The sequence below is a fragment of the Streptomyces flaveolus genome, assembly GCF_000716535.1.
GTDB classification, from domain to species: Bacteria; Actinomycetota; Actinomycetes; order Streptomycetales; family Streptomycetaceae; genus Streptomyces; species Streptomyces flaveolus_A.
Genome location: NZ_JNWV01000042.1, coordinates 1 through 56,994, shown reverse-complemented (window position 1 = coordinate 56,994; position 56,994 = coordinate 1). Strand labels below are relative to the sequence as shown.

Annotated in this window: 56 protein-coding genes and 1 pseudogene (1 of these 57 only partly in view); 19 read left to right on the top strand and 38 right to left on the bottom strand. The window is 71.1% G+C overall.

Going from position 1 to position 56,994, the window contains the following annotated elements; translation table 11 throughout:
- From OO52_RS53285 to OO52_RS51790, 3 genes are all read right to left on the bottom strand, one after another.
- On the bottom strand, positions 1-213 hold the start of the coding sequence (locus OO52_RS53285) for a transposase (protein WP_234339885.1). The gene continues 273 nt to the left of window position 1, outside the view; 213 of the gene's 486 nt are visible here — the first part of the coding sequence; the start codon lies at positions 211-213; its stop codon lies off the left edge, out of view.
- Between the two features lie 135 nt (positions 214-348).
- Entirely contained in the window at positions 349-798 is a 450-nt protein-coding gene (locus OO52_RS53280) for an IS110 family transposase (RefSeq protein ID WP_234339892.1), read from the bottom strand.
- Between the two features lie 763 nt (positions 799-1,561).
- Positions 1,562-1,705: a hypothetical protein gene (locus OO52_RS51790; RefSeq protein WP_167347947.1), complete on the bottom strand. Its 144-nt coding sequence runs from the start codon at positions 1,703-1,705 to the stop codon at positions 1,562-1,564.
- Positions 1,706-1,778: 73 nt separating this feature from the next.
- Between OO52_RS51790 and OO52_RS51140 the strand changes: the two genes are divergently transcribed.
- Positions 1,779-2,012 carry a hypothetical protein gene (locus OO52_RS51140; RefSeq protein ID WP_158712612.1) on the top strand — a complete coding sequence of 78 codons (234 nt, stop codon included), beginning with the start codon at positions 1,779-1,781 and terminating at the stop codon, positions 2,010-2,012.
- A gap of 41 nt (positions 2,013-2,053) precedes the next feature.
- On the top strand, positions 2,054-2,188 hold the full coding sequence (locus OO52_RS54075; protein WP_267885031.1) for a hypothetical protein: 135 nt from the start codon (positions 2,054-2,056) through the stop codon (positions 2,186-2,188).
- Between the two features lie 208 nt (positions 2,189-2,396).
- Here OO52_RS54075 and OO52_RS37985 read toward each other — a convergent pair whose 3' ends face one another.
- Positions 2,397-3,200, bottom strand: a complete 804-nt coding sequence (locus tag OO52_RS37985) for an SDR family NAD(P)-dependent oxidoreductase (RefSeq protein ID WP_030654240.1) — start codon at positions 3,198-3,200, stop codon at positions 2,397-2,399.
- A gap of 185 nt (positions 3,201-3,385) precedes the next feature.
- On the opposite strand from OO52_RS37985, the gene OO52_RS37980 reads away from it, so the two are divergent.
- Entirely contained in the window at positions 3,386-3,964 is a 579-nt protein-coding gene (locus tag OO52_RS37980; RefSeq protein ID WP_030654243.1) for a dihydrofolate reductase family protein, read from the top strand.
- Between the two features lie 79 nt (positions 3,965-4,043).
- On the opposite strand, the gene OO52_RS37975 is transcribed toward OO52_RS37980, so the two are convergent.
- The 5 genes from OO52_RS37975 to OO52_RS37955 all read right to left on the bottom strand — a co-directional run bounded on the left by OO52_RS37975 (position 4,044) and on the right by OO52_RS37955 (position 8,744).
- Positions 4,044-4,709, bottom strand: coding sequence for a hypothetical protein (locus tag OO52_RS37975; protein ID WP_030654246.1), 666 nt, complete (start codon positions 4,707-4,709; stop codon positions 4,044-4,046).
- Between the two features lie 159 nt (positions 4,710-4,868).
- Positions 4,869-5,726, bottom strand: coding sequence for an alpha/beta hydrolase (locus tag OO52_RS37970; RefSeq protein ID WP_030654248.1), 858 nt, complete (start codon positions 5,724-5,726; stop codon positions 4,869-4,871).
- A gap of 27 nt (positions 5,727-5,753) precedes the next feature.
- Complete coding sequence (locus tag OO52_RS46245) at positions 5,754-6,338, bottom strand: hypothetical protein (protein ID WP_030654250.1); 585 nt, start codon at positions 6,336-6,338, stop codon at positions 5,754-5,756.
- A complete protein-coding gene (locus OO52_RS37960; protein ID WP_030654253.1) occupies positions 6,335-7,300 on the bottom strand; it encodes an RNA polymerase subunit sigma-70 in 966 nt (321 codons plus the stop codon). Before OO52_RS37960 ends, OO52_RS46245 begins: the two co-directional genes overlap by 4 nt.
- The gene (locus tag OO52_RS37955) at positions 7,290-8,744 is read right to left on the bottom strand and encodes an MFS transporter (RefSeq protein WP_030654256.1); all 1,455 of its coding nucleotides are present in this window, start codon (positions 8,742-8,744) and stop codon (positions 7,290-7,292) included. Before OO52_RS37955 ends, OO52_RS37960 begins: the two co-directional genes overlap by 11 nt.
- A 117-nt stretch (positions 8,745-8,861) precedes the next feature.
- Between OO52_RS37955 and OO52_RS37950 the strand changes: the two genes are divergently transcribed.
- The 4 genes from OO52_RS37950 (at position 8,862) to OO52_RS53265 (ending at position 10,849) form a co-directional block, all read left to right on the top strand.
- Positions 8,862-9,446, top strand: coding sequence for a dihydrofolate reductase family protein (locus tag OO52_RS37950; RefSeq protein ID WP_037630457.1), 585 nt, complete (start codon positions 8,862-8,864; stop codon positions 9,444-9,446).
- 411 nt (positions 9,447-9,857) lie between these two features.
- Positions 9,858-10,193: a hypothetical protein gene (locus tag OO52_RS53275; protein ID WP_234339886.1), complete on the top strand. Its 336-nt coding sequence runs from the start codon at positions 9,858-9,860 to the stop codon at positions 10,191-10,193.
- The gene (locus OO52_RS53270) at positions 10,154-10,528 is read left to right on the top strand and encodes a hypothetical protein (RefSeq protein WP_030654264.1); all 375 of its coding nucleotides are present in this window, start codon (positions 10,154-10,156) and stop codon (positions 10,526-10,528) included. Before OO52_RS53275 ends, OO52_RS53270 begins: the two co-directional genes overlap by 40 nt.
- 48 nt (positions 10,529-10,576) lie before the next feature.
- Positions 10,577-10,849, top strand: coding sequence for a hypothetical protein (locus OO52_RS53265; protein WP_030654268.1), 273 nt, complete (start codon positions 10,577-10,579; stop codon positions 10,847-10,849).
- A gap of 212 nt (positions 10,850-11,061) precedes the next feature.
- Here the strand turns inward: OO52_RS53265 and OO52_RS37935 are convergent, their stop codons facing one another.
- The 27 genes and pseudogenes from OO52_RS37935 to OO52_RS37820 all read right to left on the bottom strand — a co-directional run bounded on the left by OO52_RS37935 (position 11,062) and on the right by OO52_RS37820 (position 44,738).
- Positions 11,062-12,468: an MFS transporter gene (locus OO52_RS37935; RefSeq protein WP_051818886.1), complete on the bottom strand. Its 1,407-nt coding sequence runs from the start codon at positions 12,466-12,468 to the stop codon at positions 11,062-11,064.
- Between the two features lie 420 nt (positions 12,469-12,888).
- A complete protein-coding gene (locus OO52_RS48435) occupies positions 12,889-13,230 on the bottom strand; it encodes a transposase family protein (protein WP_234339888.1) in 342 nt (113 codons plus the stop codon).
- 326 nt (positions 13,231-13,556) lie between these two features.
- Positions 13,557-13,841 (bottom strand): annotated as a pseudogene (locus OO52_RS37930) (transposase); the annotation flags it as partial.
- A gap of 63 nt (positions 13,842-13,904) precedes the next feature.
- A complete protein-coding gene (locus OO52_RS37925) occupies positions 13,905-14,819 on the bottom strand; it encodes an NADP-dependent oxidoreductase (RefSeq protein WP_063738840.1) in 915 nt (304 codons plus the stop codon).
- Positions 14,820-15,352: 533 nt separating this feature from the next.
- Positions 15,353-17,101, bottom strand: a complete 1,749-nt coding sequence (locus OO52_RS37920) for a glycoside hydrolase family 13 protein (protein ID WP_051818869.1) — start codon at positions 17,099-17,101, stop codon at positions 15,353-15,355.
- Between the two features lie 70 nt (positions 17,102-17,171).
- Positions 17,172-17,831 (bottom strand): aldolase, encoded by a 660-nt coding sequence (locus OO52_RS37915; RefSeq protein WP_030654278.1) that lies wholly within the window; start codon positions 17,829-17,831, stop codon positions 17,172-17,174.
- A complete protein-coding gene (otnK, locus tag OO52_RS37910) occupies positions 17,828-19,111 on the bottom strand; it encodes a 3-oxo-tetronate kinase (RefSeq protein WP_030654280.1) in 1,284 nt (427 codons plus the stop codon). The genes OO52_RS37915 and otnK overlap by 4 nt, the downstream gene beginning before the upstream one ends.
- Entirely contained in the window at positions 19,108-19,797 is a 690-nt protein-coding gene (locus tag OO52_RS37905) for an aspartate/glutamate racemase family protein (RefSeq protein ID WP_030654284.1), read from the bottom strand. The genes otnK and OO52_RS37905 overlap by 4 nt, the downstream gene beginning before the upstream one ends.
- The gene (locus tag OO52_RS37900) at positions 19,794-20,747 is read right to left on the bottom strand and encodes a hypothetical protein (RefSeq protein WP_199820020.1); all 954 of its coding nucleotides are present in this window, start codon (positions 20,745-20,747) and stop codon (positions 19,794-19,796) included. Before OO52_RS37900 ends, OO52_RS37905 begins: the two co-directional genes overlap by 4 nt.
- A gap of 81 nt (positions 20,748-20,828) precedes the next feature.
- Positions 20,829-22,355: an FGGY-family carbohydrate kinase gene (locus OO52_RS46240; protein WP_051818872.1), complete on the bottom strand. Its 1,527-nt coding sequence runs from the start codon at positions 22,353-22,355 to the stop codon at positions 20,829-20,831.
- A complete protein-coding gene (locus OO52_RS37890) occupies positions 22,352-24,385 on the bottom strand; it encodes a hypothetical protein (protein WP_234339889.1) in 2,034 nt (677 codons plus the stop codon). Before OO52_RS37890 ends, OO52_RS46240 begins: the two co-directional genes overlap by 4 nt.
- Positions 24,375-26,969, bottom strand: coding sequence for a glycoside hydrolase family 2 protein (locus OO52_RS37885; RefSeq protein ID WP_051818874.1), 2,595 nt, complete (start codon positions 26,967-26,969; stop codon positions 24,375-24,377). Before OO52_RS37885 ends, OO52_RS37890 begins: the two co-directional genes overlap by 11 nt.
- Complete coding sequence (locus tag OO52_RS37880) at positions 26,966-29,488, bottom strand: alpha-mannosidase (RefSeq protein ID WP_078877333.1); 2,523 nt, start codon at positions 29,486-29,488, stop codon at positions 26,966-26,968. The genes OO52_RS37885 and OO52_RS37880 overlap by 4 nt, the downstream gene beginning before the upstream one ends.
- A 67-nt stretch (positions 29,489-29,555) precedes the next feature.
- Positions 29,556-30,134: a D-sedoheptulose-7-phosphate isomerase gene (locus OO52_RS37875; protein WP_030654309.1), complete on the bottom strand. Its 579-nt coding sequence runs from the start codon at positions 30,132-30,134 to the stop codon at positions 29,556-29,558.
- Entirely contained in the window at positions 30,127-31,155 is a 1,029-nt protein-coding gene (locus tag OO52_RS37870; RefSeq protein WP_037630464.1) for an ROK family protein, read from the bottom strand. The genes OO52_RS37875 and OO52_RS37870 overlap by 8 nt, the downstream gene beginning before the upstream one ends.
- A 132-nt stretch (positions 31,156-31,287) precedes the next feature.
- Positions 31,288-31,758, bottom strand: a complete 471-nt coding sequence (locus tag OO52_RS48430) for a hypothetical protein (protein WP_051818875.1) — start codon at positions 31,756-31,758, stop codon at positions 31,288-31,290.
- Positions 31,755-32,114 carry a hypothetical protein gene (locus OO52_RS48425; RefSeq protein WP_030654316.1) on the bottom strand — a complete coding sequence of 120 codons (360 nt, stop codon included), beginning with the start codon at positions 32,112-32,114 and terminating at the stop codon, positions 31,755-31,757. The genes OO52_RS48430 and OO52_RS48425 overlap by 4 nt, the downstream gene beginning before the upstream one ends.
- A complete protein-coding gene (locus tag OO52_RS46225; RefSeq protein ID WP_158712611.1) occupies positions 32,111-32,458 on the bottom strand; it encodes a hypothetical protein in 348 nt (115 codons plus the stop codon). The genes OO52_RS48425 and OO52_RS46225 overlap by 4 nt, the downstream gene beginning before the upstream one ends.
- Complete coding sequence (locus OO52_RS51135) at positions 32,431-33,144, bottom strand: hypothetical protein (RefSeq protein ID WP_158712610.1); 714 nt, start codon at positions 33,142-33,144, stop codon at positions 32,431-32,433. Before OO52_RS51135 ends, OO52_RS46225 begins: the two co-directional genes overlap by 28 nt.
- On the bottom strand, positions 33,144-34,403 hold the full coding sequence (locus OO52_RS37855; RefSeq protein WP_030654319.1) for a 6-phospho-beta-glucosidase: 1,260 nt from the start codon (positions 34,401-34,403) through the stop codon (positions 33,144-33,146). Before OO52_RS37855 ends, OO52_RS51135 begins: the two co-directional genes overlap by 1 nt.
- Positions 34,404-34,486: 83 nt before the next feature.
- The gene (locus tag OO52_RS37850; RefSeq protein WP_199820021.1) at positions 34,487-35,317 is read right to left on the bottom strand and encodes a carbohydrate ABC transporter permease; all 831 of its coding nucleotides are present in this window, start codon (positions 35,315-35,317) and stop codon (positions 34,487-34,489) included.
- 112 nt (positions 35,318-35,429) lie between these two features.
- A complete protein-coding gene (locus tag OO52_RS37845; RefSeq protein ID WP_078877337.1) occupies positions 35,430-36,383 on the bottom strand; it encodes a carbohydrate ABC transporter permease in 954 nt (317 codons plus the stop codon).
- Positions 36,383-37,729, bottom strand: coding sequence for an extracellular solute-binding protein (locus tag OO52_RS37840; RefSeq protein ID WP_030654326.1), 1,347 nt, complete (start codon positions 37,727-37,729; stop codon positions 36,383-36,385). Before OO52_RS37840 ends, OO52_RS37845 begins: the two co-directional genes overlap by 1 nt.
- Before the next feature lie 113 nt (positions 37,730-37,842).
- The gene (locus OO52_RS37835) at positions 37,843-39,225 is read right to left on the bottom strand and encodes a GH1 family beta-glucosidase (protein WP_030654328.1); all 1,383 of its coding nucleotides are present in this window, start codon (positions 39,223-39,225) and stop codon (positions 37,843-37,845) included.
- Positions 39,226-39,750: 525 nt separating this feature from the next.
- The gene (locus tag OO52_RS37830) at positions 39,751-40,773 is read right to left on the bottom strand and encodes a LacI family DNA-binding transcriptional regulator (protein ID WP_234339890.1); all 1,023 of its coding nucleotides are present in this window, start codon (positions 40,771-40,773) and stop codon (positions 39,751-39,753) included.
- 284 nt (positions 40,774-41,057) lie between these two features.
- Positions 41,058-42,884 (bottom strand): MBL fold metallo-hydrolase, encoded by a 1,827-nt coding sequence (locus tag OO52_RS37825; protein ID WP_030654334.1) that lies wholly within the window; start codon positions 42,882-42,884, stop codon positions 41,058-41,060.
- 33 nt (positions 42,885-42,917) lie between these two features.
- Positions 42,918-44,738, bottom strand: coding sequence for a hypothetical protein (locus OO52_RS37820; RefSeq protein ID WP_158712609.1), 1,821 nt, complete (start codon positions 44,736-44,738; stop codon positions 42,918-42,920).
- A gap of 1,108 nt (positions 44,739-45,846) precedes the next feature.
- On the opposite strand from OO52_RS37820, the gene OO52_RS51130 reads away from it, so the two are divergent.
- From OO52_RS51130 to OO52_RS37790, 7 genes are all read left to right on the top strand, one after another.
- Positions 45,847-46,005: a hypothetical protein gene (locus OO52_RS51130; RefSeq protein WP_158712608.1), complete on the top strand. Its 159-nt coding sequence runs from the start codon at positions 45,847-45,849 to the stop codon at positions 46,003-46,005.
- 402 nt (positions 46,006-46,407) lie between these two features.
- Complete coding sequence (locus OO52_RS48420; RefSeq protein ID WP_030654338.1) at positions 46,408-46,686, top strand: hypothetical protein; 279 nt, start codon at positions 46,408-46,410, stop codon at positions 46,684-46,686.
- A 556-nt stretch (positions 46,687-47,242) separates the two neighbouring features.
- A complete protein-coding gene (locus tag OO52_RS37810; RefSeq protein WP_234339891.1) occupies positions 47,243-48,985 on the top strand; it encodes a sensor histidine kinase in 1,743 nt (580 codons plus the stop codon).
- 130 nt (positions 48,986-49,115) lie between these two features.
- Positions 49,116-49,535 (top strand): roadblock/LC7 domain-containing protein, encoded by a 420-nt coding sequence (locus tag OO52_RS37805; protein WP_030654343.1) that lies wholly within the window; start codon positions 49,116-49,118, stop codon positions 49,533-49,535.
- Entirely contained in the window at positions 49,532-49,888 is a 357-nt protein-coding gene (locus OO52_RS37800; protein ID WP_037630467.1) for a DUF742 domain-containing protein, read from the top strand. Before OO52_RS37805 ends, OO52_RS37800 begins: the two co-directional genes overlap by 4 nt.
- The gene (locus tag OO52_RS37795) at positions 49,869-50,486 is read left to right on the top strand and encodes a GTP-binding protein (protein ID WP_030654349.1); all 618 of its coding nucleotides are present in this window, start codon (positions 49,869-49,871) and stop codon (positions 50,484-50,486) included. Before OO52_RS37800 ends, OO52_RS37795 begins: the two co-directional genes overlap by 20 nt.
- Entirely contained in the window at positions 50,483-51,748 is a 1,266-nt protein-coding gene (locus tag OO52_RS37790) for a cytochrome P450 (RefSeq protein WP_030654353.1), read from the top strand. Before OO52_RS37795 ends, OO52_RS37790 begins: the two co-directional genes overlap by 4 nt.
- A gap of 61 nt (positions 51,749-51,809) precedes the next feature.
- Here the strand turns inward: OO52_RS37790 and OO52_RS37785 are convergent, their stop codons facing one another.
- Entirely contained in the window at positions 51,810-53,036 is a 1,227-nt protein-coding gene (locus tag OO52_RS37785; RefSeq protein ID WP_030654355.1) for a cytochrome P450, read from the bottom strand.
- Positions 53,037-53,794: 758 nt separating this feature from the next.
- A complete protein-coding gene (locus OO52_RS52260; RefSeq protein WP_030654361.1) occupies positions 53,795-54,211 on the bottom strand; it encodes a hypothetical protein in 417 nt (138 codons plus the stop codon).
- Between OO52_RS52260 and OO52_RS37770 the strand changes: the two genes are divergently transcribed.
- From OO52_RS37770 to OO52_RS37755, 5 genes are all read left to right on the top strand, one after another.
- A complete protein-coding gene (locus OO52_RS37770) occupies positions 54,103-55,119 on the top strand; it encodes a sigma-70 family RNA polymerase sigma factor (RefSeq protein WP_348539057.1) in 1,017 nt (338 codons plus the stop codon). The two genes, OO52_RS52260 and OO52_RS37770, sit on opposite strands and share 109 nt — an antisense overlap.
- Before the next feature lie 194 nt (positions 55,120-55,313).
- Positions 55,314-55,550 (top strand): hypothetical protein, encoded by a 237-nt coding sequence (locus tag OO52_RS37765; protein ID WP_030654367.1) that lies wholly within the window; start codon positions 55,314-55,316, stop codon positions 55,548-55,550.
- A gap of 86 nt (positions 55,551-55,636) precedes the next feature.
- Positions 55,637-56,053, top strand: a complete 417-nt coding sequence (locus OO52_RS53260; protein WP_234339895.1) for a hypothetical protein — start codon at positions 55,637-55,639, stop codon at positions 56,051-56,053.
- Positions 55,962-56,399, top strand: a complete 438-nt coding sequence (locus tag OO52_RS37760) for an Imm7 family immunity protein (RefSeq protein ID WP_348539055.1) — start codon at positions 55,962-55,964, stop codon at positions 56,397-56,399. The genes OO52_RS53260 and OO52_RS37760 overlap by 92 nt, the downstream gene beginning before the upstream one ends.
- A gap of 81 nt (positions 56,400-56,480) precedes the next feature.
- The gene (locus OO52_RS37755) at positions 56,481-56,906 is read left to right on the top strand and encodes an SMI1/KNR4 family protein (protein WP_158712607.1); all 426 of its coding nucleotides are present in this window, start codon (positions 56,481-56,483) and stop codon (positions 56,904-56,906) included.
- Positions 56,907-56,994 lie beyond the last annotated feature (88 nt).

Here is a 56,994-nt window from a genome sequence, read left to right as displayed (position 1 = left end):
CGGCGAGACACCGGCGAAGGAGGCGAAGGCGGCTTCCGAGCGGAATCGTCCCTGGTGAGACCAGCTGACCAAGATCTGGGCGGCGGTGATCGGCCCGACTCCGAGCAGGCCGAGAAGCTCGGGGGCCTGCTGCCGCACCAGGGCGAGTATCTCGTTCTCCAGCTCCTTGGCCTCGGCCTGCAGCGCCTGGACACGCTGCGCCGTGGACCGCATGGCCCGCACCGTCATCCGGTGCTCGAGGCTCTGGGCCGGGCGGTCGCGGAACTGAGCGCAGTAGGCGATTTGGGCGGGACGCTTGAGCTTCCGCAGCTCGGCGCGGAGGTCATCCGGGGCGGAGACGATCAGGGCCTAGAGCTGGTTGATCACGGCGGTGGAAGCGAGGACCGCACCGTGACGGGTGGCAAGCAGTACCCGCAGTGCCTCGCGTTCGCCGCGGAGGCGGGGCTGGATCAGATGCTCGGTGGCCAGGGCCTCCTTGGCGGCCCGGACGGCGTCGAGCATGTCGGTCTTGCGGCGGTTGGCCGCTCGTTTCGGACGGCAGACCTCGACGACCTGCTCACCGGCCTGGTCCAGGAAGGCCGCGAGGCCGGCACCGTAGCTGCCGATACCTTCCAGGGCCCAGCAGCGGCGGCCGGGGACCTGCTGGCGGGCGAAGTCCAGAAGCCGCCGGTAGCCGCGGGCGTTGGCCGGGGAATCGGTGCTGGCAAGGACGGCGCCGATGGGGCTGACGGCGGCTGCGGCGAGGGTGTCGCGGTGGGTGTCGACGCCGATGACGCCATCGACGTGTTCTGCGAGCATGGTCACGCGGTTGTTCTCCTCCGGGCGGACGACCGTGACGGCGTCGGCCTGGGTGGAGTCACCACGTGGCGGAACTGTGATGAGTCACGCCGGAAGGCGGACAAGCTGCTGATCAAGCCAACGGGTGGGCCAGGCCGACGCCCATGCCCGGCAGACATCTCGGGGGAACGGCAGTCCCTGACGGAACGCCAGTTACGTTTCGAGTCATGCCGGATCACGAGCGCCGAGCCTGGCGCAACCCATCCCGGGCCGCAGAAGAACTCTCACAGTTATGTTTTCCGTGGTCCGTTGAACATCTGCCCGCAGTGGGCGCGTACGGGCCGCCGCGCCTCGCGGGCCGCGGCTTCCTGCTCAGTGCGGCGCGCTGTTCCCGTTCGTGCTCAGCCGCGCGGCGGCGGGCAAGGCGGCGTCCTGGCGGAAGTTCTGATCGCGTCCAGCAGCGGCTGCCGTCCCTTACGGCCGAAGCGCCAGAACGCGGGACCGGCTGGCCGTGCTCGCGCAGCCAGGACAGCGTCGTCGCCACGATCGGGATACTGCCGGGGTAGGAGTGATAGCCGCCGAACCCGTCATGCCAGTGGCGGGGGGTGAGGTCGGCGGCCTTCTTCAACTTCCCCAGGGCACGGTAGCGATGATGCGCTGGTAGTCCGGGGGGACCGTGCTCTCGTCCGCGCCCGGCTCGCGGTCGGGATCAGCATCATCGCCCGGCCTCCCACCTGCCCAGGCATTGGCACAGCGTGGGCGCGTTCGCCGGCGAGCCGCTCACTCACCCGCTCAAGGACACGTTCGGCGAGGCGAGTTCGTCCCACTCGGCCCGCGCCTCTGCTAGCTGCTTGGCTAACTGTTCTTTGCGTCCGTCCATTTCCACACGGCGCACGGTGATCCGTTCCAGCAGTTCGGGATCCAGCATGCACAGAGTCGTAGAAGGCGGCCGAACCGCAGCGAGCAAGAACCGGGCGGTGCGCACGAGTAGGTGAATGCTCATGGCTCACCTGGTCGCAGAAGCCCGCGATGTGGCGCGCGGACTCGCGCCATCGGCGTCGACGGCCCGCCCGGCAGACAAGCGACGGTGCCCGGCACGCCGGCGACTGCGCCATTTCGGCTGGCAGCACTTCACCGGCCGCCACAACATCAAGAAGTGCGGAACGATTGCGGCCGTCGTCAACGAGCACCCCGAGAGCGACGACCATCACGGCCGTCTCGTGTACGGGGGATAGGTTTTGAGACCGGCGTACCCCGGCCCAGGATGGTGAAGATCGTGGTCATCGTTCAGTACTCACGAAAGACCAAGGACCAGCTATACGACGCCGGCCGGGGGCAGACCATCGGCGTCATCAACGCGTTCTGCAAGAACCAGCCGGGGAACAAGTGCCCGGCCTGGGCGAAGCTGTGACAGCTCCAGACCAGCACCACCACCAAGGGGTCTTCGAGCGTCTGCCCGGGATCGTCCGCGCTCTGGTTGCCGATCACACGCCGGACCTTCCCACCTTCAAGGGGCTGGTGATCACCGGCAGCGACCGTATGCGGCTGTACCTCACAGCACCCGACGGAAGCCTCACCTACGTCGGGCACGGCAGAGCCCTCCGGGCGGGGTCCCCCGGTCAGCTCGCGCCGCGTCGGGCCGCCGCGCGGATCGCCTCCTCTGCCTCCGCCAGACCGTCGATCAGGGCCGGTTCGTCGAGTCCCGGTACGCACACCACCCGGTCGGCGTCCAGCGCCGCGAGTGAGGCGTCCACGACTTGGCCCACCGGCATGCCGCCTGCGGCGTGCACGGCCTGGTCACGTCCCGGCACCGGCTCCTGCCCGCGGGAACGATGGAACTCGGTGGCGGTCAGCCCCGGGCACAGCACCTGGATCCGCAGCGGTGTGGCGGCCAGCTCGGCCGCGAGGGTACGGGTGAAGGTGACGACGTAGCCCTTGGTGCCGCCGTACACCGCGCGCTCGGGCAGCGGGTGCGGCGGCAGCGAGCCCGCGAAGGCCAGCTGCGAGGCGACGTTGACCACGGTGCCGTCACCGCGCGCCAGCATGCCCGGAACCGCGGCCCGGGTGAGGGCGGTGACGGCCAGGACGTTGATGTGCAGGACCTTCGCCAGGAGGTCCGGTTCGAGCTCGGCGAACGGGCCGTACCCGTTGATCCCGGCGTTGTTGAGGAGGAACCCGATGTCGTCACCCGCCGCCCGGCTCACCACCCGGGCCAGGTCGTCGGGCGCCGACAGGTCGGCCACCAGGGTCTCCACCGTGGTGCCCGTCTCCTCGCGCAACCGGCGGGCGAGGTCGTCCAGCCGCTGCGCCCTGCGGGCCACGAGGACCGTGTCCCATCCCTGGGCGGCGAGGCGCTCCGCGTAGCCCGCGCCGATGCCGGAGGACGCGCCCGTCACCAGGGCCGTACCGCGTCGTGTGCTCACCTGTGTGCCGCCTTTCAGCCTGCTGACCCGCGGTGTGCGCGTACCGAACACGGTTGTACCAGCCAGCCACCGCGTCCCGGACACGGGGGCCGCGCGCCGCTCGATGAGTTTCACCCCGCGGGCCGGTCTGTAACGGAGACACGACCACCAGCGATCCGCGAACGCCCGCACCCGAGGAGAGTGTCATGACCGTCGCCTACACGTTCGACGTCTTCTCCAGCCTCGACGGCTTCGGCGCGGACGGCGGCGACTGGACCGGCTACTGGGGCAAGCAGGGCGCCGAGCTGCTCGAACACCGCCTCGCCCAGTACGGCGAGGAGCAGCGGATGGTGTTCGGGGCCACCACGTACCGGGCGTTCGCGCAGATGCCGGCGTCAAGCACCGAGGAGTCCGGGGTGCGCGGCCCGTGGGTCACACGGATGCGGAGCCTGCCCGCCAGGGTGATGTCGACGACCCTGGAGGAGCCGCTGGACTGGCCGGACGCGACCGTCACGAAGGGCGACGCCGTCGACGTCGTGGCCCGGCTCAAGGCGGAGTCCGACGTGCCGTTGCGCTCCCACGGCAGCCTGTCGATGAACCGCGCGGTGATGGCGGCCGGACTGGTCGACCGACTCCAGGTGACGGTGTTCCCCGTGATCACGGGCCGGACCGGGGCGGACCCGATCTTCCGGGGCGCGGCCGACTTCGACCTCGAACTGATCGAGTCCCGGACGCTCGACGGGCGCATCCAGGAACTGGTCTACCGGCCCACCCTGCACGGCTGAGCCGGCGCCGTGTTCCCGCGGACGGCCCGCGTGCCCGACGCGAGGGCCGGGCACGCGGGCCGTTCTCCGTAAGTGAAGGTCAGGACTGCGGGGCGGGCGCGGTGGCGGGCGTACGGCGTGCCGCGCTGCGGTAGGTGGCGATGCCCACCGCGAGCAGCCAGTAGCTCAGCAGCGCGCCCATCAGGGCCGTGCTGCCCCATCCGTTCGCCGCGTAGAAGTGCGCGGGCGTATTGCCGAAGAACAGGGACGGCACGAACGCCAGGTTCACCCCGGCGAGGACGTAGGCGGAACGACCGGTCCAGCGGGGGAGCAGGTGCGCGCGGGTGGCTCCGTAGCCGACCGCGGCCAGGAACAGCGCGAGCATCAAGCGGCCGATGGAACCGTAGAGGATGTACGTGCCGCTGACCGTGATGGTCGGGTCGATCGGGTGGTCGGCGGCGATGACCGCGCCGGCCTCCAGCCCGCTGGAGACCAGGGTGACCGTCGCGTAGACCAATCCGGTGGCGAAGGCCACCGTGCCGACCCATTCGTGGGCGGGGTTCACCTGCTTGACCAGCTCGCGGAAGCCCGTGACGAACAGGATCAGACCGGCCAGCGCGACGATGCCGATCAGCAGGCGCGCCAGCACGTTGGCGTCCGGCGGCGGCCCCGAGTAGAGGAAGTACAGGGGCACTTCGACGATGAAGCAGACCGCCGCCGCGATGCCGGCCAGTCCCGTGAGGCGCCTGGCGAGGATGTCGTTCATGTGGATCCCCCGAAGTGAGTGTGGTCAGTGCCGAGTTCAGCGTCCGCGTGACGCCGGCGAGGAGAACTCTCCCGCGTCCGCCGCGCCGCGTCGCTGGGCCTGAACACCCAACCGGGGGTGGGCCTACGGACACTCCTGGAGGGGCCCACGGCGACGGTGTCACGGCTCGGCGTGACCGGCCAGCCACTCCAGGGCCCTGACCGCGCTGTTCAGGACCGAGAGGTGCCCGTCGTCCGGGCGGAGCCAGAGGATCGAGCCCGGGGTGCGCTCGGCCAGCCAACGGGCGTGGGTGCTCGGTGCGATGCGGTCCTGGCCGCCGTGGAGCACGAGCAGCGGGCAGGTGACGGTGCGGGGGTCGGCCCCCCAGGGGCGGACGTAGGCCAGGTCGTCGTCGATCAGCGCGCCGGGGCCGTCAGCCAGGGCCGGGGCCACCACCTCCGCGAACCAGGACCAGTCCCCCGCGAGCGCGGCATGGTCGGCCGCGGTGAACATCTCGGGGTCGTAGACCGCCTCCGCCTCGTGGCGTTCCTTCACCGCGCGACCCGCGGCCGCCGCGGTCAGGGAGGCTCGGCCGGAGTCGTGCATCCCGGCGAACCAGTCGAGCCCTTCCGCGTCGTACGGAGCCAGTCCCGCCACGCACACCGCGCCGAGCACCCGCTCCGGCAACAGAGCCGCGCAGGCCAGGGCGTGCGGGCCGCCGCCGGAGTGGCCCACGACGGCGAAGCGCTCGACGCCCAGGGCATCGGCGATGACGCGGACGTCGGCGGCGGCCGACGCGACGGATCTGCCGGACAGAGAAGTGGAACCGCCGTAGCCGGGGCGGTCGTAGGAGATCCAGCGGATGCCGAGCCGCCGGGAAGCGGGCAGCAGCGGTGCGGGCGGGCTGCCCACATTGGGTGTGCCGTGGTGCCAGAACACCGTCAGACGGGTCGGGCCGTCATCCGCCCCGGTGTCATAGACGTGCAGCCGACGGCCGTCGGGGGTCTCGTGGTCGGATTCCGTAAGGTTGGGGTTCATAGGGGTGTTGATCGTCCTGTCGGGGTCTCAGACGGCGGGCAGGGCGCGTCGGCCGAAGAGGGCCAGCAGTCGGTCGGTGGGGAGGCCGGGGCGGGGCGGGGGCAGGGGAGCTGCGAACAGGTCGGTGCGGTCCACGCCGTCGACGACCAGGGGGGCGCGGGCGAGCAGCGCCTCGACCAGTGTAGGCGGCAGCGGCTTGCGGCACCCGGTGGCCTGGTTGATGTCCCAGGCGTGCAGGGTGAGTTCGTAGCTCGCCGGCAGCGCCGCCCAGTGCATGCGGTCCGGATCCCGGGGGAGGTCGAGGACCGTGGCCCGCAGGAGCTGCAGCTCGTGGCGGGCCGGCGCGCAGCCGGGCTGCGGCGGGGGTCCGGGCGGCAGACCGGTGAGGAGTTCGCGGGTCGCGGCGGTGGAGTCGGTGAGGTGCCGCACCAGCGTGGCGAGGTTCCAGCGGGTGCAGGGCGTGGGCGTGCCCGGGTCGGCGAGGGCGGCCCGGTGCAGGCTGTCCAGCGCGACGCCGGTCGCCTGGCCGAGCAGCTCCCACGGGTCCGGCCCGGAGGGCTGTTGGGATACGTGTTTCAGCAGCCGCGGCCGTGAAGGGCGCCGGGGGTTCACGCGGTCGCTCCCGTCAGCACGTCCGGGACGCCGAAGTGCGGGAACAGATCGCGGTGCAGGAAGACGACGACGCGTGAGACCAGACCGCCCTCCGTCTCCAGCACCTCGATGGCGTGCGCCCGCATCTCCCCGTGAGCGTCCTCCATGTAGACGGCCATCGCCGGGCAGCCGTTGGCCCACAGGGGCAGGGCGCGTCGCGGCTTGCTGAAGACGCGGCGCGTCCAGTGGTCGCGCACGGCGTCCCGGCCGCGGAACCAGGTGGCGATCGGCGGCATCTCGTATGTGACGCCGCTGCGCAGCAGTTCGGCCAGTCGCCGGGTGTCGGCGGCCTCGAACGCCTCCAGGTAGCGGCGCAGCACCTCCTCGTCCACCTCGGGACTGGGGCGGACGTCGTCCTCGGCGGGCGGGTCGGCGGCCAGCGCGGCACGGGCGCGTTGCAGCAGGCTGCGGCAGGCGTTGACGGAGGTGCCGAGGAACTCCGCGGCCTCCACGATCGGGAAGCCGACCACGTCGACGAGCAGCAGCACGGCCCGCTGCCGGGCGGGCAGCCGCTGGAAGGCGGCCACCAGGGCGAGCCGGGTGCTGGCGCGCAGGACCGTGACCTCCGAGGGGTCCTGCGCCGGCACCGTGCGCCCGGGCGTCGGGAGCGGGGTGAGCCAGGCGACCTCGTCGGCGTGCACGAGGTCCGCGCCCCCGTCCTCCGCGGCCGTGCCGAGACCCGAGGGCAGCACCCTGCGGTGCGTGCTGGCGAGCGCCGACAGACAGGCATTGGTGGCGATCCGGTACAGCCAGGTGCGCAGCGAGGAGCGGCCGTCGAAACGGTCGTACCCGCGCCAGCCGCGCAGCAGTGTCTCCTGGACCAGGTCCTCGGCGTCGTGCACCGAGCCGAGCATCCGGTAGCAGTGGGCGAGTAGTTCCTGCCGGTAGGACGCGGCGAGGGCGTCGAAGTCGTCAGTGGGCACCGAGTTCCTCCTGTACGGCCTCGCCGGCGCCATCGCCGACCGGGGCGGCCGGCGCCGCCGCGCGAGGACGGCCGGGCGCGAACAGCCCGCACGCGGCGCCAGCGAGGGCCAGGGCGGCCGCGACGGTCACGGCACCGGAGAAGCCGTCCGCGAAGGCGGCCGGGGACTTCTCACCGCCGACTGTGCCGAAGACCGCCGCCATGACCGCGATGCCGAGGGCCCCGCCGAGCTGGCGGACGGTGTTGAAGGTGCCCGCCGCCTTGCCCATCAAGGCCGGGGGCACGGTGGTCATGACGGTCGTCTGCTGGGCCGGCATGGCCATCGAGGTGCCCGCCCCGGACAGGACGAGCGCCGCCACGGAGGCGCCGTAGCTCTGGTGCTGGTGGGCGTTGACGCCGATCCACAGCATCCCCGCGCCCTGCAGGAACAGCCCAGCGCAGATCAGGGTGCGCGGGCCGATCCGGTCCTGCAGCCGGCCCGCGACCGGGGCGACGAAGAACAGGGTCGCCGTCCACGGCAGGAACCTCAGTCCCGCGCCCAGCGGCGAGTGGCCGAGGGCGACCTGGAGGTACTGCGCCAGGAAGAACACGGTGCCGAAGAGGGAGGCGGTCAGCAGCAGGCTCGACAGGTTGCCCGCGGCGAAGGCGGGCTGCCGCAGCAGGCGGGTGGGCAGCATGGGGTGCGCGGCCGTCGCCTGGCGTACGGCGAAGGCCGCCAGGGCGACCCCGCCGGCCACCAGGGTGCCCAGCACCTCCGCGCTCCCCCAGCCCGCGGACCCGGACCGCACCAGCGCCCACACCAGCGCGTACATCGAGCCGGCCGCCAGCACGATGCCGGGGACGTCGGGAGGGGCGGGCCGGCCGGTGTGTTCCGTGAGCACCGAGCGGGCGATGGGCACGACGACGGCGATCACCGGGACGTTGATCCAGAAGATCCACTGCCAGGCGAGCCCCTCGGCCACCGCACCGCCGACCAGCGGACCGCCCACGACGGCGAGTCCCGTCACGGCCGCGTAGACGCCCATGACCGCTCCCCGCCGCCGCGGCGGGGTGGCCTCGGTGAGCAGCGCAAGCGCGGCCGGCGACAGCAGGGCGGCCGCGGCGCCCTGCACGGCGCGGGCCCCGATCAGGACGCCGGTCGTGGGGGCGAGGGCGCACGCCGCGGAGGCGGCGGCGAACAGCAGCAGACCCGACAGGTAGGCCCGCTTGCGGCCGATCCGGTCGCCGAGCTCGGCCGCCGGGATGAGCAGGGCGGCGAACCCGAGCCCGAACGCGTTGACGGTCCACTCCAGGTCGGCCATGGAGGCGCCCAGGTCCCGCCGGATTGTGTTGAGCGCAGTGGCGACGACCAACTGGTCCAGGGCGACGATGAGTCCGGCCACCGCGGTCAGGGCCAGGACCCAGCGCAGTGCGGGCGGCCTGCCGGTGGCGGCGGATGGGGTCATGAGGTGTCCTTCCGGTTGCGTTGTCACGGGTATGGACTCGGCGACCGGGCGGATCGCATCGGTCGGTCTCACCACCGGTGACCGATGCATTGCGGACCCGCCGGAAGTCCTTTCCTCATGAACGCCCCTTCCGACAGTTCCCGGCGGCTCGTGCAGACCGCCCTCGTGTCCCTGAACGGTGTGATCGGAGAGCCGCTGCGCTGGGCCGGGCCCTACTTCGGGCCCGGCAGCGCGGAGCACTCCCTCAAGGTCCTGCGGCGCAGTGAGGCGGTGCTGATGGGCCTGCGGACCTACGAGCTCTTCTCCCGCCAGTGGCCGGCCGCGACCGGGCCGTACGCCGAGCACATCAACGCCATGAAGAAGTACGTGTTCTCGTCCACCCTCCAGGAGGCGGAGTGGACCAACACGAGCGTGATCGCGAACGATCCCGCGCAGGCCGTGGCCCAACTCAAACGCACCCCTGGAAGGGACCTGATCGTCTACGGGCACGGCCAGTTCGGCCAGACCCTGTGCGACGCCGGCCTCGTCGACGAGCTGACGCTGACCGTCGTCCCCGTCTTCGTCGACGGCGCCACGTACTACCGGCCCGGCGCCCTGTCCCGGTCGTGGGAGCTGGTCAGCGCCGGCCCGGGCCTCGATCCAGGCCTCGTGTCCCTGACGTACCGCCCGACGAGGCCCGAGGGAGCCGGGAGCGGGTCCTGACCGGGGCGAGTGGCTGCCGGACCGGGCAGGGGTGCGTCGGCGCCCGGTCCGCCGGTGGGGGCCGGGCTGGTGGTGGTCGGCGACCACCGGACGGCACGTCGTACTCGGTTCGAAAGCGATGCGCACGCAGTTGATGGTCCTTGGGCCGGAAGCGGGACGTAACCGGCCTTTCCGCCCGTCCGGTACGGCTGCTGTGGCGGGATACCGCCGACGGGCGGGTGCGTTCATGGGTGCCTCAGCTGTTCGCCCGGTACGCGGGCGGCACCGGCCTGCTCGCCGACTGCCCCTCCAGCCCGACCTCCGGTGGAGACAGGGCGCAGCGGGCACGGGTGGTGTGGCGGCGGCGTGCGCGCGCGTGGGTTGGTCATATCGGTGCCTCGAGCCGCCGTCCGGCGGTGGTGGCGGCGAATCATGCGGTGGCTGGACGGCTACCGCGACCCCGCTTATCAGGCCCCGCCCCGGCTCAGGGCCGCGCTGGCTGAAGCGTTCGCCGTGCCCTGGCCGTTGGCCGAAGGGGCGCCATCGGTGGGTGATCCGCTGCAGGTACTGCCGGCCGTCTATCACGCGCTGTGGTGCGGGCATCTGAGACCGCCTCTTGACGAGCCGCTGCACGAGTGGGCGCTGATCTGTGCTGACGCAGAAGGTGGTGAGGGCGTCGAAAGACGGCTGAGCAATCTCGGCGGCGATCCGGAGCGAGGTTGCGCGCAGTGGGCGGCACGCACGGTAAGAGCCGGCGGCCGGTGGTGAAGGTCGGCGCGCACGTCATCTACCGGGGGCAGGCCTGGCAGGTCGCTGCGTTGCAGGGCCAACAGGTCTACCTGCTGCAGGAGGACGGCGCGCAAACGAGCCTGCTGCTGGGGCGGTTGTTCGCCGATCCGGGCTTCGAAGTAGGGGGCGCGCAGGCGCCGGACGGTGCCGCCATGGGGCTGTTCGAGACTGTTCCGCTGGCGGCCCAGCAGCGAGCACTGGCGTGGCTGCCCCACATCCGGCAGGTCGAGACCGGGTGGCCGCACCCTGAGGGCGGCCGCGAGGGGCAGGCGATGCGGCCGGGGTACGACCCGGAGCGGTGGACCCTGGCGTAGCGGGATGCGGCCAAGGCGAAGGAGCTGACCGCGCTCGGCTTCACCCGGGTGACCCGCACGACGGTCGAGCCGATGCGGCACGCCTACCGCAAGCAGGGCTTATGGGGGCTGGTCGACAAACGCACGGTGCCGGCACGCGGCCGTCGTCCGACGGGCTATGCCGACGAGCGGGTCGTGGCCTCGGTGCTGGAGGCGCTGCGGCGTCAGCGAGGCCGGTGGAAGGGGACCGTGAGGGGACTGCAGGTGCTGGTCGGGCGGATCCTGGAGGACACGCACCTTTCACGCCGTCGTATCACGATGAACGGCCCAGGTGGAGATTGAAGGCACACATGAGGCGATCGTCATGGAGGTAGGAGAACTGAGGCGGTACCGGTCTGCCGTTCTCCTCTTCGAACTCCAGCTGGAAGACGTGGATCGTCTGCCAGAAGCTGTGTCACATCCTCTTTCCGCTGATCGCCTTGCCATGAGGGATCTGGGAGCGGTGGTTGGTACTGGGCGGACGTAATGGACTCGGTGTGGCGGCGTCGTCGGCCTTACCCCGGAGCGCCGTCGTCGACCTCGCTGCGGGCCGCGGGCGCCGCGCTCTTCCGCAGGCTGGCGGTCCTGGTGCTGCGCAGGCCGAAGGCGGAGACCGCCGCTCCCAGTAGCACCATGGCCACCGGGACGACGAGCGCGGTGCGGTAGGCGTCCAGCACCGCGTCTGGTGAGCCATCGGCGCCGGCCGCGGTGACCCCGTACACCGCGGTCACCGCGGAGATCCCGACCGCCGAGCCGAACTGGGTGAACGTGTACAGCAGCCCGCCGGCCAGGCCCTGCTCCTCCTTGGCCACGCTGTCGGTCGCCGCGATGGTGAGCGGACCGTAGGCGAAGGCGAAGGCGGTGCCAGCGATGATCAGGCTCGGGAACATCGCCGCGTAGGACCAGTCCATTCCGACCGGCTGAAAGAGCCCGTAGGCCACGACCGCCAGCAGGAAGCCGCCGAAGATCACCCGGCTGTTGCCGTAGCGGTTCACCAGGCGCGGGGTGAGGGTGGGTGCCAGCACGGCGTCGCAGCCCATGGCGATCAGCGCGATCGCGGCCTGCAAGGAGGACCAGCCGCGCAGCTCTTGCAGGTAGAGCGTGACGATGAACTGGAAGCCGAAGAACGCGCCCATGAAGAGCAGCGCGGCGAGGTCGGCCCGCACCATCGCGGCCTTGCGGAAGATCCCCAGCCGGACGAGCGGCGCTTTGGCGCGTCGTTCGATCAGGATGAACGCCGCCACCAACGCCAACCCGGCGGCGAGCGCGCCGAGGGCCAGCTCGAGCCCTTCGCCGCGGTGCTCGAGCCGAATGATGCCGTAGGCGAGCAGCAGCATCGCGGCGGCGGCGCTGGCCGCGCCCGGCAGGTCGTAGCCGTGCTGTGCGGGCTCGGGGCGGGCCTCGGCCGGCAGCAGCCTGAGCGTCGCGAGCAGGATGGCGCCGGCCAGGAACACTGGAGCGAAGAACACCCAGCGCCAGCCGAGTTCCGTCAGCAGCCCGCCGATGACGAGGCCCAGCGAGAAGCCGCCGGCGCCGACGCCGGCGAAGACGAGTAGGGCCTTGTCGCGCTGCGGCCCCTGCGGGTACGAGGTCGTGATGATCGACATGGCGGCGGGGGTCATGAAGGCCGCCGCCACGCCGGTGACGAACCGGGCCGCGACCAGCATCCAGCCGTCGGTCGCGAAGCCGCCCAGCATGGAGAAGACCAGGAAGACGCCCAGCCAGGTGAGGAACATCCGCCGCCTGCCCAGCAGATCAGCGGCACGGCCGCCGAGCAGGGTGAAACCGGCGTAGCCGAGCACGTAGCCACTCATCACCCACGCCGCGGTGCCGGTGGTCAGGTTCAGGTCGGCGCGGATGGTGGGGACGGCAACGGCCAGCATGGCGACGTCGCTGCCCTCCAGGAAGATCGTGCCGCACATGACGAGCAACAGGGCCCAGGGTCGTCTGCTCGTGCGGGCCGCGGGGATGGTGGACACGGATGGCTCCTCACCCGTTGAGTCGCATGGTCACGTCCGGTTCATCGGCAACGGACGCTGTCCGTCGTTGAAGCTGCGCGAGTACAGCCACGTCGTCCGTGCCCGCACGTCGAACCATCCGTCCCGGAGCCTCCACCATCGCCACGGCCGCGACCGTACCGAGCAACAATCAACCGGGGCCAACCTTTTTGTCTGTGCCCGGAGGTTCGCGTGGGTGGTCAGCGCAGAGGTGAAAACAAGTTCAGCGGTTGACTTCGAGGTACGTCAGGACGAGCAGGGCGCGCAGGAGGTGGGTGGCGCGGATGGGGGCTGGCGCGGAGCTTGGTGATGGTGCGCCAGTTCGTGAGGTGGGCAAAACCATGTTCAACCGGTGCGCGTCCGGTGGCGGGGACGCGGTTGGCGACCCTCTGACCGGCGGAGAGCTTGTGGGCACGGGTCGCGGTGAAGCCGGTGACGATCACGGGGTCGCGTACGCCATTGTCCAGGCCGGAAGCCGAGGTCCGCGAGGGCCCCGAGGCCGGCAGCGCGCAGGTGAGTCAGGACGTGGTCGTCGTGGGCGGCGGTGATGTCGTGGGTGCGGCCGGGTCGGGCGGCGGATATCCAAATCAGGCGGTCTCTCTCGTCGGTCAGGGCGAGGAAGTGCAGGCCGTCGCGGCGGTGCCTACCGGAGTAGTTCCGTCGGTCGGCTCTTCCGGTGCGCAGCAAGCAGCAATCCGACCGCTGAAGAACGATCTACTCCTCAGACAGCCGCCCACGACCAGCACGAGCACTCCGAGAACCAGTCACGCCAGCCTTTGACGAGCGACTTTAAGTTGGCGGAGGCTCGCTCCACCGAGTGGACTCCACTCAGTGGAGTGGAGGCCGGACACCGTCGGTGCGCACCGACCACCCGCATCGGGTCGGCGCGGGCCCGAGTGGTTGGGACGCGCTCTAACGAGCTCGTGCATGGTAGGCGGTGAGGTGTCGAGGGCTGTCCCGTAAAGATCTGGGAGTCACTAAGGTGGTAATCGGCTGCAGCCCGCTCCGCTCGCCTATCGGCCGAGGGCAGGGTTGTGCAGGCGGCCGATTCCGCTCATCGCGTGATGGACGCCGCCGCCCCTCAAGCGGCAGTCACGGAGAATGTTCCAGGTCTTCATACGGACGAAGACGTGCTCGACGCGGGCGCGGGCCTGGCGGTGGAAAGCGTTGTGGTCTTCCTCCCAGGCCAGCAGTTCGCTCTGTCCGCGTTCACGGCGGTGCGGGATGACCAGGTCGGTGCCCCGGTAGCCGCCGTCGGCGATCACGATGGTGCGACCGACGGCCTCCTTGGCCCCGGACCGTGCCCGCGCCCCTGGCGGGCACGGTGGCCCAGTATCGGGATCGGGCGGTACCCGGTCGGGTCATGCTCGGGTGAGCACGATCTTCTTACCGCCGGCCCGTCCGGTGACCACCCGGGCGAACGCAGCCGGTCCCTCGCTCAGCGGCAGGGGTTCCGGTGCGAGTTTCAAGGTTCCCGCGGCGGCCTGCTCCGCCAGCTGGGCAAGCTGCGCGGCGTTGGGCTCGACGTAGAGGTCCCAACTCGTGATGCCTCGTTCCTCCGCAGGCGCGTCCGAGGTCAGGGAACACAGTCGCCCGCCGTCCCGCACCAAGGGCAGGGCGTCGTTCGCCGTGCTGGTGGCGATGATGAGGGCGGCGTGGAACCCGCCGCGTACCTTGGCCGACCAGTTCGGGTTGTGGTAGTCGACGACCTCAGTCGCTCCCAGACCCAGCAGGCGCTCTGCGGCGGCAGCGGAGGCGGTCGCGGTCACCTCGATGCCCTTGGCCGCGGCGAGCTGGATGGCCAGGGCTCCGGTGGCCCCGCCTCCGTTGGTGATCAAAAGCCGCTGTCCTCGGCTGAGGTCGAGCTTCTCCAGGGCCTGCAACGCGGTGAGTCCGTTGACCGGCAGCGCCGCCGCGTGCACGGCGTCCAGCCCGGGTGGGCAGGCTGCCGTGTGATCCGCGTTGATCAGCACGCGTTCGGCCCAAAAGCCGCTTCCACCGGGCAGCGGGGCCTCGTGCGCGAGCACCCGGTCGCCTACGGCGAACCCGGTGACACCCGCACCGACGGCCAGCACCTCGCCCGCGCCCTCCACTCCCAGCGCCGCCGGCGGGCGCAACCCCACGTCCCAACCAGCGCCGTTCAGCAGTTCGTCCCACGGGCCGACCCCGGCCGCCTCAACCGCCACGAGGATCTGACCGGGCCCGGGAGCCGACGGTTCGGGCAGCGCCAGCAGGGCGACTTCCTTCTCGGCCCCGGACACTCCGCATGCCTTCACAGCAGATCCTTGTCCTCTCACTCAGCCCGGCCGACCAGGAGGGACGGGCCGGAAACCCAAAGCAGGCACCAGTGTCGACCTCGGGATCCCCTGCAGAGGTCGTTTGTGGTCTCAGCCGCACTGGTGTCGAGCGTATGCAGCTAGTGGCCCGGGCATGTGGTCCATTTGAAGAGCGAGTAACTGGGCCAATCGTGGAATTAAAGGACCGGGGCGGTCCCCCGACGGCTGCCGCACAGCAGCGTCGGTGCGCCCGTTCGTCACGCCACAGTGGCTCGGGGTGCTCCGCAGCTCGGGCAGGGGCAGGGGTGGTTCTCGCAGGGGGCGTTCAGCGTCCGGCAGCGGGGACAGTCGCAGCGGGCCACTTCGCCTCGTCCCCTGCGTGGCCCGCCGGCCAGCGGTATGGCGCAGGGCCAGGCACCAGGCGTGTGACCGGCGGGCGCCGGGAAGCGCTGCCACAGCGCGACGCCGCCTCCCTCCTGTGAGAGCCGCGCTCCGACTCGCACGGGGAGTGCCTCCGGGTTCGGACGGACTGCTCAGGCAGGATCGCGCTTCGACTGCTGCCCTGCTGCCGGCCCGTTCTGCGGGCCGGACAGGAGCCACACGGCCGTGTCGGCCGGGATCACCTGCCGGCCTGACGGGTCCTTGTCCAGGTGGCCGCTGGCCAGGAGGACGTCGCCCGCCGGCAGGGGCAGTGCTCTGCTGCCCAGGTTCACCGTGCACACCAGGCCGGTGCCCCGCCGGAAGGCAAGCGCCTCGGTCGCGGAGTCGGACTCCAGCCAGGCCAGGTCGCCGTCGCCACCGTAGTGCCGGCGCAGACCGAGGGCCGCACGGTACAGGCTGAGCACCGAATCGGGATCGTCGCTCTGTGCGGCCACCGACCGTTCCGGCCAGTCCGCGGGCTGCGGCAGCCACGGCGCAACCGAGCCGAAGCCCAGGGAGGGGCCGGACCGCTGCCACGGTAGGGGAACGCGGCAACCGTCCCTGCCCTTCCTGGCCCCCCGCGAGCGCACCCTCACTGGGTCCTGCAGTACGCCGTCGGGCAGGTCGGCGACCTCGGGAAGGCCCAGCTCCTCACCCTGGTACAGGTACGCGGCACCGGGCAGAGCCAGCAGCAGCAGTGCGGCGGCGCGGGCCCTGCGCCGCACAGTCGCCGAGTCCGGCTGCGGCTGCGTGCCGCCGCTCAGCAGCCAGGCGTTCGGGTCCGTGTGCGGCGGCAGGGCCAGCCTGGAGGCGTGGCGGACCACGTCGTGGTTGGAGAGTACCCAGGTCGGCGCCGCCCCGACGGCGTGGGCAGCGGCGAGGGAGGTGTCGATGACCCGACGGAGCCCGGCCGCCTCCCATGGCGCCTGCAGGAAGTCGAAGTTGAACGCCTGGTGCAGTTCGTCGGGCCGGGTGTACAGGACCCGGCGAGGACCTTCGGCCCAGGACTCGGCCACTGCTGCGCGTGGCGGCTCGTACGTGTCGAGCCGGGCGCGCCAGCCGCGCAGGATGTCGTGGACCTCGTCACGGTCCCACAGGGGGTGGCTTCCGTTGGCGCCCGCGCCCACGATGCCGTGGTGCACCTGGTCGGGGCCGAGGTCGCGCAGGGGCTCGACCAGGTCCTTGGCCATGCCGTGGGCGACGTCGATGCGGAAGCCGTCGACTCCCCGGTCGAGCCAGAAGCACAGGATCGACTCGAAGTCGGCTCGGACCTCGGGGTGGCTCCAGTCGAGATCAGGCTGTTCGGGGACGAACAGGTGCAGGTACCACTGGCCGTCGGCGGTGCGCTGCCAGGCGCTGCCGCCGAATACCGACTGCCAGTCGCTGGGCGGCAGGGAGCCGTCGGGACCTCTGCCGTCGCGGAAGATGTAGCGGGCGCGGGCCGGGGAGCCGGGGGCCGAGGCCAGCGCCTCACGGAACCACGGGTGCTGGTCGGAGGTGTGGTTGGGGACGACGTCGACGATGACGCGCAGGCCGAGGCGGTGTGCCTCGGTGACGAGGTCCTCGGCGTCGGCGAGGGTGCCGAAGACCGGGTCCACGTCCCGGTGGTCGGCGATGTCGTAGCCGCCGTCGGCCATCGGGGAGCGGTAGAAGGGCGTCAGCCAGACGGCGTCGGCTCCGAGGGCGGCGACGTGCGCCAGCCTCGACGTGGCACCAGGCAGGTCGCCGACGCCGTCGCCGTCGGAGTCGGCGAAGCTGCGCACGTAGATCTGGTAGATGACGGCGTGTCGCCACCAGGGTCCCCCGTCGGGTCCGGGGGGTGTGGCAGGTGGGCCGGGTGACGGGGCCGGAGGAGTGTCCATGCGGTGTCCTACCTTGTTTCGGGTCCGTTCGTGCGCGGCGGCACGCGGCGGGCACAGCCCTGGCTCGCCGTCATGTCAACGACGTCTGGGGTACGGCGGGCCAGTGCACGCTGTGGCGGGCGCCCAGGTCGGCGATCTGAGCGGGGGTGAGGGGGCGGGCTCGGTGGCCGTGGAGCAGCAGGTGCAACCGGGCGGTCTCCTCCACCTCGATCGCCGACAGGACCGCCTGCTCGACATCGGTCCCGGTGACGACGAGTCCGTGGTTGGCCAGCAGTGCCGCTCGGAACGGGAAGGGGACGGCCCGGACGTGGTCGGCCAGGGCCCGGTCGCCGGGTGCCGCGTAGGGGATCAGTGGAGTGCGGCCGACGCGCATCACGAAGTACGCGGTGAGCGGCGGCAGGCAGCTGTACGGGTCCTCGGGTTCCAGGCAGGAGACGGCGACGGCATGGGTGGAGTGCAGGTGGACGACCGCCTGTGCCGACGGGTCCCGGTCGTACAGGGCCAGGTGCAGGGGAACTTCCTTGGTGGGAGGCGGACCGGAGGTGTGCGTCCCGTCGGCGTCGAGTGCGGCCAGCGCCTGCGGGGTCAGTTCGTCCAGCCCGCGGCCCGTCGGGCTGACCAGGACGCCTCCGGGGGTCCGGGCGCTGATGTTGCCCGACGCGCCGGGGCTCAGGCCCAGTGCGTGCAGGCGGCGGCCGGCCTCGGCGACGGCACGGCGCAGGTCGTTCACTTCAGGGCCTCCTGGGCGGTGGTGAAGAAGTCGGGGGCGCCGAAGTTGCCGGACTTGAGGGCCAGGTTGACGGTGTGGCCCGCGTAGGTGGCCGAGGTCCAGGGGACGCCGGGAGCGGCGGTGGGGCCGATCCTCAGGCTGCGCAGGCCCAGGGCGGAGACGACGGCGCCGGAGGTCTCCCCGCCTGCGACGACGAGCCGCCGTACGCCGGTGTCGAGCAGTCCGCGGGCGCAGTCCGCGAGCGCGCGCTCGACCAGGGCGGCGGCCTCGGTGGTACCCAGCGCCTGCTGGGCCTGCTCGACGTCCGCGCGCTCCTCGGCGCTGTGCAGGAGGACGGGCACCGACGGGTCGAGGTGGTCGCGGGCCCAGGCGAGCGCCCGGGCGACGGTGCCCGCCGGGTCCGCCCGCAGGTCCGCCCACGGCAGTTTGCGATGCGGCAGGTACCGGCGGGCGTGGGCCGTCTGGCCGAGAGTGGCGTCGGAGACGCTGCCGACGAGCACTGCCGCGGGTCCGTGGGCGATTTCGATGCGGTCGGCCGTATCCGGTGCTCCGGCTGCCCGGGGCGGCGGAAGGACACAGGCCAGGCCGGATCCGCCGGTGAGCAGACGCAGGTGGCGGGTGGCGCGTTCGATGACGGGCAGGTCCTCGTTGCCGGTGGTGTCGGTGATGATCAGTCGTGTGCCCTGCGCCGCCAGTCGGTCCAGGTGGGCGCGGGCGGCGCCCTCGGGGGCGCGCAGCACGGCGTGCGGCAGCAGCCCGACCGGCTGGGTGCTCTGGGCGGCGAGGACCCGGCGCAGGTCGGGGTCGGTCATCGGGGTGAGCGGGTGGTACCGCATGGCCGATTCCGACAGCAGGGTGTCGGCGACGAACAGGTGGCCCTGGTAGACGGTACGGCCGTTGTCCGGGTACGCCGGGCACAGCACGGTGCACTGTTCGCCGAGCGCGTCCAGCAGCGCCTCGGTGACCGGTCCGATGTTGCCGCGGGGGGTGGAGTCGAAGGTGGAGCAGTACTTGAACCAGAAGCGTTCGCAGCCGAGGTCGGTGAGGTGCCGGAGAGCAGCGAGCGAGGCGGTGACGGCCTGCTGCCGGGGCGCGGTGCGGGACTTCAGGGCCACCACGACCGCGTCGGCGTCCTGCTCCTGCGGGAGCGGACGCTCCGGCACACCGACGGAGAGGGTGGTGCGGAAACCGGCGGCGACCAGTGCGGCGGCGATGTCGGTGCCGCCGGTGAAGTCGTCGGCGATGCATCCCCACACGGGACGGTCCCGGTGCCCGCTCATCGGACGGCTGCCTGCGCCGCGGGCAGTGCGGCGAGTTGGGCGGTGCCCGACTGCGGGGAGGTGAGCACGGGCACGGTGAGGCTGCCTGAAGGGAGTCTGCCGACCGCCTGTGCCATGGAGGCCTGGGCCAGGACGAGGACATCGGCGTGGGCGGCGAGCCGTGCTGCCTCGGTGGCGATCAGACGGTCGTGCTGCGCCGTGTCGCCCGCGATGCGCGCCTCGTACGCCCCGGGGCACACGGAGGTGGTCAGCTCTACGTCCACGCCCTCCTCGGCCGCCGTGCGCCGGATCAGGTCCTCGGTCGGCCCGAGCGTGGAGGACAGGGTGGCGAGGACGCCGATGCGGTGGCCGGTGTGTACGGCCTGCCGCGCCATCGGCTCGTCCACGCGCAGGACGGGGATGCCGACGTGCGCCCGGGCGAGTTCGGCCGCGCCGCCGATGGAGGAGCACGTCACCAGGACGGCGGAGGCGCCCGCCTCTTCGGCGAGGGCCGCGTAGGCGGCGACCCGTCGCACCGTGCGGGGCAGCAGGCCGTGGGCGACGGTGTCAGCGAGCAGGCTCTCGTCCACCACGTGGTAGGCGTCGACGCCGGGGGCCTGCTCCGGGAGGAGGGCGGAGAAGACGGCCGGCAGGGTGGTGACGGTATGCAGCACGCACACCCTGGGCCGGGGGGTGGCGGCCGTCATGCCGCACCTCCGGACTTCGTGGCGGCCCGCGCCTGCTCCCAGGGGCGGCCGAACCGGTCGACGATACCGCCGAGTTCACGCAGCCGGTCCGCGGAGGCGCCCCGCAGCACGGGCAGCGGGTCGGCACTGGCGAGAGCGTCGGTCCACAAGGCCCTGCCTGCCAGGAAGCCGGAGGCTCCGGCCCGGCAGACGGCCTCCACGGCCTGCGGGAAGTCCTGCGGGTCGACGCCCTGGGAGAGCACCACCCAAGGGCAGTCGACCACGGCGTCGATGCGCTCGGCCTGCCGCGCAAGGTGGGAGACCGGGCCGACACCGCGGTCGGGCACCTGGCACTTGTACAGGGACGGCCCGAGGGGGGCGAGTTCGCGCGCCGCCTCGACAATGGAGTCGTTGAGGTCGAAGGTGCCGGCGGCCTCCTCCTCGGGCGTGGGGCGGGTCACGGGTTCGAGCACGGAGGCCAGGCCTGCCTCGCGGCAGCGGGCGACGAACCGGGCGGCCAGCTCGACGCGCTGCTCGCGGAGTGCGTCCCGCCGCCAGACGACGAGCAGCTTCAGGGCGACGGCCCCGTCGAGGCGGGCCTGGCCGGGATCGACCTGCTCGTCCAGATCGGTGTCGGCGACGACGCCGCCCGGCTGGTCGAGCGCGTCCGCGGCGAGGACGAGGGCGCAGTCGGCGGGAAGCAGCCGCTCACCCACGACCCGGTCGTATCCGTATTCGCGGTCGATCAGGAACGCGGAGGCCAGGGGGCCGAGTTCGCGGGCCACGGAGAGTTTGAAGGCGACCATGGCGTCGTCGGTCACGGGGGCACCGGCGGAGTGCCGGGCCATCATGGCGCGCAGCGACTCGCGCTGGTCCATCGCAATCATGGCGAAGGTGCCGGACGGCCGGGCGAGGGCCGCCGGGGCGAGCGAACCAGAGGTCAGTAGTGGTATGGGCTGAACGGTGGTCACGTCAGGTGCTCCATGGGGTGGTGGCCGGGGCTGGGCACGGGGGCGGATGGCTTTCGGAGTGCGGATCAGGGGGGCGGCGGATCACAAGGGCGCATCGGTGACCGGACCGGTGGCGGACCGGCCTGCGGTGGCGGACGTGGTGACCGTGGGCAGGAACACGGTGTGGTAGGCGCGCTGGTAGGCGTCGGCCGCTGCGGGCGGAGGGTCCACCGGACGGCGGGCGGCGACCGGCGCGGCCGGGTCGAGGTCGAGGGCGGCGCCCGCCCAGGCGGCGGCGCCCAGGCAGGCGGCGTCGGGCGCGTCGCACACCAGAGTGCGCCACGGCGAGACGGCGGCCTTGATCGCCGACCACGTCCGCTGGCGTACGGAGCCGCCGAGCAGGGTGACGGTGTGCGGTGGCGCGCCGACCAGCTCCCCTTGTGCCTCGGCCATCCAGCGGGCCTGGTACGAGGCGCCTTCGAGCAGCGCCTTGGCCAGTTCCGACAGCCCGTGCCGAGGCTGGAAGCCGTGCATGGTCAGTCGCCTGGCGGGATCCGGACGAGGGGCTGAGCGACCGTGCAGATACGGCTCGACGCACACCCCGGTCGGCCCCTCCCCCGCCTGTTCGACGAGCGCGGCGAAACGGCGGTAACGCTCCTCGGGCGGGGCCTGGCCCAGGCCGAGCAGCCGGTCGCAGAACCACTCCACCAGGGCTCCGGAGCTGGACATGCCGGCGACCGTGCACCAGTGGGCGCCGTCCACGTGCCGCCCGTACGACATGCCCTGACGGCCGGTGGCCCGCGCGTCCGGCGCGGTGTCGGCGAGGGTCACCACGGCTTCGGCCGTGCCCATCGAGTCGGCCGACTCGCCGGCCGCCCGCACGCCTGCCGCCCAGGCGCCGACCAGATGGTCGTGCCCGGCGACGACGACGGGCGCGCCCGGCGCCATGCCCAGGGCGGCGGCGGTGGCGCCGCCGATGCGACCGACCGCCGTCCCGGGGGCGTGCACCGCGGGCATCCGGTCGACGTCGAGTCCGGCGAGCGCGAGCAGGTCCGGGCGCCAGGCGCCGGTGTGCACGTCCCAGGCCATCGTGCGCTGGGCGAACGTGGCGTCGGTGCCGACGGCCCCGGTGAGGGCGTGGGCCACCAGGTCCGCCGCGCCGGCCCAGGTCCGCATGCGGCGGACCACGTCCGCGTGCTCCTCGCGCAGCCACAGCCATTTGGCCAGCGGCACCTTGGGGCTGGGCAGTACTCCGGTGACCTCGTGCAGTTCTGCGGCGCCGTGGTCGCGGCGCAGGCGCTCGGCGTGCGCGGCAGGCCGCGGATCCGACCAGGTCAGCGCGGGCAGCAGCGGATCGCCCTGGGCGTCCAGGGGCGCGCCGGTCTCGGCCATACCGGTGATCCCGACGGCGTCCGGACCACGTCTGGCGGCGGCCGTGCAGGCGGCGAGCGCCTCCAGGGCGGCACGGCACAGCTGTGCCACGTCGTGGGCGTGGCCCGAGGCGTCGACGGGTGTGCGCCGCTGGGCCTGGGCGAGGACGGTGCCGGCCGGGGTGCACAGCACGGCCTTGCAGTGCGTGGTGCCGACGTCCACTCCGGCCAGGACCGGCTCGCGCCGCTTTCCGCTCATGGCTCCGGCCTGCCTTCCGGCCGGTCCGCGAGCTCGGGCAGTTCGAGTGCCGACTCGGCGGCGTACAGCAGCAGTCCGGCGCACCACGCGTGCGAGAGGGTGAGCAGCATGCCTTTCGCCTGGAAGCAGGCGGTCTGGTAGAACCGTTCGCTGACCATGCCGCGGTAGGCGTCGAAGTCGCCGTCCTCGCGGGCGACGAACTGCCGGAAGCAGTCGAGGTTCTCGCGGGTGGACTCCAGGTAGTAGCGGTCACCCGTGCGCCGGGCCAGGCGGGTCATCTCGGGCAGGCACACCAGGCCGTAGGAGTGGAGGTGCTGGTTGGAGGGGGACGCCTGGTCGCCGCCACGGGTGCGGAAGCCGTAGCGCCCCAGCAGGGTGCGCGGGGAGAAGTCCACGTCGTACGTGTAGCGGAAGGTCAGCGTCCAGTCGGCGGCGCGGCGCGCCAGGCCGAGCCATTCGGGCGTGCCGTCGGCCTCGAGCAGCGCGGTGTAGGCCATGACCGCGGTGTAGCCGTCCTCGGAGGTGGGGGCGAGGTCGACGTCCTCCGGGGCCCCGCACAGGAACTCCGAACGCAGGTCACGGGCATAGCAGCGCCCGGCCCGGCGGGCGGCCTGGAGGTATGCGGGCAGTCCGAATGCCTCGGCGGCCTCGATGAGGGCCGGCACCCAGGTCAGCCCGGCGGCTCCGGCGCGGGACAGGACGGCGCCCGTGGCCTGGTGGTAGGCGGAGCCGAGGTGACCGTCGGCGTCCTGCGCGGCAAGCGCGACCGCGAGGTTGCCGCGCACCGCGTGTTCCCACGCCGGATGGTCACTGCCGTGCCGCCGTTCCTCGACGAGGGCGCGGAGCATGAAGAGGGTGGCCTCGGCGAGGGTACGGGCGTGCAGCCGGTCCCGGTCGGGGTGCCAGCCGGTGGTCCAGCCGCGGGAGGCCGTCCACTGCCCCCAGAAGGTGCCGGCGGGGGCGAGGTTGTCGGCGATGTGGTCCAGCACCGCCTCCGCCGCCTTGCGGTAGTCGACGCGGCCGGTGCGCCGGGCGTGACGCATCAAGGCGTACGCGTACGGCACTCCGCTCACCCATCCGACGTGCATGGCCTGCCGGTCGCCGCGTTCGCCCAGCGCCTCGCGGTCGAACGCGGCGGTCTCCAGCAGCACCGGCGGATCGGGACGGTAGTGCCAGCGGTACAGGCCCCAGGCGGCGAGCTCGGCGGCTTCCTCCAGGCCCACCCAGGCCGCCGGGCCCCGCCCGGGACGGCTGCGCTCGTGCACCTCGCGCAGCACCGGGGCGTACGCGTGCGGGTCCGCGTCGAGCAGACCGAGGCGAAAGGTGACGGTGCGACTCTCTCCCCGGTGCCAGGTGTGCAGCGGAGCCTCGGCGGGCAGTGGCTGCGCGGAGCCGTAGTAGACGACCGGCTCCTCGCGGTAGGGAAAGTGCAGGCGCAGAGCGGGACGCGAGGTGCGCGGGTCCAGGGACAGGCCCACGCCGGACAGGCCGAGTTCACTGCGCTCACCGGTCACCAGCGCCGCTCCCCCACGGGTGTCGCGAGCGAAGACGGCGGGGGTGGCGCAGCGGTCGGCTCGAAACGCCCACGTGTGGCTGACCATGGCCTCGGGATCGTGGGCGCCGGGCTCGAAGCGGGGGAAGACCCGCTCGCAGTCGGGCACGCGGTTCTCGCCGTAGAACAGGCCCGGCACCAGCCAGCCGGGGTCGTCGGTGATCCCCAGGAGAACCTCGACCCGCAGTCCGGCGGCGACGGGTGCATCCCCCGTCCGGGTGACGACGAGCGTGGCGTCGCGCAGTCGGGCCGGCCCGGCGGACGGGGCGAGGACGGCGCGGGCATGGAAGCCGCCGGCCTCGCCGACCAGCACGAGGGCGCCGTCGGCGTCGTCCGTGCGCTCCTCGACGGGCACGGGCACGGCGTTGCCCTGGGCGTCCAGAACTGCCACCAGGTAGGGAAGGTGGACACACCCGCCGTCGGCCTCGGCGCGCAGCTCCACCGCGGCGCCGCTGCCGGTGGTCACGTCAACGGACATGGTGCACTCCGGTGTTCCAGCCCGATACGCGTACCAGACGGTCGCCGGGGTCTGCCTCGCGCCACACCACGTCCACGACGGCTTCCTCCCCGGGCAGCAGATCGATCACGTTGTCGCCGAACACCGCCCAGCCCGGGCAGTCATAGGGCCGCGCGTCCTCGAGGACCAGGCCGGACGCCGCGGGCCCGGCCTGGTGCCGCAGCCGGATCCTGACACGGTCGGCGCTGTCCTCGCAGGGCTCGGCGACGGCCTCGATGCGGGCGTGCGGCAGATCGAGCAGCGGTGCCAGATCGGTGGTGCGGCTGCACCCGTAGCGATTGCCGGCCAGTGCCGCACCGTCGGGGTCGTACAGGACCAGGTCGAGGAAGAAGACGTCGGTGCCGACGGCTTCGAGCGGGGCGGTGAGGGTGCCCAGGTGCTGCGGTCGGTCAGGCTCCCCGGATGCCGTCGGGGTGAGGGGCCACATGCGGTGGGCGACCTCGGTGCCGTAGGCGTCCAGTATCCGGGCCACGGCCGTGCCGGCCGGCAGCCGGCCGGCCGCCCGCGCCCACACCTCGGCCGTCACCGCCTCACGCCCTCCCCAGGCGGGGCCGGCAAAGGCGGCGCACACGTGCAGCGGGCGGTAGGCGCGGCGTACGCCGTGGTAGGCGGGCTTGGGATCGCCTCGGTGGTCGACGGCGGCCGTGCACCAGGCGTTAGGGACGGGCTCGTTGAACTGCCACGGAAGGGTGCCGCTGCTCCTGAAGGCACGGCGCCGGTTGGCTTCGAGGGCGTACCGGAGCCCGTCGTACTGCAGATGCTGGCTGGCGCGCCGCATCGTGTCCACGTCGTCGATCCGTGCGCCGAACGAGTTCTGGACCAGGGGGGCGTTGTTCCACCAGGCGCCGAGATGGGCGTAGACCGGGTTCTCGCGGCCCGCGGGCCAGCGGCCCGCCTCGTCGGGGACGAGGCGTTCGAGGGTGCGGCGGTTCGCCATCCCCTCGACGCCGAACTCGCTGTGCAGGAGGCAGGTCCCCATGTCGTACAGGCCGTTGTGCTCGGTCAGACCCTGGTGCTCCCAGGGTCCGTGCACGTCGTGCAGTCCGTCCGGGTTGCGGGCGATGTTGTCGGCCCGGTTGAGGAACTCCACACCGGACGGCGAGCTGGGCAGCCAGGCGCGGTCGGGGTCGAGTTCCCTGACCGCGTCCCGGAGAGCGCTCAGCACGGGGGCGGACTCGTCCAGGGGGTTTCCCTTCTCGTCCTGCAGTTCGTTGCCTCCGCACCACAGCACCAGTGAGGGGTGGTGGCGGCGCGGCGGTACGACGGCGTGCGCCTCGCGCACCATCAGGTCGACGAACTCCGCATCCGACGCCGGGGTGGATGCCATGCCCGAGCTGGACATGCTGAACTCCTGCCAGACCATCAGGCCCAGCCGGTCGCAGAGGGTGTAGAACTCCTCGGTTTCGAGCAGGCCGCCGCCCCAGACGCGCAGCAGGTTGACGTGTGCGGCGCGGGCCAGGTCCAGCAGGTGGGCGAGCTTGGCCGGGCGGGGGACGCCGTACTGGGCGTCGACGGGCACCCAGTTCCAGCCGTTCGCGTACAGGCGGCGGCCGTTGACGGTGAGGGTGTAGGGCAGAGCGTCCTCAGGGGCGCCGTCGTTCGGGACCAGTTCGACGCGCCGGAACCCGATGGGGAAGCTGCGCCTGATGGTGCACGGCCCCGAGACGAACGTGACCTCGGCCTCGTACAGGTGTTGCTCGCCCGCGCCGTTGGGCCACCACAGCCACGGCTTCGGAACGCTCAGTTCCATGCGTACGCCGGTGTCCTCGGTCGTGCCCGCGAGGTCGCGTTCCGCCTCGGCGACGACCCGGTCCCCGTCGCGCACGCGTACGGCCAGCCGGGTGCCGCCGGGCGCGCGCTGCCCCTCGGCAAGGGCGAGGTCGGCGTCGATGCGCACGGTGCCCTCGCGCAGGCCCTCCACTCCGGGGCCGAGGCCGGCGCTCGCGGTGACGCCGCGCAGCCGCGCCGGCCCGCTCACCACCAGCCGGGCGCCGCGCCAGATGCCCTGGTGGACCATGGGCGGGCAGAAGTCCCACCCGTAGCCCATGCGCGCCTTGTGCACGCGGACCCGGTCGGTGCGGCCGACCTGCGGCTCGTTCTCGGGAGCCGGGTGCACGACGACGGCCAGCAGGTGCTCTCCCCCCTCACGGACCAGATGGGTGATGTCGGCCTCGAAGGGACGGAACATGCCTTCGTGGCGGACGACGACCGTGTCGTCGACGAGCACCGTGGCCTCGTGGTCGACACCGCCGAAGCACAGCACCGCGCGCTCGTGCGGCCCCAGCGGGGCGAGAGCGAAGTTCCGCCGGTAGGCCCAGCTGCGGTTGGGCACCCACTCGGTCAGCAGGCTGTTGCGGCCGACGTACGGGTCGGGGACCTCACCGGCGCGGTGCAGGTCGTCCAGGACGCTTCCCGGGACGCGGGCCGGGAACCATCCCGGCGTCGTGAACGGCTTGTGGGGACCGATGTGCCACTGCCATTCGTCCCCGACGAACCCGCGCACCTGCCAGGCGCCGTCGGCGTCGTCCAGTGGTGTCTCGGTCATCCGACGGCCTTCCCCGCCGGCGTACCGGCCCTGTCCGCTGCCCCGTCGACAGCGGCGGGAGCCGTCCCGACGGGTTCGCCGACCGGCCACTCCAGCAGGTCGGTCTCGACGACGGGCTTCTCGGGGTCGAGCGGCACCCGGAAGGTCTTGATCTCCGACGGCCCGAAGTCGGCCTCCACGGAGCGGGAGAGCAGCGGCAGGTCGATCGTCGTGCGCACCGCCTGCCCCGCAGTCTCCACTGCCCTGACGACGAGGGCGTCGCTGTCGTCCTCGTCGCCCTTGACCACGCTGACGACGACCGAGTCCGCCGCCACCTCCACGAACGCGCTGCGGCTGGGCAGCGGACCGGGGTGGTAGGTCTCCAGCAGGGGGAAGGCGGACTGGTTGAGCTGGGCGGCCAGCCGTACCGTGCCGTCGGCGCGCCAGTCGCCGTCATGGGGCACCAGACAGTAGCGGAACTCCTGGCGGCCCTGGTCGAGGTACTCGTAGACGCCGTCCTCGGCCAGGCCCATCGGCTCGTGCCAGGCGTAGGCGGGACTGCGCAACGCGGTCATGCCGATGGTGCCACCGCGTGCGTCGTGGCCGTACTTGCTGTCGTTGAGCACGGACAGCCCGGCTCGGCGCCCGTCGGCCAGCGTGCCGCTGACGTCCACCCACGCCTGGGCGGACTCCTCGGCGCCGTCGGCGGAACGCTCGATGTGGCCGTAGGGGATCTCGAACGTCGCCGACGCGGTGTCGATCGCGGTCGGGAAACGCAGCTTGAGCAGGCGCAGCTTCTCGTGCCAGTCGACGACCGTGCGCACCTCGAGGTGCCGGGCGCCGGCGGAGAGGACCAGTTCCTCGGCGAGGGTGGAGTCGCCGAACTCGCTCTCCACGCGGAGCACGGCGCGCACAGGGCCGTGCTCGACGAGGCGCACGCGGGTGCACCGGAAGGAGCCGATCTCCTTGTCGTAGGAGTCGATGCGGTGTCCCCAGGTGTCGGAGGGGTCGTCCACGACGACGGCGTGCGGGCCGGGAGCTTCGGGCAGCAGTTCGACGCCGTTGTCCTTGTCGTACAGGCGGCGCAGCCAGCCCGTCGACGGATCGACTTCGACGAGGAGGTGGTCGTTCTCGAGGACGGCGTCCGTGGCCCGTACCGGCGCGGAGCCGGGTGAGGACTCGCCGGGCAGCACGCGGTAGACGCGGTAGCCGAGCGGCGGCACCTCGGCGCGGAAAGCCAGGCGTCTGCGGCTTCCGGCCATGGTGGCGTAGGAGCGCGTGCGCTGCACCGGCACGTCGGCGCCCTCGTCGTCCACCATGCGGGCCGGCGCGTTCCCCGGGAAGCCGGTGAACTCGAACTCGACGTCCTCGGTGAGCTTCCAGGGGTGCGGGTTGAACACGACCAGCGGGTACATGTCCGCTTCGGCCGGAATGTCGATGAGCCGGCTGATCGACTGGACGGCGCGGTTGAACGCGGTCGCGGCGATCGAGCTCGCGTGTCCGTACTGGTCGCGGCTGTCCTCGTACGCGGGGGCGATGGAGGTGCCGGCGAGGATGTCGTGGAACTGGTTGAACAGCACCAGCTGCCAGGCCTCGGTCAATTCGGCTCGCGGATAGGGGATTCCGGCGACGACGCGGGCGACGGCGGACCACTTCTCGGCCCGCTGCAGCAGGTTCTCGGCACGGCGGTTCCACCGCTTGACCCCGGAGTGCGCCGAGTAGCAGCCCACGCCGTGGTGCTGCAGCTCGCCGGCGTGGACGGGTATGTCGGCGCGGTCACGGACGGCGTCGAAGAAGGCCTGGGGATGGCTGAGCGGCAGGCGGGGCAGGCCGCCGAGCTCGTCGAGCCGCCGGATGCTGTCGAGATTGGCCTTGGTGGGGCCGCCGCCGTGGTTCCCGACGCCGTAGAAGATCATCAGCTCCGGTTCGTCCGGCGGCATCACGGCGAGGGACTTGTCGATGTGGTTGCCGATGTCCGAGCCGGGCGTGCAGTACTCGTGGGGAATGCGGTAGGCGAGGACCCGCGATCCGTCGGCGGACTCCCACCAGAAGTGCTGGCCGGGCAGCGTCAGTTCGTGGGGCCCGGGGCGCAGGAAGGTGTAGGAGTCGATGCGGCTCTTGCGCAGCAGCTGCGGCAGCATGGCGTTGTGTCCGAACGGGTCGACGTTGCAGCCCACCGTTGCCACGATGCCGAATCGCTCCTGCAGGTACCGCTGCGCGTACAGGGCCTGGCGCACGAACGACTCGCCGCCGGGGATGTTGCAGTCCGGCTCGATCCACCAGCCTCCGACCACCTTCCAGCGCCCTTCGGCCACGCGCTTGCGGATGGCCTCGAACAGCTGGGGGTCGCTCTCCTCGACCCACTTCAGGTACAGCACGGAGTCGCAGGTGAAGACGAAGTCGGGGTACTCGTCCATGCGGTCGATGGCGGACTGGAAGGTGGCCCGGACCTCCTGGTAGCCCTCGGGCCACTGCCAGAGCCAGACGGGGTCTATGTGCGCGTTGCCGACCATGTGCATGGTGCGCTGACGGGGTCGCATGGAGTTTCCTCTGCTGGGGCGGGGCGGCGATGGTCAGGGGACGGTCGATGCTGCTGGCGTTCCGGGGTCAGGCAGGGGTGTCCTCGGCGGCCCAGGCGTCGATCTGTTCGCTGAGCAGGTGCAGGAGCATCAGGTGCATCTCCTGGATGCGGGCCGTGGCGGCGGAGGGCACGAGCAGGGCGAGGTCGGCGTGTTCGGCGGCCGGCCCTCCGTCGCCGCCGCCGAACAGGACGGTGAGGGCGCCTCGGTCGCGCGCCGTCTTCAGCCCGCGCACCACATTCTGGGAACGCCCGGAGGTCGTGAAGGCGAGGACCATGTCGCCGGGGCTCGCGAACGCCTCGACCTGCCGCGAGAACAGGTCGTCGAAGTCGTAGTCGTTGCCGATGCAGGTGGTCACGGACGGGTCGACGGACAGGGCGAGCGCGGGCAGCGGGCGGCGTTCACGCAGGTAGCGCCCGACGAGCTCCGCCGCCAGATGCTGGGCGTCGGCAGCGCTGCCGCCGTTGCCGAAGGTGTAAAGGCGCCCGCCGGCTTCGTAGATCTCCACCAGGCGCCGGGAGACCTCCAGCAACTGCGGCAGGAGTTGTCCGACCCGGCGTGCCAGGTCGACGTGGTCCGCGAGTTGCTGTCCGGGGTCCTTAGCCATGGAGGGGGTTTCCTTCCGGTCCTGTGATGGTGGTGACGGCTCGCTCGAGCGCCACGGCCGCCGCACCGACGACGCCGACCCGGTCGCCGCTGCGGGCCGGTTCGATGCGCACGGCACGCGCGGCCGGGCCCATCGCGCGTTCGCGCACGATGCGCCGGACGGGAGCGAGGAGTTGCTCGCCCGCGCGGGTGACACCGCCGCCGAGCACGACGAGTTCGGGTTCGAAGACGTTGACGAGGGAGGTGACTCCGTCGGCCATGGCCTGGGTGGTCGCGACCCATACCTGGGTGGCGACGGCGTCTCCCGCGGCCGCCTCGCGGGAGACGTCGGCGGCCGTGAGGGGCAAGCAGGCGGAGAGCGTGGTCGGCCGGCCGGCGGCCTCGGCCTCGGCGACCGCCTCGCGGGCCCGTTCGGCGATGGACGTGCCGGAGACATAGGCCTCCAGGCAGCCCGCGCGCCCGCAGCCCCGGCAGTGCCGGCCGTGCCGGTCGACGGTCACGTGGCCCAGTTCTCCACCGTTGCCCGCGGCCCCGCGGTAGGTGCGTCCGTCGACGACGATGCCGCCGCCGACGCCGGTGGAGACGGTCAGGTAGATCATGTGGCGGGTACCGCGGCCGGCGCCGAAACGGTGCTCGCCCGCCGCGGCGGCGGTGGCATCGTTGTCGAGGACGGCCGGGAGCCCGTACCGGTCCTCGGTCAGCCTGGTGATCGGTACGTCGACCCAGCCCGGCAGGTGCGGGGGGCAGAGCAGCACGCCCGCTTCCGGGTCGAGCGGGCCGCCGCAGCCGATCCCCACGGCGGCGATCCCGCCCAGGGCGAGTCCTGACTCGTTCATCGCCTTGTGCCCCAGGTCGAAGAGGCGGGCCAGGACGGTCTGGACGCCTTCCTCGACCAGGGTGGGCGTGACGAGGAAGGAGTGGATCGTTCCGTCGGCGCCCACGACCCCCGCCGCCAGTTTGGTACCGCCGATGTCCAGGCCCAGGACCGCCGAGTTGGCTTCCCGGTCTTCGGAGTTGTGCATCGCTGCCACAGATCTTCCGTCCGTTGTCGTTGTGCTCGTGTGGTGACGTAGTCCTGATCTCGATGTGGCATCGTTCCCACATGAGAACGTACCCATACAGCTGGGACCCGTCAACCAGCGGGCACCAAGTGATCAGGAACCCAACTGGCCTGTGCGGTCCGTGGGCTTGGTGCCCGCCTGGCCTGCCGCGGCCGGGTCGGTCCGCACCTCGGCCTGGCGGGCCGCGTGCACGATCGTCGCGGGCCAGTCGGGCTCCCACCGCGTGGTGGACAGCACACGCGCGACGCTCATCGCATTGTCCGCTCCGGTCGCCACGAGCCGCACACGCCCCGACAGTCCGGCGAAGGTCGCCGGTCCCGCGCTGATCCCCCGGCGGGGCACCCGGTCCTCAGTCCCGAAGTGGGGGAACGTGACCAGGTTGTCGCGCCGGGTGGACTCGGCGATGCGGATCACCCGGGTGCCCTCCGCGATGCCGGAGCCCGGCGGGTTGAACGCGACGTGGCCGTCGGAGGCCCCGGTGGCCAACAGGAACAGGTCGACACCCCCGGCCGCCGCGATCCGCTCGTCGTATCGCGGCCGGTCGCTGGGATCCGGGACCCTCACGTTCTCGTCCCGGATGCCGCGCCCCGGCCCGGCGGCCCGGCTCCACGGTTCGGCGACCCGCAGGAGGGCGAACGCTCGCAGCTGTGCGGCGCGTCGGTCGGCACTCGGCGCACCGGCCCGGGCACGTCCTCCAGGTAGTCGTCCATCATCACGATCACCACGTGGGACAGGTCCATCGGCGCGGACCGAAGCCGGGCGGCGACGGCGTCGTACGTGCTGATCAGGCTGCGCCCGCCCGGGCAACCGAGCAGATGGCGGCAGCCCCGTGCCGCGGCATCGGCCATGCCGGCGACGATCTCGGCTGCGAGTGCCGCCCCGAGCGCGTCGGCGTCGGGGTACACCTTGAGCAGGCTCATGACGTCACGTCCTCCGCCCCAGTCGTGCGCGGCATCTCCTCCGCCGCGGCCAGGCGCGGTTTCGCCTCCCGGAAGACACCGCCCACGGTCTCGCCGGGCGCGCCCGCCGCCACGCGGTCCAACGCGAGCAGCGCGGCACCGGCAACGGGGGGCACGTCGGGGACTCGGACGGCGAACTCCTCCTCCAGCCCGGGGGACGCCGCGCGAACCGCGGCCAGCATCCGGCCCTCCGGGTCCGTGAACAGTCCCCCGCCCAGGACCAGGGCCCAGGTGGCGGAGGACGGATCGAACTGCCGGCGTGCGGTGCGGGCCAGGGTCACGACCTCCGCGGCCAGGCCGTCCACGAGGGTGCGGGCAACCGGGTCGCCGTCGTGGGCGTGGGAGAGCACCACCGGGACCAGCACGTCCAAGTGGCGTTCCGCCAGGTCGCCTGCCACGAACCGCTCGGCGGCCTCCCGGACAGACGCGACCGCGAGACGTTCGCACACCGCCTGCCGGAGCGCAGTGGCCGGGCCGCGACCGTCCTCCGCCCGCGCCGCGGCCCGGACCGCCTCCCGGGCCAGGAGGTCACCCGCACTAGGTCACCGCTCTGCCAGCCCAACCCGGGGAACTCAAAACGACGGTCGTCGTCGGCACGGGCGACGCACTTGAGTCCCGCGCCGCACACGACACCCACTGCGGGGACGCCCTGCGCGGCACCGGTGCGCAGCAGCGCCCAGGCGTCGTTGCGGACTTCCACCGAGCCCCAGACCCCGTCGGCCGTCAGGGCCGTGTGCAGCGCCGCCACCTGTCCGGGCAGATCGGCGCCCGCCAGACAGCAGCAGGCGTGCGCGCCGGCGAGTTCGGCCGGCGTCAGTCCGGCGTCGCGGGCGGCGACGGCGGCCAGCCGGGTGACGACGGCGGCGGTCCGCCGCGGCCCGAGGGCGCTGCCGGGGCCGCGCACCCAGGACAGCAGGGCTCCTTCCTCATTCAGCAGTGCCACATCGGTCTTGGAGTTGCCCCCGTCGACCGCGACGACGAGACGGGTCATCACACCGCCCACGACAGGTGGTCGCTGTTGGCGGCCACGATCAGGTCGGTCAGCCGGTCGGCGACGTCGTGCCGGCCGATCAACGGGTGCGCCAGCAGGGCGCGGAACACCCGGTCGCGGCCACCGTGCACGGCGGCGTCCAATGCCAGGTGTTCGTAGGCCGTGACATGTGCGACCAGCCCGGCGATCAACGGTTCAAGCGGCTCCACCGGCTGTGCCACCACCCCGGCCGCGGCGACGGTCGCGGGTACTTCGATGACGGCGTCGGCGGGCAGGAACGGCAGCGTCGCGCCGTTGCGGAGATTGACGACGTGGGTGCGACCGTCGCTGTTCCGCAGCGAGGCCATCAGATCCAGCGCGGCGTCCGCGTAGAAGGCACCGCCCCGCCGGGTCAGCAGCTCGGGCTTGGTGTGCACCCGCTCGTCGGCGTACCGGGTCAGCAGCTCCTGCTCGATCTCCATGACCTCCTGGGCCCGGACGCCCTCCTTCTTCTGCCGTGCGACGACCTCGTCGTGGCTGTAGTAGTAGTGCAGGTAGTAGGAGGGCACGGTGCCCAGGCGGCGGACGAGGTCGGCGGGAAGTCCCGTGGCCGGGGCCACCCGGTCCCCGTGTTCGTCGAGCAGGCGCGGCAGCACGTCGGTGCCGTCGAGCAGCACGCGCCGCTCCCACGTCAGGTGGTTGAGACCCACGTGGTCGAGTGCGATGCGGTCGGGGACGACGCCGAGCACCTTGGCGAAGTGCCGCTGGAAGACCGCCGCCGCGCTGCACAGCCCGACCACGCGCCGGTGTCCGGCCTCCAGCAGGGCGCGGGTGACGATGCCGACCGGGTTGGTGAAGTCGATCAGCCATGCGGCCGGGTTGACGGCCCGTACCCGTTCGGCGATGTCGAGCATCACCGGCACCGTTCGCAGCGCCTTGGCCAGACCACCGGCGCCCGTGGTCTCCTGCCCCACGCAGTCGCACCGCAGCGGCAGGGTCTCGTCCTGCAGGCGCGCGGCCTGCCCGCCGACCCGCAGCTGCACGAGCACCATGTCGGCGCCCTCCGCAGCCGGGCCGAGGTCGGTGTGCGTGGTGACGGTGGCAGGATGCCCGCCGGCGGACAGCATCCGGCGGCTCATCCCAGCGAGCACACCCAGCCGGTCCTCCGAGACGTCCTGCAAGGCCAGTTCCGTCACCTCAAGGCGATCCCGCAGGCCTATCAGGCCGTCGACGATTTCCGGGGTGTACGTCGACCCGCCCCCGACGATGGTCAGCTTCACGGTCTCTCTTTCGTGCCGCGCACGACGGCCAGGTTCTCGTCACGCCCCAGGATCACTTCGGCAGCGTTCCGCCGCGCACGCGGTCATCCCTTGCGACCCTGGGTGGCGATGCCGTCGATGACGTGCCGTTGGGCGAAGGCAAAGATGATGATCATGGGGACCGTGGCGATCAGGCTGGCCGTCGCGATGATCTCCCAGTGCTGTTCCCCTCCGTTACCGAAGGTGTCGATGATCGACTTCAGGCCGCGGGGGATCGTGAACAGCGAGGTGTCCTGCAGGTACACCAGGGGCCGGAGCAGATCGCTCCAACTGGCCTGGATCTCGAAGACGAAGACGATCGCCAGGGCGGGCCGGGACAACGGCAGGGCAATGCGCCAGAACAGCCCGAAGAAGCTGCATCCATCGACACGTGCGGCTTCGAACACCTCACGGGGCAGCGACAGGAAGAACTGGCGCAGCAGGAAGATGTAGAACGACGAACCGAAAATGTTCTGCGCCCACAGCGGCACCTGTGTTCCGGTCAGGCCTAGGTGGTCCCAGATCAGATAGACCGGAATCAGGGTCACCGCCTGGGGCAGCATCATCGTTCCCAGCACCAGCCCGAACAGTACGTTGCGCCCGGGGAACTGGAAGTACGCGAAGCCGAACGCCACGAGTGCGCTGCTGAGCGTCACCGTCAGGGCCGCCGCCAGCGCCACCACCACGCTGTTGCCCAGCCACGTGAGCACCGGCGCGTAGTTCCACACCGCGGTGTAGTTCGAAGCCTGCGCGTGCTGAGGGATCAGGAGGTTGTCGAACACCTCGGTGCGCGGCTTGAGCGAGGCGCTGATGAGCCAGATGAACGGATAGGTGAACACGACGGCCGCGACGGCCAGGACGACGAGGTAAGGGCCTCGCGTGAGCGAGGTGCGCAAGCCCCTCCGGCGGGCGGCCGTACGGCCGGCGGCGGAATCTTCCGTCCCCCCGCCGGCCCCGCCTCCGTCGGTACCGGGAGCGGGTGCTTCCGCGGTGTGTGAGATGCTCATATCAGTGCTTCTCGCCTTCGTAGTAGACGTAGCGACGCGAGACGCGGACTTGCACGGCGGTGATGACCATGGTGATCAGGAAGAGCAGCCAGGCCAGCGCGGACGCGTATCCCATGTGCAGGAACTGGAACGCCTGCTGGAACAGGTAGATGACGTAGAACAGGGCCGCCTCGTTGGAGTACGTGCTGTTCTGCTGGGCACCGAAGAACATCGTGTAGGCCTGGTCGAACATCTGCAGACCCGCGATGGTTTGGACGATCATGGTGAAGAACAGAGAGCCACTGATCATCGGGATCGTGACGTGGCGGAACCTGGTCCACGGCCCCGCGCCGTCGAGTTCGGCGGCCTCGTAGAGCTCCTTCGGCACCTGCCGAAGGGCTGCCAGGTAGATGACCACCATCCCGCCGACGCCCCACAACATGGTGATGGCCAGTCCGGGCTTGACCCAGTGGGTGTCGGTCGTCCAGTTGGGTCCGTTGATGCCGACCAGCGCCAGGGTGCGGTTGAGCAGACCCTGCTGGCCGTTGAGCAGGAGCAGGAAGAGCGCGCCCACGGCTACGGTCGGCGTCATGACCGGCAGGTAGAAGACAACGCGGAAGAAGCCCGCCGCCCGACCCACCCGGTTGAGCACCATGGCCAGGCCCAGGGCCACGGCCATGGCGGTCGGCACGTAGATGACGACGTAGACGAGCGTGTTGCTCAGCGCATGGGCCACCTTGGGATCCTGGAACAGCTCGCGGTAGTTCGCGAAGCCCACGTTCTTCGCGGTGCCGATCGAGTTGTAGTCGGTGAATGACATCACCAGGCTGGCGATCATCGGGCCCAGCGTGAAGACGAGGAACCCGATGATCCACAGGGAGATGAAACCGTAGGCGGCGCGGATCTGCCGCCAGTCCCTGCTCCGGGAGCGGGATCTGGCCGCAGCCGCCTTGGGAAGGGTGGCCTGCGTGGCCATCACTTCGCCGCCTTGAATGCCTTGCTCGCCTCGGCCTGGGCCTGCTTCATGGCCGCGCCGGGCTTCTGCTGACCGGACAGGACGCGGTTGGAGGCCTCCTGCCAGGCCGTCTTGATCTCACTGCCGGCCTTCGACCCGGCGACGGCGAACGCGTACTCCGTGGACGCGTAGTACTGCTCGACGGCCTGCGCGAAGCCGCCCTTGCCGCCCTTGACGTACTTCGCCTTGATCTTTTCGTCGGCGTCCGCGTTCCCGGTGAACAGCCCGGTGAACAGGGTCTTGTTCTTCTCCACGGTGGCCTGTCGGGCCGCAGCCGCCCGGAGCCAGGTGTCGGTGCTCGTCATGATCTTCATCCAGTTGACGGCCGCTTCGGGGTTCGGGGCGCCCTTCGGCAGGCACCACACGCTGCCGCTCTCGAAGCTCACGGGCTTGCCGTGCCGGTCGGTGAAGGGAATCGACCGCAGGTCGAGGTTGGGCGACGCCTGCACCAGGACGTTGACATACCAGCCTTCCCACGGGAAGGCGCCGGCCTGGTCCTTGACGAACTGGTTGCCGGACCCGAAGAGGTCCCAGGTGTCTCGGAAGGCCTTGAAGCGCGACCAGCCGCCCTGTTCGTCGATCAGGCTCAGGGCGTACGTCAGCGCCTCGACGATGCGCGGGTCGTCCAGGTTCGGGGAGCCGTCCGGGTTCACCAGGTCCGCGCCGTTGGCCTTCGCCCACAGTGGCAGGAACTCGGGGAGCTTCGGGTCGAATCCGATGCGGGAGATCCTGCTACCGCCGGCCTTGTACAGCTTCGCGGCCGTGGTGTGCAGCTTGTCCCAGTCGGAGGTGCTCACGTCGGACAACGAGATCCCCGCCTCGTCGAGAGCCTTCCCGTTCACCAGGATGTTGCGGGTGCTGTAGAACTCGGGGACGCCGTAGATCTTGCCGTCGATCGTCACCTCCTGCATCGCAGCCTTGCGGTAGATGCCGGTGTCGATGCCCGCCGAGGCGATCTGGTCGTCCAGCGGCTGGATGACGCCCTGGGCGGCGTAGCTGCCGACGAGGCCGCGGTCGGGGAAGTACACCAGGTCCGGCGCATTACCGCTGGAGACCGCGGACAGGAACTGCTGCGGGTCGAAGTCGCCCTCGTTGAGGTGCACCTGCACCTTGGGGTAGGCGCTCTTGAACGCGTTGATGCGGGCCTGTCCGACGTCGTCGGGCTTGCCGAAGCCCTGGGTCGACAGCGCTCCCGCGCCGCTCTTCTTGCCCCCGCCGCTGCTCTTGGCGCTGACGCCGCCGCAGGCGCTGGTCGAAGCGAGGGCGAGCGCTCCTATCGAGCCAAGGAAAAGACGTCGAGAGACCATGTCGAACTCCTCATTGAGTGGCGGTTTTTCGAAAGAGGGCAAAGCTTCGGGGGACGAGACGCCGGGAGCGCTCGTCCATGGAGGCCGTGCGGTTGGTCGGTCGCCTCAGGCGGTCACGACGGGTCCGGTACGGCGTTGGCGCGTGCGGCCCGGGCGTACCAGTGACCGCTGTCCTTGATCGTGCGCTGCTGCGTCGCGTAGTCGACGTGCACCAGTCCCATGCGGGGCCGGTAGCCCATCGCCCACTCGAAGTTGTCCATCAGGGACCAGTGGAAGTAACCGCGGACCGGGCAGCCGCGCTCGATCGCGCGGTGCACGGCGACGAGGTGGCGGTGCAGGAAGTCGGTGCGCCGCGCGTCGTGCACGGCACCGTCCTCGCCGGGCTCGTCGTTGAAGACGGCGCCGTTCTCCGTGATGAGCACCGGCACCTCGCCGTAGGTCTCGTGGAGTTGGACCAGCAGGTCGGTGAGCGCCTCGGGCACGATCTCCCAGTCGAGGTCCGTGCGCGGTACGTCTGCCCGGCCGGGTTCCACCTGCCACGGGAAGGGGCCGTCGGAGGGCTGCCGGCGGGCGCTGACGATCCGGCGGGTGTAGTAGTTCACGCCGATGAAGTCGCTCCCGGCGCCGATGACGGACATGTCGCCGCTGCGGACGAAGTCCAGCGGACCGGCGGCTCGTTCCCAGTGCTCGCGCATGTCGTCGGGGTAGCGGCCGCTCAGCACCGCATCCAGGAACCAGCGGTTGACGTAGCCGTCGGAATGGTACGCCGCCAGGCGGTCGTCCTCACTCGCGGTGTTCGGCACGTGCGGGAAGAGGCTGAACGCCACGCCCGCCCTGCCCTCCGGGCGGCTCGCCCGCAGCGCCTGGACGGACGCGCCGTGGGCGAGCAGTAGGTGGTGCATCGCTCGCACCGAACCAGCGATGTCCCGCTCCCCCGGCGCGTGCAGCCCCAGTTGGTGTCCGAGCAGGCCGACGATCCACGGTTCGTTGATCGTCACCCAGTCGCGCACCCGGTCGCCGTAGGCCTCGAAGCAGAGGGCCGCGTACTCGGCGAAGCGGTCCGCCGTCCCGCGTGCCCGCCAACCGCCGCGCTCCTGCAACGCCTGCGGCAGGTCCCAGTGGTAGAGGGTGACGAGCGGGGTGATGCCCCGGGCGAGCAACTGGTCGATCAGGCGGTCGTAGTGGTCGACACCCCGCTTGTTCACGCCGCCGTCCCCGTCGGGGAGCAGCCGGGGCCAGGACAGCGAGAACCGGTACGCGTTGACGCCGAGGTCCGCCATCATCGCGACATCCTCGGCGACCCGGTGGTAGTGGTCGCACGCGACCGCGCCGCTCTCCCCCCGCTCGACGGCCCCGGGGACGCGGCAGAAGCGGTCCCACACGGACTCGCCGCGTCCGTCGGTGTCCACGGCGCCCTCCACCTGGTACGCGGAAGTGGACGTGCCCCAGAGAAAGCCGTCCGGGAAGTTCAGCACCCGGGTTGGTTCGGTGGTCACCTGTGACTCAGCCCTTCGATCTGTTTCGTGGCAGTGCCGGCAGAGGTCCGGCGGGCCGTGGTACCGCGGAGGGGACGTGCCACTCCTCAGCAGCGCTGCGGACAGGTGGGAGGGGGTTCGCCGAAGGCGCGGACAGCACACTGTCCGCACACGAAGCGGTATGGCATCGTTCCCACATGGGAACGTACTCAGGTCGTTGAAGGCCCGTCAATACTCCAGCGCCACTTGATTCACACCGCTCACATCAGCGCACGTGAATTGCCTGGTCGGTCGCATGGAAGACGCGCCCCCGCCGTCCCCGACGCCCGTGCGGCCTGCCGCGAGCGTCTTCTCCCCAGCCCTCCGCCGGGAGGTGCCCCGGCATCGCGACGCCCGCCGCGCCCTGCCCCTCGCTCTTCGAGCCGCGGGAAAAACCGTGCTGTGGAAATCCTCCACGGGAGCCCCGTACGGGGTCACCCTCCGCCATGCGCCGGCACGCCGCCGGACGCCGCGGGAGCCCTCGCACGACGGCGCGAAGACCTTGGATCAGGCTCCGGTCTGGCCTGCCGGCGCCCCGGTCGAGCCGCGCAGCACCAGCGTCGGCTCCAGTGTCTCCTGGATGCGGCGCCGTCCTGGGCCCCTCTTCGACTCCGCGGCGGACTCCCGCTCGGCGATCCGCCCGAGCAGCAACTCGGCCGCCCTGCGCCCCATGTCGTAGGTGGGCTGCGCCACCGCGGTGAGCCCCGGCTCCACCATCCGCATCCACGCCAGATCGTCGAACGACACCAGCGACACGTCACGCGGCACGACGAGGCCCCGTCGGCGCAGTTCCAGCCAAGCGGTCTCGGCCATCAGGTTGTTGACGGCGAAGACCGCGGTGACGTCCGGGTGCCGGTCGAGCAGCTCCGCCACTCGCGACCTGGCGTCGGCGGCCTGGAATTCGAGATCGAGGACCAACCCCCGGTCGAGGGGCACACCGGCGGCACGGTGTGCGGCGCGGTAGCCACGCAGCCGTTCGGCACCGGTGGCCCACTTGGTCTCGTCGATCAGCAGCGCGATGCGCCGGTGCCCCAGTTCCAGAAGGTGCTGGGTGGCCTCCCGGGCACCGTGCTCGCTGTCGATGACCACGGAGTCGCACCCGCGGGCTCCGGAGCGCCGGTCGGCCTCGACCACGCTCACGCCCCGCTCGACAAGCAGTTCGGTGGCCGCCGCAGCGGCCGGGGTGAGCACGACGCCCGTGGCCCGCATCGCGACGAACGCCTTGGCGCCGTCGAGTTCCTGTTCGGGATCGCCATGGTCGTCCACCAGCACCATCTGGTAACCGGCGGCGCGCAGCGCCTGCTCCACACCCGCGGCGAGTTCCGCGTAGAACTGATTGCGCAGATCCGAGACGAGCAGGCCGACGACGTTGCTGCGTTGTCCCTTCAAGGTCCGGGCCAGGGCGTCGGGGACGTAGCCGATGCGCTGGGCGGCCGCGAGTACGTCCGCACGGATGTGCGCCGCGACGTAGCCCTGTCCGCTGAGTGCGCGCGAGGCGGTGGAGCGGGACGTCCCCGCCTCCCTCGCCACGTCGTGCAGGGTGGGGCGGCGTCGCCCGGCCGCGGGCTCGTGTCGGTCGCCTTCGCCCCCTGCGCCCGGTACTCGTCTTCCGCGATCAGCCATCCGCCGCTGTCCCCTCACCCCGATTGCCGCTCTCCTCCATCACCGTACGGTGGTCCGGTCCGCGTGCGATGAAGGGTACCGCTGGCACAATAACGTGCTCGTCCTGCCTGCTCCGGTGGAAAACCCTCCGCCGGTGACCTCGGCTACAGTCCCGGTTCCCCGGGCACATCGCCGTGCTCCCACCGCCGCCCTCACACCACCGTGACGAGCGCCTCGGCCTGCTGTCCGAACCGCACCCGATCGACCGTCAGGTCCACGGCCACGCGTCGCCGGGCTCCACGCTCTCCCGGCGGAACGGTCACCGTGAACACCAGGGTGGCCTCGCCGTGCCCCTGCGGCTTCACCTCCTGCTCGACGGGCCCCACCGCCCAGCCCCGCGGGGCCACCATCCGCACCCGGGCGGTGCGCACCGTCGGGAAGGGATTGCGCACGCAGACCTCCAGCACCAGCGTCCCGCCCGGCTCCACGGTCGAACGGTAGGGAGTGATCCGGGCGCCGAAGCCTTCGGCGTCGAAGTCGACTTCGACGGGCAGCAGTTCGCGGTGCAGCCGCGCCACCCGTTCCCCTTCGTCCAGCAGCATGTCCAGGTACGCCTGGGTGACCTCACGGGGAGCCCAGTGGCCGCTGATCATCAAGTCGGGGTTCAGCGCGCGGTACAGCTCGGCGCTGCGCCGGAAGTCGTCGATCCGGAATCGGTTGCGGTATTGGTAGTTGAGCAGTTCGGGCTGCTCCCCCGGACGCCAGGCGGTGTTCTGCTGGTCCCCGGTCGCCACGACACGACGCCCGTCCACCTCGAAGGAGTACGCGGCCGCGTACAGGGTGTGGCCCGGCAGTTCGTGCACACCGATCTCGTACTCGCGCCAGGTGACCGGCTCACCGACCGGCAGATCACGGTCCACCGGAATGGGGTCGAACCACAGACAGGGCAGGTCCCAGGCCTTCGGGTGCTGCAGCACGGGGGTCACGTTGGACGGCGACCAGACGGCGGTGCCCTCCACCTCGCGCAGCAGATTGAATCCAGCGACATGGTCGTCGTGGTAATGGGTCGGCAGCGCGACCTCGACCCGGTCGATGCCGTGGACGCGCCGCAGCGCCTCCAGACACGCCAGCAGGGGCCGCCGGCTGGAGCGGTCGTGTCCGCCGGCCAGCCCGGTGGTCAGGTCGTAGCCGAAGTCGAGGAGCAGTGCCGTGCCGTGGTCGGAGAGCAGCGCGTACGTCAGAGCGTTGCTGGTACGGTTGCGCAGCAGGTGGGGCGTGACCCGTTCCCAGGGGTCGTCCAGCATGGCGTCCAGGTCCCAGGAGCGGCGGCGGCGCGAGTCCAGCAGTTCCTGAAGTCTGGAACGCAGCCGGGCGACGGCCGCTTCCGGGTCCGTCACCGGCTCCCCGTGCGAGGGCAGCAACATGGCGGGGGCGTGGTCGAGCAGTTGACGGCAGGACAGGGCGGTTGCGGCGACACCCTCCATGCCTGCGCTCTCGCCTCCCGTGTACGCCCACTGGGTGGCCGCCAGCGACCACACCCGGCCCTCGCCGTGGATCAGGTCGCCCACGAAGGCGAGGCGGCTGCCGCCGATCTCCACCAAGTAGCTGACGGAGCCGACGGTGTGACCGGGAGTGGGCAGGGTGAACACCTCGAACGGGCCGTACGCGCGGGTGCGGTACTCCGCAACACCGCCGGTGACCGGGACCTGCTCCAACAGGGAGAATCGGTCCTGGCGTACGTCGTAGTCGTTGTCGAGCGGCCGGGTACGCCAGTGTTCGTCGACGTTCTCGATGAGGTCGCGCTCCACCGGCGGGACCCAGATCCTGATGCCCGCGCGCGCGGCACGCGCCAGCCCCTGCACCTGATCACGATGGTGATGGGTGATCAGGACATCGGTGACGCGGTCGACCCCGTAGTCGCCGAGGCGGTCGAGGACCTCGCCGCTGCCGAAGTCGATGAGCACCGCCTCTCGCCCACGACGCAGCACGTACACGTGGCAGGTGTCCTCGAAGCGGAATACGTCCGTGCCGATCAGCATGGTTCTCCCGTGGTCCCGGTCAGGTCAGAGGTGTCAGTCGGCCGACCGGCGGCGCTCGTCCCAGGCACGCCACGCGGACCGCAGGGCGGCGTAGTCGTCCGGACCGAGCGGCTCTCCGGTACGGTCGAGGTGAGTGGCGTAGTACAGGGCGGGTACGCCCAGGCCCGGCTTGACGGCCAGGTACTCCCGCCACTGCTGCCCGTCGGGCACGCACCAGTCGTCCGTGTCGATGAGCAGGTCGGGGCAGGCGGCGGCGACGACGGCGGCCCGGTAACGCATCTGCGGCACGATCGGGGCATCGGGTTCGGGGTCGTCCAGACGCAGCATGTCGTTGAGCCGCACCATGTCGGTGACGTCGGTGAAAGCCGGGTGGGGGGTGTGCGTGATGACGAGCGCGTCCGGGTTCACCCCCTTGGCCGCGTCGTACACCGTCGACAGCAACTCGTGGAGCAGGGCGATCCCCCAGTGCGGACCGTGGTGGGTCAGCGCCGCGCCGCTGGGCGTACGAGCGGTGAAGTCGATCTTCAAACCGTCCGCTCCGAGGCCGTCCGGGCCGTCGCCGAGCATGCGTGCCACGCCGTCCTGGAGCGCCCTGCGGGCCGCGGGGTTCCCGGGGTCCAGTGCGACGGGCCGGCCCTGCAAATTACGGACACACAACTCGTCGGCGAGGCCCTCCCACAGCCAAGCGGGCCACCACAGCAGGACGCGCTGCCCGCGGTCACGCCGGGCTCGGATCCATCCCCGCAGATCCGGCCACTTGTCCGGGTCGGGCTCGCAGGTGCCGTACCGCAGCTGCCACTTGTCGTCGATGACGATCGTGCCCGGCTCAAGACCCTGGTCGGCGAGGTGCTTCAGGTAGCGATCGTACGCGGCCTGGTCGGCCAAGTCCTGGGCGGGACGGCCGGTGACGCGACCCTCGTGGTTCTGAGCGCCCCAGCCGCAGAACATCGGCGCAGACCACCAGTCGGGGCGCCGGGGGCTTGAGACCGCCGGAGCCGAGCCGCGTGAGGTCAGCCGGGCGCGGTAACGGCGCAGCCCCTCGTACGGGTCGGGGTTGCCCGGCGTCAACACCACTGTGGGTGTGCGGAATTCGCCGTCCACCCTGGTGTGGCCCTCGTAGTCCAGGCGCAGGCCGAACCCGCCGTCCACCGGCACGTAGGCGAGCTGCGTGAACGTCATGTCCGCCACGGGCGCGTCGACGGCGAGCGTCCACCATCCCTCGGGAACAGCCTGCGCGGGGTCTTCCACCGCCTGCGCGGTGGTCAGCGCCAGGCAGAGCGGAGCGGGGGTGAAGAACCAGTGGCCGCGCCCGGGCTTGGCGTCCCCCACCACGCCCACGACCGCACTCTCGCCGACGTCGCGCACCAAGCGGCGGGGGTCGCCGGGGTTCGGCGAGAAGAGGGTGCGGAAGGAGCTGCCGCTCGGCAGGTACCCGCCGCTACCGGGCAGCACCGAACGCCCGGCCAGCAGGTGCACCTCCCCCAGTGCCCCGCTGCCACGTACCGACCAGGACAGTTCCACCGCCTCCGGGCGGCACTCGATGCGGAAGGCGGCCCGCTCCCAGCGGGTGCTGCGCCGCTCGGCCTCGATGACGGGGTACGGATGCCCGCGAAGGAGCACCGGTGAGGCCGCGTCGGCGGTCTCGTCCGGACCGTCCAACGTGTCGAGTGCTCCGAACAGTTGGAGGACGGCGACCTGGGGGCCCCAGCCGTCGGCGTCCGGGCCCGCACCGGGGGCGAAGACGCGCGCGGTGCGGCCGTCAGCCGCCACACTCAGGCCGTACGCCTCGGTCCGTATCTGGATCCACCCCTCGTGCCGGCCCAGCCACACTTCACCCGACGATGTCCCCACCACGCCCCGCCCCATCCTGTCCGCGCTGCGCCCAAGCACGCCACCCTGGAATCGTTCCCATGTGAGAACGTACCCATGGAGTCTCGCGTGGTCAACATCGCTCATGCCATGTTCCTGGAGCGACCTACGCACGCGCAGGGCCGCAGCGGCGGCACCCGCAGATCCCCGGGCCTGTCCCGCGGCCTCAGAAATCGCGTCGTGGCTGGTGGAACCGGGTCCGGGTGGTGTGCAGACGGGAAGTCGGCGGGCGGGCGGATGCCCACAGAGGGCGGCGGCACTGTCCCGATGCAGGACGTGTGGGTGTGATGGTGCGTCGGGGATGGTGGAACAACGCCGCGGGGTCCGGCCGGCAGGATCCTCTCGCGTGGTTGCACAATCCTCTGCGCCCAGGCGGCCTCCAGGGCAGCACCGCGGCAACGGGACGGGCTCCGCCACGCATGTCGAACTCGCGGCTGTCGCCGCTGTCAGGGCTGACCTCGACAGTGAACCAGTCCGCGCTCGATGCCGGCCGCGCCCCATGCCGGGTCGAGCCAGTCCTCGGCGGTCGCCCGGTCGGTGGTGGCCGGAGAGCGCTGGCTGCTCACCGGCCGGGCCCGGGGACGGTGTCTGGTGCAGCCCTGCCCCAGCGCTGCCGCCTTGGAGCCGGAACCGCCCGACGGCATGACCTCACCTATCTGAAGAACACAGCCCCTTCAGCCCCTTCCCTCCTTGTAGGACCCGTCCTGAGCTGTGCTTTCGTTCAGGGAAGTGCAAGGGCAGGGGTGGAAGCGGCAATCAGGCTCAGCCCTGTCACACCGGTGACAACTGGGCAGCAGGACCGGTCGAGTCGAGGCCTTCTTCCGGAAGGCGGCATGGGGCCTGCGGGGCGTCAGAGCTGTGCCACTCCCACTCGGTCACACCGCCAACCACGCCCCCGGCTCGCCATCCTTGTCGGGGACTCCGTCAGGCAGTCGGTGGGCGCCGGGTATCCCGTGCAGCTGGTGACCGCCGGTTCACGGGCCTGTTCTGCAGCTGGTATCCGCAGGAGTGGTGATCAAGCGACAGCGCGACCGCCACCGGGTGCGGTGAGTAGCATCCGGCTGCAACACCCAGGTGCAAGGAGCGTGCCGCCGTGGCCGATGAGCCCGAGAAGACCCCGATCCAGAACAAGTACGCCCAGCAATACGCCGAGGACCTCTCCGCCAACCGCAAGGAGCAGGGCGAGATCACCGCGCAGATCGCTGCTCTGCACGAGCGACTGGAGCGACTCAAGGAGGACGAGCGTGGCTGACTCAGGCCCAGGGCAGGCTGCCCGGGGCGAGCACGGCAGCATCGAGGCGGAAGCCGCCGCAGAGGCTGAAGGCGCCGCCGGGGCGGACCAGGCAAGCCCTCGGCGGCCGCGCAGGAGCGCGCGTCACAGGGCAAGCAGTCCGTACCGGCCGGGACCGTCGCCAAGGCGCCCCGGACCGTTCCCTCGCAGCGGGCCGAAACCCAGGACAAGCCGGCCGCCGGAAAGAGGGCTGCCGCCAAGGGCAAGGCCGCCGGGAAGAAGACCACTACGAAGAAGACCACCGCGACGAAGGCCCCGGCGAAAGAGGCTTCGGCGGAAGAGACCACGACCGGGCAGGCCCCGGCGAAGAAGACCGGGGGCAAGAAGGCGGACGGGCCGGCACTGCACGAACTCGTCCTGCGTGTGCTGCTGACGTCTGCGGGACACCCGCACACCGCGCGCGAGGTCCTCGACACGGTCAAAGCGGCTCACCCCGAACGGGCGGCGACGTCCGTCCAAGCCATGCGCAACACCTTCGAACTCCTCGTCAAGAAAGGCACCCTCGAAAGGTCACGCCAGCAGAAGGCCGTGATGTACTCCGTACACCTCGGCCAGGACAGCGCAGCTGCTTCAGCAGACACCACGGGCGAGACCGCGGGCGCCGGGCAGGTCGCAACCGACAAGGTCCCGGCGCAGGTCTAGGTTGTGGTGCGGCCCGGCGCGCCTGGGCGGCTGTGGCAGGCCGGCGGGCCGAGCGCCGCAACTGCCCGGCAGCGGCAGGGCCGGCCAGGAGCTGGAGGACGGCCAGCGCGACATCCCGGCCCTGGCCGACCTGCACAGTTCGGGTCCTGGCAGGCTGCGGGCAGCCCGGATGCGCCAGGGCCCGGCACGGCGATCGGCACTTCCCGGTCGACCGGTGATTGGCGAGATCTGTACGTTTCCGCTCCTGACGTCGCGGCGCATGGCGTGAGGAACTGGAGATCAAGTGCCGCATGTCCGTCTTGGCCGGCGCTGCAGCACAGCTTCGCGAGCGGCAACCTCGTTACCACGTACGGGTGTTGTGGTGATTATTATCCGACGAAGTGAAATCTTGGGGCGTTGAACGCATCGGCCGGTCATCCGCGCTCCGCTCGGTGACTAGCATGAGCGGCGATCAACAACCGGAAGGGTGCGTCCTTCGACCGGCCGCCCTTCCACGGCATCGGCGATGCTCAATCGCCCACACAGCCCCCGCACGCACGGACCGAGGGACCGCGGAATGCCTATACCAGCTCGCTCCCGCCAGCGCCGAGGCGCCGGAGGGGCGGCGCCTGCCTCACCGTACGCGCCGCTCGTTATTCTGGCCGTCACCGCCGCCGGCGCCGCCACCGCGGCCGTCCTCGTCCCCGAGGACGGCCGGCGCTGGGTGTGGGGCGCGGTGGTCGTCGCCTGGATCTGCATCGCGACGGTGGTCAGCCGGGCCTTGGTCCTGGTTCGCCGGGCTCACCGGCGCGCCGCCGACCAGGGCAGCGAACTGGAACTCGCCAGGAACGCGTGGCGGCACCAGTCGGCCGAAACGTCCCGGCTCGTCGACGTGATCCTGCCGGACGTCCTCGAGCGAGTACGCAACGGCACCAGCGGCGAAGAGGCGTTGTCGACGGTCACCTTCCCGTCCGACCCCCACCTGCAACGGTTGCTGCACGTAGTGGCCACCGAGCTGGCCACATCGGCCGGACGCGCCCTCGAGGCGGAGTCCGGTCTGGAAGGTGTGCGTGCCCAGCTGGAACGGGACACGGCCGAGCTGAGGCGCGTAGCCGAGGAAACGTTCCCCGCTGCCATCGCCCTGCTGCGGGAAGGAAGCTCCGCCGACACGGTGCTTGCCAAGTTCGACTGGCCGCAAAACGTTCTGCTGCGGTCGTCGGCCGAGCGTTTCGTACGCGAACTGGCTTACAGCGAGCGGGGTTCCGCCGCCGCGCAGGCCGCGTCCGCCAAGGCTCTCAGCCGGGTCCAGGCCAAGACCGTCAGCATGCTCGCCGATCTGCGCGACATGCAGGAACGGCATGGCGAGGAGGTCTTCGGCGACCTGCTGCGTCTGGACCACAGCACCTCGCAGCTGGGTCTGATGACCGACCGGCTCGCCCTGTTGATGGGCGGTCGCTCCAGCCGTGTGTGGAACAAGCCCATCGTCATGGAGAGCATCCTGCGGGGTGCCGTCGGCAGGATCGCCGCCTACCAGCGTGTGCGTCTTCATTCCTCCAGCAGGGCCGCGATCAGCGGGTTCGCGGCTGAGGGCGTCATGCACCTGCTGGCCGAACTCATGGACAACGCTGCGAACTTCTCCCCTCCCGTCGACGAGGTCCACGTCTACGTGGAGGAACGCAGCGCGGGCCTTGTGGTCACCATCGAGGACAGCGGCCTGAAGATGTCCGACGCGGCCATGCGGCGGGCGGTGGAGTCTGTTTCCGGCCGCGTCACCGACCTCGCCTCGCTGCAGGGCACCCGGCTGGGTCTGGGCGTGGTGGGGCGACTCGCCGTCAAGTACGGCATCAGCGTCAGTTACCGGCCCTCCTCGCGCGGCGGCACGGGCGTCGTCGTCCTGATTCCGCCGCAGCTGGTCGCCCAGCGGCTCGAGCCGGTCCCGACCGAGCGGCCGCGGCAGGCCGTACCGGCACCGCACTCGCCCGCGGGCCCCGCCGCCGAGCCGCGGCTGACACGCCCGGAACCAGCCGCACGGACCGCGCCGCTGCCGGCCTCCCCGGCCCCGGCCTCGTCCACGTCGGATGTGTCCGCCGGGCATGGTGGGGCAACCGCCAACGGACTGCCCGTCCGGGCCCCGGGCCGCGCCATGGCCGAAGCCGAGCGCACCCGGCGCAAGCCGGCCGCTCAGACACCCGCCGACCCGCCCGGGTCCGGTCCCGCCCTCGACGCGGGAAGCCGGTTCGGGGCCTTCCACCGCGGTCGGCGCCGCGCCGAGGGCGCCTCGGCCGACGGGGACACGCACGACGTTGCGCCCGACGCCTGAGCGCTGAGGGCTGAGTCCCTTTTTCAGCAGGCTTCCCGGACTGATTGACCCTACTTCTCGCCGCACTTCGCTGGATTGGAGGCACGGGGCTGCTGGTGCCCTCACCGGTCAGCAGCAGACCCCACCCATCATGGAGACCACCGACAACAGCCTCACCTGGCTCCTGAAGAACCTGCTGGAGCGCACACCCGGCACGCGCCACGCTCTCGTGCTGTCGCGCGACGGTCTGAAACTGTGCTGGACGGAACACATGACCGTTGACCAGGCCGACCAACTGGCCGCCATCTGTTCCGGCATGCAGGCGCTGTCCCAGGGTGCCTCCGTGGAGTTCGGCGACGGATCGGGCGGCGTCCGGCACTCGATGACCGCGTTCCACGGTGGCCTTCTGTTCATCGTGGAGGCGGGCGAGGGCGCTCACCTCGCGGTCGTCACCCAGGAGAGCGCCGACCCCGGGGTCGTCGGCCACCAGATGACCGAAATGGTCGAGCAGATCGGGGACCACCTGCGGGCCGAGCCTCGTAAGCCCGTCGACCGGGGCGCCCCGGCGTGATGCGTAAACCCGTGGACCTCGGCGACCCCGACCGGCTTTACATGGTCACGGGTGGCCGCAGTGAAGCCGATGCGTCCCTCGACCTGGTGACACTGATCGTCAGCGAGTGCGAGCCCTCCACCGGCATGCAGTCGGAGCACGTCCGCATCCTCGAACTGTGCCGGCATCCCACCGCGGTGGTGGAGATCGCCGCCGAGCTGAAACTCCCCATCACCGTGGTGCGCATCCTGCTCGGCGACCTGTGCGCCCTGGGCAAGGTCAGCGCCCGCCACCCGCGTGCGGCCGCGTCCGTCGCGGGCCTTCCAGAAACCGCCCTGCTCCAGGAGGTGCTCCATGGGCTCCACAACCTCTGAGCTGCCCTCCCAGCGCACACCGCTGACCGCCGCGGCCGAGACCGGTCTGAAGATCGTCGTCGTGGGCGGCTTCGGGGTCGGCAAGACCACCCTCGTGCGCTCGGTCAGCGAGATCCGGCCCCTGAACACCGAAGAGGTCATGACCCAGGCGGGACAGGGCATCGACGAGACGGTCGGGGTGGAGCGCAAGACCACCACGACCGTCGCCTTCGACTTCGGCCGCATCAGCCTCAACGACCGCATGGTGCTCTACCTGTTCGGCGCGCCCGGCCAGGAGCGCTTCTGGTTCCTCTGGGACCGCCTGTTCGCCGGCACCCTCGGCGCGGTCGTCCTGGTCGACACCCGTCGCATGGAGGACTGCTGGTACGCAATAGACCGGCTCGAGCACCACGGCACACCGTTCGTGGTGGCGGTCAACCGCTTCGACGGCGACGAGAAGCGGTTCTCCCTCGACGAGGTCCGTCAGGCACTCGCCCTGGGCGAGCACGTGCCCATGATCGAGTGCGACGCCCGCGTCAGGGCGTCGGGCAAGGAGGTCCTCATCGCTCTGGTGGACCACCTGTACACACGTGCACTGGCCAAGGAGAGCACAGCGTGAGCGACACGACAGGTTTCCCGTCCACTGACGCCCCTCCCCCGGGCTGCCCCGCGCACGCCTCCGCCGTGCCGCTGGCCGGGCTGGAGTACCAGCAGACGCCTTCGCAGCTGTACCGCACCCTGCGCAGGGAGCACGGAGCGGTCGCGCCGGTGCTGCTCGACGGCGGCATCCCGGCCTGGCTGGTACTCGGTTACCCCGAGGTCTGTTATGTGACGGCTCATGACGAGCTGTTCGCTCGGGACTCCCGCCGCTGGAACCAGTGGGAGCACATCCCACCGGACTGGCCATTGCTGCCATACGTCGGCTACCAGCCGTCGGTGCTCTTCACCGAGGGCGCCGAGCACCAGCGCCGGGCGGGCGTGATCACCCAGGCCCTGGAGAAGGTGGACCAGTTCGAGCTGGCCCGGGAGTGCCAGCTGATCGCCGCGCGGCTGATCTCCTCCTTCTCCGGCAGTGGCCGGGCGGAACTGATGAGCATGTACGCGCACGCGCTGCCCGCCCGCGGCGTGCTGTGGATGTGCGGCATGCCGGCGCAGGACACGGACACCGAGCGCCTCGTCGACGACCTGCGCATCTCCCTGGACGCCGGCGAGGACGACGACCCGGTGGCCGCCTACACGCGCGTCGGTGAACGCATCATGCGGCTGGTGAAGGAGAAACGCGAGCGTCCCGGACCCGACGTCACCTCCCGCATGCTGCTCCACCCCGCAGGTCTCAGCGACGAGGAGATCGTGCAGGACCTGATCTCCGTCATCGCCGCCGCGCAACAGCCGACCGCGAACTGGATTTGCAACACGCTGCGTCTGCTGCTGACCGACGAGCGTTTCGCAGTCAACGTCGCCGGCGGCCGGGTCAGCGTCGGCGAGGCACTGAACGAAGTCCTTTGGCTGGACACACCCACGCAGAACTTCATCGGCCGCTGGGCCGTGCGCGACACGCAGCTGGGTGGGCGTCACATCCGGGAAGGCGACTGCCTCGTGCTCGGCCTGGCGGCGGCCAACACCGACCCGCAGATCTGGCCGGAGCCACACGCCGGCTCCGGGAACTCGGCGCACCTCTCCTTCAGCAACGGCGAGCACCGCTGTCCGTACCCCGCGCCGCTGCTGGCGGACGTCATGGCCCGCACCGCGGTGGAGACCCTGCTCGAACACCTCCCCGACCTCGTGCTGGCGGTAGAGCCCGAGGAACTGACCTGGCGTCCCTCGATCTGGATGCGTGGCCTGACGTCGCTGCCCGTGGAGTTCACCCCGGCCGTCAACTAGCCCCTTTTGACCCAGCCCCCCGCGCACCGGGCAGGCCCCGGGCGCGGAGGAAGCCACTGCGTCAAACCGTGACCGGTGTGAAGCGCACGGGCAGCGTCTTCGGACCCCGGGTGAAGACGCCCTGTTCAACGAGATCGTGCCCGTCCGCGAGGCGCAGGTCAGGCATGGCGTCCAGCAACTGGTTCAAGCCCACCTCGACCTCCGCCTTGGCCAGGAGCGCGCCCACGCAGAAGTGCCGGCCGAGCGCGAAGGCGAGGTGGCCGGCAGCTGCCGAGAAGGCCGAGGTCGTGGCGAGGTCGTCACGGAATATGTCAAACCGGTCGGGGTCGCGGTAGCGCCGCTCATCCCTGTTCGCGGCGCCGATGAGACAGGTCACCGTTGCGCCCGCCGGTATGGTGCCACCGCTGACCTCCACGTCGGTCGCCGACTGCCGCATGATCATCTGGACCGGCGGTGTGTAGCGGAGGGTCTCCGCGAAAGCGGCGGGTATCAGGCTCCGGTCCGCACGGACGGCCGCGAGCTGGTCGGGATGGCTCAGGAGGTTCGCCAGAATGCCGGCTATCGCCTTGTCGGTGGTCTCACCGCCCGCCGCGAGTAGCAAGCTGCAGAAGGCCTTGATGTCCTCGTCGCTCATGCGCACCCCGTCCACCTCCGCAGCGCACAGGGTGGACAGCAGGTCGTCGCCCGGTTTGGCACGCCGTTCACGGATGACCGGAAGCATGTACTCGGCGAACTCCACGCGGGTGCGCTCACCGGCGGCGGCGGCCTCGGGGTCGCCCGAGAGGTTGCCGAGGAAGGCGATGACGGCCGTGTACCAGCCGTGGAACCGAGCGTGGTCGGCCTTGTCCAGGCCCAGCATGTCCGCGATGACGTTGACCGGGAAGCGGGTCGCGTAGTCGTTGACGACGTCGGCGGAACCGGTGTGCCGGAAGGCGTCAATGAGTTCGCGGGAGTTGCGCTCGATGACCGGCAGGAACTTCTGCTGCAGGTCGCTGCCGCGGAACGCGGGGGCGACGAGAGCCCTGCGCACGGCGTGTTCGCGGCCACTGAGCTGCAAGATCGTCTTGCCATGGACCGGCTCGAGCTGCCAGTTGTAGTTGTCGGTGGTGAACTCCGCCTTCTTGTCCTTGAAGACGCGTTCGACGTCCTCATACCGGGAGATGACGTAGCTCTGAGTGGCCTCGTGCCAGATCAGGGGTTCTCTCTCCCGCATCACCGCATAGGCCGGGTAGGGGTTCGCGGCGAACTCGGGCGACAGGATGTCCGGGATGTGGTGGGCAGCGGACACGGAACTCCTCAAGTCGGATGGGTGACCATCACCGCAAGGTTATGGATCTTCCGCCTCATCAAAAAGACTGCTCGGCCCGAAAGTTGTTGTGAAGGCGAAGGGTGCGTCGGCGGTCGGCCTGGAGACCGCGGCTCGATCCGGTCCCGTCCGTCGCCAGCCGCGCGGCGCTGATCGGCTTCACCTGCGCGCGTCGAGGACGGGCATCCTCAGTGAGCGCCGGACCCGTCGGCGTTCACGACACCATCGATACATCACCGTGGCCCGGGCCCCGGCTCCCGTCACCGGCTTGAGCCCGCGCAGCGCGGTGGGCGAGGCGAGTCACGGCTTGATCGGGCCGCGCGGCCGGCACAGATCCGTCGCGCGGTGCCGGTTCGATTGGCCGTACGACATCCTCGAGCTTCTCCCCCCGCGGGCGGAGGATCAGCCATCGGAAGCACTCCGGCCCGGTCTGGGTATCGCCGGGGTAGAAGTCGGCCATCCGCCGCATCGTCAGCCCCGGCAGGCAGGCGACCGGGCAGCCCATGTCGCGTGCGATCACTACGGCGACCTCGCCACCGCCCTGCGCGGGGCGTCGACCACCTTCTGGGAGTGGAACTCTCCAGCCCATGCAGGCTGCCCCTGGATGCGGGAAGAAGGAGGGAGGGACAGCCCGGGCCGGTGCACTGAGCGATCACAACCGTGACACGGCATCGCGGAGGACAAGAGTGGCCGGAAGCGTCGCCGCGGGGATGATCGCCTGTGCGGCCTACCGTGCGACGCTAGCGCCGGCACAGTCCTGACCCGGACACCGGCATGCCACCGGGGCACGCCGCCCGCTCCCCCGGCCCACGAGCGCAGACAGGAGAGCGCCAGTGACCGACATACCGCAGAACCGCGACTGTACCCGTATGAAGCGCGCCGACTTCGACGACTGCGCCCCGCTCGACCTGGTCGACGCGGCCGTGTGCCGGCCGGTCCCCGCCGTGCCCGACGAGTGCGGGACACCAGCGCTGTTCGTCGGGGCCCTCAGCGATCCGTGCCTCGACGAACGCCGGGGCCTGCGCCGGGTCGGTGACAGTGTCGATCTCTGTTACGTCGCCCGGGTCGAGCACTGTGCCGGTCAGCGCCGCGATCACCACGATCGAATCCTCCACGACCACATCGGTCATCCCCCGGATGTGTTCCCCATCGAACACACGGGCACCGTGGATCCGAGTGCGCATTCCTCGACCACCGCGAGCTGCTGTTCTCGGCGATCTACCACATGCTGGGCAGCGTCGCTGACACCGAGGACGCGCTCCAGGAGGTGTGGCTGGCCTGGGCCGCCCGTCACCGCAATCCCGAAGTCAAGCCCGTCGACAACGCCCGTGCCTACCTCACACGCATCGCGGTCAACCAGGCTCTTGCCCGCCGCGCTCACTTGAGCCGCCGCCAGGAGACGTACGCGGACTCCTGGCTGCCTGAGCCGTTGCTGGTCTCGCAGGACGACGCGGCCGACGGTGCAGAACGCGCCGAGACGATGTCGATGGCTGTCCTTGTCGTCCTCGAAGCGCTCTCGCCGCTGGACCGCGCCGTGTTCGTCCTGCACGAGGTGTTCTGCTTCGCCCACCCGGAGATCGCGCAGACCTTGGGCCGCTCGCCCGCTGCGGTGCGCCAACTCGCCACCCGCGCCCGCCGCCACGTCCAGGCCCGTCGCCCGCGTCACCGGCCCCGGCGGGACCAGCATGCCCGGGTCACCGAACGCTTCGCCGAAGCCGCCCTGGGCGGGGACCTGCGGGCTCTCCTTGAAGTACTGGCACCGGACGTGACCCTGTGGACCGACGGCGGCGGCAACGGTCCCGCGGTCAGCCTCCGGCCGGTGCACGGCCGAGACCGCGTCGCTGCCGTGTTCACGGCGGTTGCCCGTGCGCTGCCTCCCGAAGGCGTCGACGTCCGGTACCGGTTGGTGGCCGGTGACCCCGGCGTCCTCGTCTTCTCCGGCGGGAGCCCGCTTGCCGTCGTGGTGGTCGACCTCGCCCCGGACGGCGAGCACATCACCGGCATTTTCTCGGTGACCAACCCCGACAAACTTTCCGGCATCCAGTCCCTCGACCGTGACGTCTAACCACTTCAGGTCGTGCCCGACCGGTCCGGGCAGCGGCCAGGCCTCGCGCGCCGCGTCCGGGTACGGGCAGGCCATCGGTGGCTGAGCCACCCTCACCCGGTGAGGGCGGAAAGTCGCGAACTGCCCCCACCTACGTGGCGCCGTCCGCGATCACCGAGCCATGCCGAGCGAGCGACACGGACTGAGGCCGCACCATGACATGGGTCTACTCGGAACTCACCAAGGAAGCCGGCAAGCGGGGCGGCCCCTACGCGCTGCGGTACTTCCACCGCGGGCAGGGCGTCGTCATAGGCGCCGCCCTCGCCGGCGCGGCCCTTGCCGGGATTCTGTTTCACGACAAGTGGCGCGCCCGGCGCGCCGCCGCGCCGACGTACGAGAGCACCACAGCGGCACCGGCTCCCGACGACGCCCCGGCGATCGAACACAGCTGACGCCAGGCGCGGGGCGTCCCCAGCCCACTGCAAGTCGCCGCGGTCGCCTTCGCCAATGGCGGCGACAACGCCGGCTCTGCGTTCCGGTGTTCGTCACCGCCGGCGTCGTCGGGATGAGCGGGTACGTCGTAGTGATCCTCACGCTGGTGGCTCCTGAGCCGGAACGGCTCCAAAGGATCCTGGCGTACCTCGACAGGCAGATCGCCGAGAACAGCACCTCGGCGATCACAGGCCGGGGGGCGAAGAACCGGCCGGCGAAGCACCACACCATCGTGCTCACCGACCGAATCCGTCGGACCAAGCGGTGCGCCGAGCACACCTGCGGCTGGGTCTTCTGGGAACTCGAAGATCCGCAGCCGCCGGTGGAACTCGATGCGGGTGCCGTTGTAAGGCGCGTCCACCGGATCATCCGTGGCCGGAACGGTGCAGCGGGCCATCTCACCACGGTCGTGGGATGTTCGAGTACCACGGCTGGTCACTGTCAGGGAGACCGCGGCCGATGACGACGATGAGTCCCGACTGCGGCAGATCGTCGATGAGCTTCGTCTTCGTAATGCCAGGATGGACAGTCCGTACTTGCTTGACCTCAGGTGGATGAACGGCGAGCCGTTCATCCACCTTGGTGGCTGTTCCCATCACCGATCGTCGCCTGACGTGGTCGACCTGTTCCGGCATGTGGCCGCGGTAGCCCCTGGATCCCAGGGGCTTCTCCACGTTCACGATGACGAGGAACCGGGTCACGAGAACGACGTGCGCGTGCTGAAGCTCGTTCGAGGCATGGTCACGCAGCACATGGAAGCGCTGCTCTCTCCATATGCCCCGTCGGTGGAAGATCCCTTCACGGGCTGAGGCGTCGCCGGCGCATCACGCTCCGAGCCAGAGCCGGTTGCTCGCACGGCCACCGGTCGGGCGCCTTGTTACGGTCGCTGCATGGACAGTTGGGACGGGAACGCCGTACGCGCACGGATACGGGAGATGGCAGCACGGGATCCGGGGCTGGTGCGGTTCGGGGCGGACACGCACCGGTACAAGTTGGCGGCTCGGTTGCCAGAGGCGGAGATCCGAGCGTTCGAGGAATCCCATGGCATCGATCTGCCGGTGGAGTACCGGTCTTTCGTCGCAGAGGTGGGCGACGGCCCTGCCGGCCCCGGCCATGGGTTGATGCCGTTGACAGTCGCCCGCCCGGAGGCCGACGAAGAGTGGGCCGTGGACGCCGAGTGGGGGAAAGACCGACTGCCGGGCCGACTCGCTGAGCCGTTCACCCTTACCGCACCTCTGCCCGGCCGGATCGACGCAGCGGCCGATGCACTGACCCGGGGCACGCTTATGTTGGCCGAACAGGGCTGCGGGCCTTGACCCCGAGTCCTGAACACGGGTTATGCGGCTGGTGCCAGCGTAGTTGACGTTGTTTTGGAGGCTGTCTCGTAAGCGATCGGACTGCGGT

Excerpts from the sequence above, each read along its gene's own strand:
- OO52_RS53280 (WP_234339892.1), bottom strand. The coding sequence starts at position 798 with ATGCTCGCAGAACACGTCGATGGCGTCATCGGCGTCGACACCCACCGC.
- OO52_RS51790 (WP_167347947.1), bottom strand. The coding sequence starts at position 1,705 with ATGCTGGATCCCGAACTGCTGGAACGGATCACCGTGCGCCGTGTGGAA.
- OO52_RS51140 (WP_158712612.1), top strand. The coding sequence starts at position 1,779 with ATGGCTCACCTGGTCGCAGAAGCCCGCGATGTGGCGCGCGGACTCGCG.
- OO52_RS37980 (WP_030654243.1), top strand. The coding sequence starts at position 3,386 with ATGACCGTCGCCTACACGTTCGACGTCTTCTCCAGCCTCGACGGCTTC.
- OO52_RS37975 (WP_030654246.1), bottom strand. The coding sequence starts at position 4,709 with ATGAACGACATCCTCGCCAGGCGCCTCACGGGACTGGCCGGCATCGCG.
- OO52_RS37970 (WP_030654248.1), bottom strand. The coding sequence starts at position 5,726 with ATGAACCCCAACCTTACGGAATCCGACCACGAGACCCCCGACGGCCGT.
- OO52_RS37955 (WP_030654256.1), bottom strand. The coding sequence starts at position 8,744 with ATGACCCCATCCGCCGCCACCGGCAGGCCGCCCGCACTGCGCTGGGTC.
- OO52_RS37950 (WP_037630457.1), top strand. The coding sequence starts at position 8,862 with ATGAACGCCCCTTCCGACAGTTCCCGGCGGCTCGTGCAGACCGCCCTC.
- OO52_RS53275 (WP_234339886.1), top strand. The coding sequence starts at position 9,858 with ATGCGGTGGCTGGACGGCTACCGCGACCCCGCTTATCAGGCCCCGCCC.
- OO52_RS37935 (WP_051818886.1), bottom strand. The coding sequence starts at position 12,468 with ATGTGCGGCACGATCTTCCTGGAGGGCAGCGACGTCGCCATGCTGGCC.
- OO52_RS37920 (WP_051818869.1), bottom strand. The coding sequence starts at position 17,101 with ATGGACACTCCTCCGGCCCCGTCACCCGGCCCACCTGCCACACCCCCC.
- otnK (WP_030654280.1), bottom strand. The coding sequence starts at position 19,111 with ATGAGCGGGCACCGGGACCGTCCCGTGTGGGGATGCATCGCCGACGAC.
- OO52_RS37905 (WP_030654284.1), bottom strand. The coding sequence starts at position 19,797 with ATGACGGCCGCCACCCCCCGGCCCAGGGTGTGCGTGCTGCATACCGTC.
- OO52_RS46240 (WP_051818872.1), bottom strand. The coding sequence starts at position 22,355 with ATGAGCGGAAAGCGGCGCGAGCCGGTCCTGGCCGGAGTGGACGTCGGC.
- OO52_RS37890 (WP_234339889.1), bottom strand. The coding sequence starts at position 24,385 with ATGTCCGTTGACGTGACCACCGGCAGCGGCGCCGCGGTGGAGCTGCGC.
- OO52_RS37885 (WP_051818874.1), bottom strand. The coding sequence starts at position 26,969 with ATGACCGAGACACCACTGGACGACGCCGACGGCGCCTGGCAGGTGCGC.
- OO52_RS37880 (WP_078877333.1), bottom strand. The coding sequence starts at position 29,488 with ATGCGACCCCGTCAGCGCACCATGCACATGGTCGGCAACGCGCACATA.
- OO52_RS37875 (WP_030654309.1), bottom strand. The coding sequence starts at position 30,134 with ATGGCTAAGGACCCCGGACAGCAACTCGCGGACCACGTCGACCTGGCA.
- OO52_RS37870 (WP_037630464.1), bottom strand. The coding sequence starts at position 31,155 with ATGCACAACTCCGAAGACCGGGAAGCCAACTCGGCGGTCCTGGGCCTG.
- OO52_RS48425 (WP_030654316.1), bottom strand. The coding sequence starts at position 32,114 with ATGAGCCTGCTCAAGGTGTACCCCGACGCCGACGCGCTCGGGGCGGCA.
- OO52_RS51135 (WP_158712610.1), bottom strand. The coding sequence starts at position 33,144 with ATGACCCGTCTCGTCGTCGCGGTCGACGGGGGCAACTCCAAGACCGAT.
- OO52_RS37845 (WP_078877337.1), bottom strand. The coding sequence starts at position 36,383 with ATGGCCACGCAGGCCACCCTTCCCAAGGCGGCTGCGGCCAGATCCCGC.
- OO52_RS37840 (WP_030654326.1), bottom strand. The coding sequence starts at position 37,729 with ATGGTCTCTCGACGTCTTTTCCTTGGCTCGATAGGAGCGCTCGCCCTC.
- OO52_RS37825 (WP_030654334.1), bottom strand. The coding sequence starts at position 42,884 with ATGCTGATCGGCACGGACGTATTCCGCTTCGAGGACACCTGCCACGTG.
- OO52_RS37810 (WP_234339891.1), top strand. The coding sequence starts at position 47,243 with ATGCCTATACCAGCTCGCTCCCGCCAGCGCCGAGGCGCCGGAGGGGCG.
- OO52_RS37805 (WP_030654343.1), top strand. The coding sequence starts at position 49,116 with ATGGAGACCACCGACAACAGCCTCACCTGGCTCCTGAAGAACCTGCTG.
- OO52_RS37795 (WP_030654349.1), top strand. The coding sequence starts at position 49,869 with ATGGGCTCCACAACCTCTGAGCTGCCCTCCCAGCGCACACCGCTGACC.
- OO52_RS37765 (WP_030654367.1), top strand. The coding sequence starts at position 55,314 with ATGACATGGGTCTACTCGGAACTCACCAAGGAAGCCGGCAAGCGGGGC.
- OO52_RS37755 (WP_158712607.1), top strand. The coding sequence starts at position 56,481 with ATGGACAGTTGGGACGGGAACGCCGTACGCGCACGGATACGGGAGATG.